Source organism: Pseudovibrio sp. Ad46 (genome assembly GCF_001623065.1).
Lineage (GTDB): Bacteria > Pseudomonadota > Alphaproteobacteria > Rhizobiales > Stappiaceae > Pseudovibrio.
Map to the genome: position 1 here is coordinate 1 of NZ_LMCG01000040.1, position 57671 is coordinate 57671.

Sequence of the window (57671 nt, forward strand, 5' to 3'; positions counted from 1 at the left end):
TTCTCAGCTGCAGCGCTGGCGGTCCGTGTGTTGTGCCCCATTGTTCACTCCTAATCTCATGATCATGAGCCAAAACACTCCCTTATTCAAATTAACCGATCTGTCCATAAGGCTTCGATGGGGAACACTTTTCAAGGCTAAAACCCTGTACATCTGGCCCAGTACCTTCACCGAAAACGCCCTTAAATGAGGCTGGAAGATCATAAACGCAGCTGCAGAGAAGAAAGGCTGCGACAGGCTTGTGCCTTTGGCTGAATGAAATGCTGAAAATCTGCACAGATGGTGAGTAGGGTCTGCAAATCAGGTTGGCACAACGGTTTGCATGACAAAGACTCTTGCAAATCATCGCGTGACAGCTTTTGGGTTTGGGCTCGCCTCCGCCATTCTGGCTTTTGAGCCTGCGCTATGGCTGGTGCGAACATGGTTTGATCCCTCTTATTCATCCTCCGGCGCTGTCTATCTGGTCGCGGTCGCGGGCTTATTGCTCTGGTCGCTGTCGAGCCCCATGGACCATTCCGCTAATCATCACCGCCAAACTGCAGCTTTGCTTCTTGTTGCTTCCGCTTTCATTCGGCTGATCAGTCAGGTGTTTGCAATCAATGTTATTGGCGGGTTGGCTCTGGCTTTTGATATCTTCGCGATTGCCACGCTTTTGAGGGTAGGGGAGCGCAAGCGTGCACTCTCTCCATTATGGCTCTCAGCGCTTTTCCTGTTCTCCCTGCCTGTTGAGCGGATTGTTCAAAGGCTATTGGGTTACCCATTGCAGGAACTGTCTGCGAAAGCGTCTTGTTTTCTTCTCAGCGGTGTCTCTGAGAACCTTTCCTGCAATGGCGTGCGGCTGACACTTGAAGGCAAAGAGGTACTGGTTGATTTGCCTTGTTCTGGCACGTCCAGCCTTATGCTCAGCTTGGCATTTATTGTGGTGTTGAATGCCATCTATCGCCCACGCTTAAGTGTCGCTCTGCTTTGGGTCGGTATTACGCTTGTTCTCAGCATCTTAGGCAACTCTCTTCGCATCAGCACGTTAGCACTTGGCATCGCCTATCCGCATTGGCTTCTTGATGTAAACGTGATGATGGAACCATGGCATAGCGTGATTGGGTACATCACTCTTGCTCTCACCCTTCTGCCAATCCTGAGGCTGTATCGGCCTAAGGCACGCATGTTCGTTGCTTCTTCTCATGCGGATGAAGGTCCCGAGCTGCCTAAGTCACTTCAAAAATATCTGGCTCTCGCCTTTGTTGGTCTTGCTGTTGTTGTTGTCAGCCTGCCCCGACAGGCTGTTGATGTGGTGAGAGCAACTACACTCCCTGTTTTGCCTTTGTTTTTGAATGGGCAGTCCGGTCAGGACATTCCATTACTTCCTGTCGAACAACAGTATCTCGAAGCGTATGGAGGGTATGCAGTCAAAAAGCGCTATGGAGAGCATGCGCTTACTCTTGTGCATACCAGCTCCCCGCTTCGCCATCTTCATGCGCCGGATGACTGCTTGCGCGGCCTGGGTTACCGGGTTGAGTTTCTTGGGTCTCGTTTTGAGGCAATGCCTTCAGCGCTGTATCGGGCGACTGCAGAAAACGGCCAGCAATGGCAGGTCTCCGTCTCTTTTTTCTCTGATGGCGGGCATGTCACCAACAACGTGGCCGAAGCGATTTGGATTTGGTTGCAAAAACCGTCGCTCTCTTGGACCAGCATTCAGCGCGTTTCGCCATGGCAGGCTGCACTTTCCAACCAAAACCAGTTTGAGGCCGCGGTTTTTGCTGCCCTTGATTTCCCCAGGACCTAAAATTTAGAGGATATTCTTGATGTTTGAGACAACGCGCTTTCTCTCTTTGCTTTTGATTTTTGTAGTCAGCACGAGCTCCGATGCTGGTGCCGAGCAGCCAGACCCACTGGGAAAGAAGGCGGGCACAATTGTCGCCATGTTAGATGGACAACAGGTTGAGTTGCCCTTGCTCTCTGCGCACTACGATGTGGATGTAGTTGGAGATATCGCCCAGGTTACGCTTTCACAGACATTCCTCAATCCCAATGATGTGCCGCTCCATGCAACCTATCTGTTTCCCCTAAATCAAAAGGCTGCCGTGCATGCCATGGAGATGGAGTTGGAAGGGCAGCGGATCGTCGCGCAAATCAAAGAAAAACAAGAAGCTAATGCCGTATTCAAGCAAGCGAAGGCAGAGGGGAAAGCAGCATCTCTGCTGACACAGCACCGACCAAACATGTTCACCCAGGATATCGCCAACTTGATGCCGGGTAAGTCAGTGACCGTGCACCTGCAATATGTGCAGTCAGTGCCGAAGTTGGATGGGGCTTATGAACTGGTTGTTCCCATGGTGGTTGGGCCGCGATACGAAGGAGCAACCGAGCCCGCCCAGCAGGGCAAGCCAGATGCGATGTCTGGCAGTGATGAAGTTGCCGTCGTTTCCGGCTGGGAAATTGATCGGTTACCGACATATCCTCAGGTGTTAGGCGTTTCAACATCCGAGGCTATCGATAGTCGGCGGATCTCCCTGGATATGTCCATGACCGCAACTCTGCCTATATCCGGCCTTTGGAGCTCAACACATAAGTTGAGCATTTCCGGAGATGAAAACAAAAAACAGGCGACTTTTGAGAAAGCTAGGGAGGTTGACAATAAAGACTTTGTCTTGCGTTACGAACTGGCCGCTGAGACGAGTGTGACTGCCGGTTTAGACAGTTACTACGAGGAAGAAAAAGGGGGCTTCTTTTCGTTGCTCATCGAGCCGCCTAAAGTTCCGGCAGAAGCGACTATTGGTAAAAGAGAGCTGGTGTTTGTGTTGGACACCTCTGGCTCCATGGGGGGAGCTCCGATAGCTGCAAGCAAAGCCTTTATGCGTGCCGCGATTAATAATCTACGCCCTGATGATTACTTTCGGATCCTTCGGTTTGCAAATGAGACAACTGCATTTGAAGAGCAGTCCTTAATTGCAAGCGAGCATAACAAACAGGCAGGGCTTGAGTATGTTTCCAGTCTTTATGCTGGTGGCGGTACAGAACTGAATGCAGCGCTCAATGCTGCGTTTGGTACGCAACAACCTAAAGACACAACGCGCATCGTTGTTTTCCTGACAGACGGCTACATAGGCAATGAGCGCAATGTAATCCAAACGGTTGCCAATCGCATTGGAAACGCACGTCTTTATGCGTTTGGAGTGGGGTCGTCCGTCAATCGCTTCCTGCTTGAGGCGCTGGCAACAGAGGGACGGGGATATGCACGCTACGTTGAGGCTGACGAGAGCTTCCATGAGACTGCAGAGGCCTTTGCAAAAGACTTGAAAACGCCTGTGCTGACCGATGTCTCAATTGATTGGAACGGATTAGAAGTTGAAGAGCAAAGCCCGACAAAGCTGCCTGATTTGTTCGAAGGGCGCGCACTTCGAATTCTGGGGCGCTATCAAAAAAGTGGAAAGCACACCATTTTCATAAGTGGCTTAGTGAATGGAAAGGCAGCTCGCATGCCGCTGGAGATTGATCTGTCAGGGAGAACTCAGCAACAGAGCCCAGAAAAAAAAGCGCTTCCAATCATCTGGGCGCGTGAGCAGATTTTTGCAAAAAATCGAGCATATACGATTGGAGGCGGTTCAAATCAGGCCTTAAAAAACGAGATTATTAAGCTTGGTCTGGATCATTCTCTGCAAACCCGCTTCACTTCGTTCATTGCGGTTTCTGAGGGCCCCGTAAATCATGCCCCAGAAAATGCAGTTTCAGCGTCGGTCCCAATGCCGCAAGTTTCTGGAGTAACGACAAAAGCCTATCCAAACCTTAGTGGAAGTTCAGCGCCAGAACCGGAAGGGATTATGGGGCTCTTGATCGTGATTATGGGTCTTGTCGCGCGCTTCCGCCAAAACCTTGTCAGCATGGTTCGGACAATACGTTGCTCCATTACTCGAACAGGTCAACGCTCCATTCCTCTGGAGGGCCTGGATCGCTCACTGCCTTATAAACTCCGCCGGGATGGTTGGTGGCTGGATTGAACTAAAATCCGGGGCTCATAGCGGAATATGGTGCCTTCTGCCTCCAGCAAGCTAAGAGCGTCTCAACTGGTCCAGTTTTGGCGCTCTTTCTGGTAGCAAGCCAGAGCGATATCGTTGCAGAACGAACTGCAGGAATAGGCCAATAAGCAGCATGCGCATGTAGGAGGATCGGGTTGCCCATTCTGAGGGGAGGAAGCCTGTTAGGATTTCTGTCATTGACCAGATCGCCCAAACGATCAGCGCTCCCGCGATAGCCCCTTTATTGTTTCCACTTCCGCCTGCGATCAACATCACCCAGGCAAGAAACGTTATCAGGATTGGCTCAGTTGCGTCTGGGCTGAAGTACTTGAAATAGTGCGCACTCAACGCTCCAGCCAACGCCATAAATATGGCACCAATCACAAACGTTTGCGTGCGGAAAGAGTGAGTGTCCTTGCCGATGGATTCAGCTGCGTCTTCATTGTCGCGGATCGCTCGCAAAACCCGGCCCCACGGACTTTTGTGGAGGCGCTGAGAAATGAAATAAGTCAGCAATACAATTATCCAAACGAAAAGAACGAAGACAATTTCGGCTGTTTGCCCTTTGAACACCCCTTCAAAGGGACGGGGTATGTTGGAAACTCCCAAACTCCCGTTGGTCAACCACTCCTCATTTACGATGACAAGTCGGATGATCTCTGCAATTCCAATTGTTGCCATGGCGAGGTAATCGCTTTTGAGAGAAACGCAAAGCCGTGCAATGCCCCAGCCAACAAGACCTGCAATGACAGCTGCAACGGCCATACCTACAAAAATGGGTTGCTGAAATCCCCCAACATTGTTTGATGCTGCCGTGGAAGTGATAATAGCTGCTGAGTATGCGCCGATAGCGTAAAAGCCAGCAATCCCGGCATTAAACAGGCCGCCAAACCCCCATTGGATGTTAAGCGCCAGGCAAATCACAGCATAAATGCCAGCCATGGTGAGGAAGGAAACGAAATAGAAGAACAGACCTGTGAGTTCCATCAAAGTACCCTTCCTTTTAGTAGGCCTTGCGGACGGAACAACAACAGCGCCAACATGATGATAAAGGCGATTGCGCTCTTATAACTGGGCGAGATGATCTCTATTTCCATGATCGGGAACGTACAAATCTCTTCTGCAACGCCGATTATCAAGCCTCCCAGCATAGCTCCTAAGGGGCGGCCAATTCCGCCCAACAAAGCTGCTGCAAACATAGGTAACAGCAAGTTCCAACCCAGGTTTGTATGGATGTCCGTATCCAACCCCACAAACACACCACCAATGGCAGCAAGGCCACCTCCAATTAGCCAAGTCCATCGAATAATTTTTTCCGTATCCAGTCCGGCAATCCTTGCCAGTTCTGGGTCATCTGCAACCGCTCGCATGGATTTTCCTGTTTTAGAATACGAGAGGAAGAAATGCAGCGTGATGGCAATAACGACTGTAAACGCGATGATTTGCATATGCCGAAGAGCGATGCGGAAACTATCAAAAAAGACCAGCGGTTTTTGAAAGCCGACCACATAGACTTGAGAGTCCGTGCCCCACAATAACTGGATGGCTGAACGCAAAATAAGAGCAACCCCAAAGGATGCGATGACAGTGTAGATGCTGGGTAGATCTCTCAGTGGTTTATAGAAGGCCTTATCCAAAAACACTGCCACCAGAGCCGTCCCGACAACGGCAATCGGAATAGCTGCAAGTGCTGGAACACCAAGTGTCCAAACAGCAGTTAGTGCGATGTAAGCGCCAGTTGTCATCAAGTCGCCATGAGCAAAGTGTGCAAAGCGCAGAATGCCAAAAATCATCGAAATCCCGACAGCGCCCAATGCATAAATGCTGCCAAGAGTTATGCCTGGTATGAGGTAATAGTTGATGAAATCAATCATGCTGGCAGCCCTCCGCCGAGAAATGCATGCCGGACCTCATCATTAGCCAGAAGGTTTTTGCCCGTATCCGTATATCCGTTCTTGCCGTTCACCAGCACATATCCAATGTCCGCAATGCGCAACGCCTGTTTGGCGTTTTGCTCTACCAACAACACGGAGATACCGGTCTCCCTGATCTTCAGGATCATATCAAAGATCCGTTCCAGATATGCAGGCGACAAACCGGCTGTCGGCTCGTCCAACAGCAGCAGCTTTGGATCACTCATCATTGCTCTTCCGATGGCAACCATTTGCCGTTGACCTCCGGAAAGCTGCCCCGCTGGCTGGTTTAGCTTTTCACGAAGGTCAGGAAACAGCGTCAGGATCATATCTAATGTTGAAGCTGGATTTTTCGGTGGTGCTGCATAAGTTCCAACCTGCAAGTTTTCACGCACTGTCAGGTTTGCGAAGACATTGCTGGTCTGTGGAACAGCCGAAATGCCCATAGGGACGAGGTCTGCCGTTTTGACGCCGACAATCGAACGCCCCATGAACTCCACGGAGCCAGAAAAATATTTATTGAGCGCAAAGATTGATTTCAGCAAAGTGGACTTGCCAGCCCCATTTGGTCCCACAATTACCACTATTCCTTTCAAATCAACGCACAGATCAACGCAATGAATAATAGGCGTTGCGCCATAGCCTGTAGTCAGGTTTTGGATGTTCAAAATTGGGTCAGGCATGGACATCCTCATACTTGCCACCACCGAAGTAAGCTTCCACCACGCGTTCGTCACGTTTGATTTCTTCGATGGTTCCTGTTGTTAAAACAGTGGCTTGCGCTAGTACGACAACCTCGTCGCAAAGCCGCGAGACGTAGTCCAGGTCATGTTCGATCAGGCAGAAAGTGTAACCGAAGTCGTCATTCAGCTGTTGGATCTTCACAGCGATCTTACTGAGCAGGCTGCGGTTTACGCCGGCGCCGATCTCATCCAGCAAGATGATTTTTGGTGTCTGCATCAAGGTTCTGCCAAGTTCCAGCAGCTTTTTTTGCCCGCCAGAAAGGTTTCCTGCCAGCTCATCCTGCAGCTTCTCAATCTCCAGAAAACGCAGTGTTTCCATAGCCTTATCGTAGGCCGCATGCTCTTGCTTGTAAAAGACGGAGGGGCGGAAGATTGCATTGAGTACATTTTCTCCGATAGAGCCATCCGCTGCGACCATCAGATTCTCAACCACAGTCATGCGTGAGAATTCGTGCGCCAATTGGAAAGTCCGATAAAGCCCTTTGCTCTGACGCTTATGCGCTGGCAAGGCAGTAATGTCTTCTCCATCAAGAAAAATTTGCCCACTGCTTGGTTGCAGTAGACCGGCTATCATATTGAAAACAGTAGTCTTACCCGCTCCATTTGGCCCGATGACTCCCGTAATTTGGCCAGTTGGAATTGAAAATGAGCAGTTGTGAACGGCGGTTAATCCACCAAATCGTTTTGATACATTCTCAAGCTGGATCATTTGTATTCCCAAAATCTCATTGACCGCGCCGCCATGACACGGTCCAACATGACCAGGCTCAGAAGAGCCCGGTCATTATTCGGTAAAATTCAACCTTTTGTGGTAGAGGTTTGAACTAATTGAAGATTTTGGTTTGCTTGTAGCTGTCGCCTTCAACTATATACTTGCCGATATAACCTGCGACATCTCCATTCTCATCAAACTCGTGGGCCCCAGAAACGCCCTCGTAATTGATGTCTTTGCCCGCAGAGATCAACTCACGGGCTTTCGCCCATTCTCCCGGGCCAACAATCTCCCCTGGTGCATTCGCAACTGAACGAAGCGCATTTTTTACAGCGGCACGATCGGTTGAACCCGCTTGTTGAATTGCCAACGCAATCAACATGGTAGCGTCATAGGCCTGATCTACAAATGGCTTGTCAGATCCGCCGCCAAATGTCTCGTCAAACCGGGCATGGAACGCTTCTGTAGCTGAATTTGAGCTCGGGGAACTGGGTGAGGTAAAGAAGGAGCTGGCAAGAGCTTCTGCACCAATTTGCTGAATTAAGATGTCATCCCGCAGACCGTCTGTACCAATGAACTTCTCGAAGAAGCCATTTTCCAATGATTGCTTGACGATCTTCGCGCCACTGCCCGCTGCATAAGCGATGACGACAAGTGCATCAGCACCGCTGGAAGCCAGGGTCGCCAACTCACCTCGGTATGAGTTTTTCTTGTCTTCATGCTTGGAGGATTTGGTCACGACCCCACCCAGCTTCTCGTATTCAACCTTAAAGGTGTTGCCTATGCCCACACCGTAATCATTGTTAACATATGTAATTGCAACCTTTTTAAAGCCTTCCTCCAAAACAGCACGTGCGAGCACTTTACCCTGATAGTTGTCGCTTGGAACAATGCGATAGACATAGTCGTTGTCTTCCAAATTGGTCATACTTGGTGCTGTCGCTGTTGGGGAAACCTGAAGCACGCCATTTGGAATAGCAACCGCATTTGCCGCAGCAATGGTTGCGCCAGAAGACAGTGCTCCCATGATTGCAACAACGTTCTCAATGTTTACCAGTTTACCTGCAGCATCAACCGATGGCTGTGCAGATGCTTGACTGTCCGCAACAACAAGCTTCATGGTTTGCCCGTCCAACAAACCGCCGCCTTTGTTCACGTCTGCCTCTGCCAGTTTTGCCCCGTTGAGGATTGGTGGAATAAAGTTGGCAAGAGGCCCCGTCACGCCCATCAATGCCCCAACTTTAATATCTTCGGCCCAAGCCGAACCTGCAAATGTTATGCATGCTGCTGTCGTCAGCATCAAAAGAGTCTTATTCATAAATCCCTCCCATTGCATTGCACCGTCGGAAGGCTTTGGCCTCATTGATTTCAGCTATCTCCTCCAATATCGGAGATTCTTACTGCTACAAACGGCGTAATACGTAAAAACACTTGCATATGCGCAAGATGCTGTCAATCACCTCTCCAGAAGTGCAAGTGTCCTCACAGTCAGCTGTTTTCCTGTTTTGATGGTAGGGAGATATCATCAGAAGTCACTCACTTGTTCTGACATCTGAGCCAGATACTATTTCATATTTCAATTATGAAATTCTCTTGCGCTAATGAAATTAGTCATTCTATTGTGTGGCACAACACTTATATGCACGAACAAACAAGTAATCTAAATGAGCGAGGCGTTATCTATTTTGCGACGTGAAACAAATAATACGGCAGCGATCTCTCGGAAGCCTACGAACGCGAAGAGGCAAGAGAAACTGCACATTGGCGAGCGCGTGAAAACCTTCCGCAAAGCATTGCAGTTATCACTCAGTGAGCTCTCTATACAGACTGGGATTTCAGAGGCGACATTGTCCCGTGTGGAGAATGATCAAACGCTGATGAGTGCTGCCAATCTTTATGTTTTGTCGCAAGCTCTCAATGTAGATATGTCTGCATTTTTTGAAAACCCGGCAAGTCCGGCTCGCAGTGGCATTCGCAGCATTACGCGCAAAGGGCAGGGCGTTTTTCTGGAAACAGAACGCTATAGTGCGCAGGTGTTGAGTAACGACATCACCAACAAAATGATGAACCCAGCCATTGATATTGTAGCAGGGCGAACTCTGGAAGAGGTTGGCGGATTGCATGCTCATCCAGGTGAAGAGTTTTTGATTGTGCTGGAGGGAAACTTGCATTTGCATTCAGAACACTATGCCCCTCTGCTTCTAGAGGCAGAAGACTCCATCTATTTCGATAGCTCAATGAAGCATGCTTACGTTTGTGCTGGTGATACTCCGGCGCGTATTTTGGTAATCGCGACGATTGATGCCACGCACATCAAAAGTGAGGGTGAATAAGCACCACGCGTTCAATTTTATTTATCACATTTGAAATTCTGGGAGGGACGTCAAGTGGCACAGTTAGAAACCAAGACAGATCATATTGCATCTGCTGAAATACGGTTGCCAACCAACGATTTAAAGGAGGACTTGCCGTTTTTCAGCAAGATGCTCGGTATGAAGCTGGATATGATTTTCCCAGCTGATAATCCTGCTATTGCGGTGATGTCTGGTCACGGTCTTCGGGTGCGCCTAGAAAAGGGTGCATCAGAACAACCAGGAACACTGCGTTTGCTATGCAAAGAGCCTGCTGATTTTGCTGAAGGGCAAACCGAACTGATCGCGCCAAATGGCACTAAGATTGAGATTGTTGACGCCTCTCCTGCGCTGGAAATGCCCAAAACCCAGCACTCTTTCATTGTCAGGCATATGATTGACAATGATCCGTGGGTGATTGGCCGTGCTGGTATGCAGTATCGTGACCTGATCCCGGATCGTCTGGGTGGCAGTATTATTGCCTCTCACATCCGCATTCCAGATGCAGGTCCTGTTCCAGATATGGTGCATTATCATACCGTTGGGTTTCAGTTGATTTTTTGCTATCGCGGCTGGGTCCGGCTTGTTTATGAAGATCAAGGTGAACCTTTTATCCTCAAAGCTGGCGATTGTGTTATCCAACCTCCAGAGATCCGGCATCGTGTATTGGAATCCTCCGGTGAGCTTGAGGTGATCGAAATTGGCGTTCCAGCAGAACATATCACCAGCATTGATCACGAGATGGACTTGCCGAATGGAACTGTGAACCCAGAGCGTGAGTTTCAGGGGCAAAAATTTGTTCATCATCAATTAGATAGCGCCATATGGCAGCCCCATCGCCTTGATGGCTTTGAATGCAGAGATACAGGCATTGGTTTAGCAACAAAACAGGTTGCCAATGTGCAAGTTGCCCGTGCAACGACGGGGCCAACTGGGGCTGTTACCAGCCACACCTCGGATATCTTGTTCTCTTTTGTCATGGAAGGCAGCGTTACCCTGGTCAATGAAGAGGGCAAAGCCCATCAACTGAAAGCTGGAGATGCGTTTGTCATACCGCCAACGATGAAAACATCTCTGCTGAATGGTTCTGATGATCTCGAGATTCTGGAAGTCTCGTTGCCGGGAGGCTTTGAGACCAAGCTTCACGACGTTACCTTTTAAACGGCTTCGCTGCCTCCATGCATCCTATTGTGAAGATTGGAAATTCAGTGAATTATCAAGATATTATAGCGCTTGACGATAGTGACCCGCTCAAACACTGCAAGGAGTTGTTTGAAGAACGGCCTGGCGTCATACATTTAGACGCGAACTCTCTAGGATCTATGCCAAAGTCAGTTCCCGTGCACCTTGCGCAGGTGTTTCAAAGTGAATGGGCAGATGAACGCAGTGCAAGTTGGGCAGCGGCCAATTGGATGGCCCGGCCTATGCAAATTGGTGCTGCGATAAGTCGTTTAATTGGCGCTGCTCCAGAAGATACGCTTGCCTACGACAATACCACGCTAAACCTGTTCAAGTTGCTGACGGATGCGCTGAAGCTTAACCCGGATCGCCAGGTGATTTTGAGCGAGAAGACCACATTCCCTACCAACCTTCACGTAGCGCAAGGCCTGGAGAACGCACACAGCGACCAGCTGAAAGTGGCCTATGCGGACCCTGAGTTGGACATTCTCGACGCCATCACTGAGGATGTTGCAGTCGTTTATCTGTCACAAGTGGATTACCGCTCTGGTCGCCGTTTCAATATAGAGCAAATCAACGCCAAAGCCCGTTCTGTGGGCGCATTAACACTTTGGGATCTTTCTCATTCTGCGGGTGCTATTCCGCTGGATGTTGAGGGTACACAAACAGATTTTGCGGTTGGATGTGGTTATAAGTATTTGTGTGGCGGTCCCGGTGGTCCTGCATGGTTATACATCAACAAAAAGCAACAGAATAAGATTTGGCCGGAGATCTCTGGTTGGATCGGTCATGCAGATACATTTTCATTTTCTGAGCAGTTTGAACCAGCTGAAGGTGTTCTGCGCCACATGACCGGATCTCCGCAGGTGATCGCAAATGAGATTTTTTGGTGTGCTGCAGAGATCTGGAACTCGGTTGACCCGCGTCAGGTTTGGGCCAAGCATCGTTCTTTGAGTGAAACACTGGTTACGCTAATCAAAGAACAATGCGGTGATTTTGGTGTCCAACTTGCGTCCCCTGAAAATTACGATGAACGCGGCGGACATGTATGCGTTTGCATTCCGGGAGATGGGAGCAAAATCGTTGAAGCGCTTAAGAAGAAGAACATAACCTCTTCTTTCCGTTCTCCGAATGCAGTGAGATTTGGTCTGTCACCGCTCTATCATTCGCACGCAGATATGTGGGAGGCAACACAACAACTTCGTGCTGTTCTGGAAGAGCAGGCAATGGCTACGCAAGCCTGATTCGTAAGAGGGGCGCTTCTGCGAGACGACAAACTCGTTGAATGCAGCTCTCCTTTGATCGCTTCTTGTTGGGTTCTAGCCAACTTCTTCATTGTCAGAAATTAGGCAGAGAGGCAGCTCTATCACATTGCAGAGCTGCCTTTTCATCTTAGCAGAGTAGGGGATTACTCAAATCCATACCAAGCGCAGGCAAGGGGCGTTCAGTGCTGTCACCATATCCAATTTCAAAACGCACCTTGTTGATGCACACTTTGGGAATGGTTGGTGCAAAGAGCTCAAATGTCTTAAAGCGCGCGTCATATTCCGGGTTGGCGGCAATATAGTTCTTCAGCGTACCTGTAAGAATTTGGTAGAAACATGCCTCAGTCATCTGCCCGGCTTGTGCCAGTGAAGATGACAGAAATCTGAGCACCGTGACGAAGTGAGCAGTTTGAATGTCATGTACAATGTAAGCTGGTGGCTTTGCTGGCAGTAGTGCGCGCAGTTCATCACTTAGATCGCACTGCTCAGGGTAAACCTCATTTACGAGATCGACATCTCCTTGCAAATCTTTGATTGCTATACCGACAGGTACGTTGTCTTCCAGGACAACTGTTATGTTTTGTCCGTGAGCAATAAAACCAAGCCCATATACGCAGAGCATGTGATAGAGCGGCACAACGGTGACTTCAAACAACTTTTGCAGCCAATCCGCTAAATCAAGATCTGCCTTTTGCGCGAGATGAGCAGTCAGGGGAATGCCAGAACCATCTTTGTGCAACAAGGCAGCGTAAAGATAAGCTTTGCGATTTGGTCCCACTTTGTAGTCTGCAGGTTCCCGCCAGATTACACCCAGAGTTTCATCATGCTGATAGGGAATATCGCGAAGCTGCTGGTAAAACGGATGGCGATACCATACACCGCGCAGTTCTTTTAGAATGATAACCTTATTCTTCAAGTGATCATCTGCTTGAACGATGCCATCCAACCACTCAGACAAGTCAGATCCATGAGCGATGTATTTTCCAGGAATTCCTCGCCAAGCGGAAGTATTCAGGATCGTCAGAGCAACCTTTACATCCGGGCTTTCAGGACGATCCAGACTGGTGAGTGTCCGCAAAGATGGGCCAGAAACATAACGTCCACCAAAACTACCGAGCATGATCAGGTCTGCTGTTTGTAGATCATTGATGTACGTTTGTTGGAGCACGTGATCCCATTGCCAGGGGTGTACAGGAACGAGACAGTAGCTTTCTAGAGTACCTCCTTTGCTTTTCAGAGTGTCCATTAGGTGCTCCATTTCAGTTGCGCCTAAAGTGTCTTTCAGAAAGCTTTTTTCTGCATGGATATCGCTATCGCTGATCTCGCAGTTCTCACGGCGAGCAGCAAGCCATAACAACTCGATCGGTTGCCGACTCTCCGGCGCAAAGCGGGCGACATCCTCTGCTCCCCAACCAAGGCGTCCTTTGTTTGCTACGGCTTTTGGGTGCCCTTCCAGCAGCGCGTGTAACTCATATGGTTGCATCTGGAGGAGCGCGTCAGCATCATAACCTTCGCAGGATTGAGCCAGAAATAAATCTTGGCGCAGAGTGTTGGACATTTCACGCAAAAAGGTGGCCAGTGTTTCCGGTCTCATTCCAAGTTCGGCCTGTGCATCCACTGAGAATTGAAGAGGAGACAATGGCAGTGTCAATGCGGGAGCCCGGGTGATACTGCCTGCATCCACCCAGAGGTTCCCCCAGACCATGGTTTGCGCCTGAAACGTGTAGAGTACACCTGAGGAAAGGCGTAACTCAAAAGTTTCGCCGCCAGTACAAGCAGGGTCTAACACTTCTTCATAAGTTAGTTCACTAAGTAATTTTGCGAGCGCTGTCTGGCAGACTTTTGGCCACAAGGGCGAGGGACACGTCGTGTCCGCCGCCATTGTGCTGCAATGCGATTTGTCGAGGGTCATAAACGAACCTCCCCAAAAAAACGCTCCCGCCGACAGCACATGAGTGCCGAGCGTTTATGCGGGAAATCGAATTCCATGAGTTTTTCATAGGCAAGAGAATCTGCGTAGGAGAGCAGTTTGGCGTTATCCACCCGGGGCTCACCCATTATGTTATCAGTCAGCGGGCAGTCCAAGAAAAGATAGTGTGTCAGCCCGCGCAACCAAGCGCCGGTTTTCACTTTTCCAAGGTGCCTGCGTTCGCCAATCAGGCCATGCCAGCCTCTGTCGTAACTTTGAGAGGCGTAATAGGGGCCAAGCCGATCCTCTCGCACCCAATAAGTTTCGAAGTAACCTGCTTCCTCACCATTAAAACAACCAATTAGTGGATAGGTGTGGGGTTTGGCCTGTGATGTTTCCAGGTATGCCTTCAGCTCATCTTTAGATTTTGCCAACTCCCAGAAATATGCGACACGACCATCGTTCATCCAGCGATGAAACCTGTCCAGATCACGGTCTATATCAACAGCACGAAATGATACGACAACGTCAGCAACGGGATCATAACGCTCGTAGCACAGCCCGATTGGATGTGGCGGTCTTAATGGATGATCCCGACCATCTGGCCCTTCGACCAAACCGGTGCGAAGACGGCCTGTGGATCTGTGAAGGAGCCAGAGCTGTGGGTTTTGATAGAAGCCGGAGCGATACACTTGATACTGCCCATTTGCTATTGCAAGAAATGGCAGGTCACGCGGATCAATAACGTCTGCAGGCAGGCTGATTTTTAAAGTTTCTATCTCTGGATGTGCTGAAAAGCATGCCTCCAGACACAGCAATACTGCCTCAAGTTTTTCTTCTTCAGAACCTTCTAAATAGAATGAAAAACTCAGGCTTGTCTCTGTCGCATTCTCCAAATGAGCACAAGCAAAAGCTTTGGTGTCTCGCAAGACAGTTAGCTGTCCACCATTCCAATCTCCGGATGTAACAACGCGAGCTAATCTGCAATCAGAGGAGCCATCATGTGTTTCATGGGCAATCGAAAGTGATGAGCCAATAGGCATCCTATGCAATGTCATCGTTATTTCTCTTGTTATTAAATGGGTTGGCTATTTTGAAGAATGTTGCGAGCTGGCCAGCTCCGTCGCCCGATGCTTCGTTTACGTTGCTAAGGCTAGTGCGATAGTTACCCTTACTGACCAATGTTGGAGAGGTCAGCAGATAGTCATAAAAGGCTGGATCGCCGGTTGTACTTTGAGCTGCAGCTTTAAATCTTCTGCGGAGCGTGTCATAGGCGCGGGCCTCGTCCATCAAGCCATCAATAACCAGAGTGCTCACGGTGTGGAGTAGGTTATTGACAATCACGTAATAGCAAAGAAGCTCATCACCAATCTCCGGGGGGACCACATTTTCAGCATTTTTGCCAATGTCAGGTACGTATGCAGATAGGACATCATGATGGGTCGTTAAGTGACCTGTCCCCTGACAATCCCTGACATAAAGATGAGCGGGCATACCATCTTTCAGTGCAATCATCATATTTTGCTGATGAGAGCCGAACAGGAGGCCATGTCTGGCGCGAATATCAAGCAGAGGCAGGATAGCCACTTCCATGAATGCATCCAGCCATCGTTCTGCCAATTCCTGAGGGGAGAGTGTTTTTTGCGCCGCCTGCCTATAAATTAAGTCACTAAGTGGGGATGGAGCACCAAGATGAGGTTCACATAAACTGGCGAGCATCGCAGGGCCGGTTTGTGTCGGTTCATGGAACGGGTTGTCCCGCAAGACTACAAAACTATCCTCCAATGCGCCGCCGTCTTCATCTTGCAGAGCAACATATCCGGGCTCAGTAAGGATGGTCAGATTTGGGAAATTATTTGCCAGCTTGTCCCCCAAGGGACCAGAGAGCAGCTCTGCCATCTGCACACCGCGTTCAACCTCCTTGCGAGCAAGTACTCTTTTTGAGTTTGTCAGCCGCATGGAAAGTGAAAACTTAAGCATGTACGGCGCCTTGAAAGCGTGTACTCCGCGCATTGATGCGGTTGCTGTAAATGGTTGGCCAGCTGACCCATAGGGTCTGAGAAAACCCTGCTGTATCCATCGGATAACTTGAGGACGAGCCAATAAACGTTCTGCCTGCCATGGGTGCCAGGCAAAAGGCACGTAACCTTTATCAACTTTGGTCCGCAGTGTTTCCGGCAAGGTTTCATCGCTTTTGGCAAGGTTCTGGCACATGTCAAAAGCAGTTAATTGCACACCAGAACCTGAAACCAGGATCGAACGATCTGCCAAGACCCAGAATAAAGGAAATTGCCCCTTTAATTCAGGCGATAACAACAAGGCATCGGCTTTGGCCAGCTCGTCTCTGCTACGTGGGTTTGGATGGGTCGGATGGCCGGAAATAAGCGCTTGCTCAGCGTCCTGAAAATTCCAGTTCTCTGCAGCATGAGGAGAGTTGTTGGCATCCAGCTCATAAGCTTGCATTTGAGCCTGATGACTATCCAACACCCTCGATAAAAGCATAAACTGCTTTTCGCTGTGCTCACCGCTGATTGTACTATCTGTAATAAGTGCAGTCAGCGCGCTCATGAGGCTAACAGGCTTGCAATGCCCCTCTCTGTTCCAGAGGTAAAAGGGCAGCTGTATTTCAAATCGAGCAGCCGTATGGTGAGGGACTTGCAGCAACAAGCGATCATTGTTTTGCAGAGGAAGACAAACTGTATCCTCACAAAAACATAAAAGCTCTTTTTGCTCGTGTGATAAAAAAGACCAGCCTGACCATTCGCGCAAGAGCGCATTTAAGAACGCACTTGCAGTGGCATGCTCAGCCCTTTGTAAAGGTGTCGGAGGTGCAGACACAGGACGATTGTTTGCCTGAGTGTAAACTAAGGTTTTGTTCATGGCGAACCTGATGAATAGAGCAATTAATGATTTAATCAGCGGTTCAGGCTGGTATGACCTGATTTAAGATTTCCGCTCGTGGCACACTTGGCCAATCGATTAATTCACTGTCGTCTTCCAGATCGAAGAGAGGCTCTCCGACAACAGCATTTAATATGGTTGCACTCCTCCACGTCATGAGGCTCATTTGCGGATCCACAATGCCGTGAGAGGAAAGGCCGAGATTTAACCCAAAAATCTGTAGGTTTCTTGGTCCGTCCCATTGCAATCGGTAGGATGCATCCAGTTCCGGCAGGCCATTTTCATCTAATGAAAGGCGCGGTAAGAGCGGCGTCATAAACTCCGGAAGCGCTGGTTTTGCCCCTGTCGCTAGTATGACCTGATCCACGTGCTGCGTTTCCGTCTGACCGCTGATTGTAGAGTTTGAGGTCAGCCGATAGCCGGTTCCCTGCTGTTCCATGGCTTTTACGTCCCGTCCCGGCAGCAAGGTGATGGTGCAAGGATCCGCGCAAAGATGCTTGCGGCGATAGATTTCTGCGTACAGCTCATCGACTGTGCTTGGGGTTAGGCCATCACTTGCGAGCTTCTGGTTTACCAATTCTTGTCGCTGGCTTTGCTTGGGCAGTGTCTGGTAGCTCTGAACATAAGCAGGTGTGAAAACCTGATCAACAAACCCACCTTCTTCGAGGGGGGAGAACCGGGGCAAATTGCTAATCCACTGGACCTCCAATGGAGCTGCTTGCGTATTTGTCAAAAGGTCCAGAACAATTTCCGCACCGGTTTGTCCGCCGCCAATTACTGCAATACGCTTACTTCTTGTCTGCCGTGCTTTGTTGAGGTAACCGCTTGCGTGAAAACAATTTTCACCCAAGTAAGAGGTCGCCCATTGTGGTACAAAAGGCTTCATGCCTGTACCCACAACAAGATTGGGAGTGTGCTCAACTCGTCCGTTTTCAAACGCCACAGAGAGCCGGTTGTCTTTCACCGAGACTTCCTGGGCAGTGTGGTTCCAATGAAGATGGTTCATCTTGCCAGCAGCCCATGCAAGATATTCATTAAACTCCACACGGGTTACTCCGGTGAAACGGCCAGCTAAAAAGTCATAGAACCTCTTCTTCTCAACCAGAAACGCCATAAACGAGTATGCACTGGTCGGTTGTACTGCTGTGACAAGGTCTTTCAAGAACGACGTTTGCAAAACAGATCGCGAAAACATCAATCCCTGATGCCAGCTGAATTCTGACTTGCTGTCAAAAAATGCTGCACGAATACGTGATGAGCTCTGTGCCAGTGCGGCAACACTCAGATTAAACGGCCCTATGCCTAGTCCGATCAGGTCATAAACTGATTGCGTGTTCTTCGGCATCTTGACGATCTGGGACATCTCAAGGCTCCTTTGTGTTCTGTTAAATATCAGAGGGACGCAAAGGTCGCGCAACTGGCTTGTGGCTGATCACGAACCCGGAGCCACCCACGCAAAAAACAAGTGCGATTAGGGCGGCAAATGAAAAAGTTAGGGTCAGACTCGCCTCTCCACCAAAGCCTCCAAGAAGGGAACCTGTGGCTAATCCGGCAAACTGAGCACAGGAAAGAGTGGTCGAACCTTTTGCTTTGAATGAAGCTGGCAATTGTTTCAGCAAATATACTGAATTAGTCGCTGAGAGCAGCGCTGCTGAGGCGCCAATGATAGTTGCACTCATCGCGATAAAAGGCAGCGTATGCGCTACGCAAAGCAGACTGAGGCCTGCCGTAAAGCTCATTGCGCTGGTGATTTGCACAATGCTTGTATGTTTGCGAAAGATTTGTAAGAGCCCCAATTGAGCAACCAATCCGCTTAGAACAGCAGCGGTAAGACAATAACTTGCAAAAGTGGTTGCCTCAGTTGAGTCCAGCTGCATGCTGTCTTTTATGAGCGGGCCCAGCAACACATATGTTGCACCAAGACACAATTGCAGGGCAAATCCAATCAAAAGTGCAGTTTTGGGAAGTGTGAAACGGTCTTTTTGCTCGCGGCTCTTTGGGCGTTTTATCGTTGCCGGTGATGACTGCTTGAATGCGAAAAATAAGCAAACCGCATAGACTGGAATTGGAGCAACAAGCGGAGCGGCTCCTCCAAGAAGCAAGAGCGGAGCTACAGCTGCATTTCCTGCAAGTCGTCCAAGACCTGTCATAGAACTCAAACGACCTATAGGAGCCAGAAGCTTGGAAGAGTTTTGCGTATTTCTTGCGAGTATGGCTTGAGTAAGCGGAAGGAGAGCTGGAACTGTAATGCTATAAGCAACTCGTGCCGTAATGAGGACAGCTAATCCGAGAAGAGGGGAGATTAAAGCATAACTGACTAGCAAAAAGCTGATTGCAATTGCAGACACGCTTAATACCGCGAAACTCAATATGATCCTCAAGGCACCGAGAGCTCCGATATATGCTTCTACCCGTCCCCAAGCTGGCAGGCTGATCGCTGTTGCCATCAAGCCTGTTCCTACAACAACCCCAATCATACTGAGTGTCAGATCAAAGGCGTCTTGCAGCAACGGCACCATGACCACCAGACACGCTTGATGGAATGTACTCGCCGCAATGGCAGGCATAATTATCGCAGGTTTAAACAATGGAGACCACTATTCTCAATACAATCAGGAGGTGTGTATTAAATATGAGTAATACATTCAAGTATAATTTTGCAACCGTTCTGTCAAGCTGATCCATCAAACATTGCAGGGCTTTAAAGAGAGTGTTTCTCTTGAAATACAGAAACTACCACGGTTGCATAGTTGAGACGCAGTGCAAGGTATTCGGCTAGGAAGCTACTGATTAAAAGCGATGAGCTGCCAGTGAAGAGAGAGGGGGTTTATGGTGTAAGTAACTTTTTTTGTTCTATTAAATGACATTGTATAGAACAGCTTCTTGTTGTTGATCAGCCAGTCAGTGTCTCTCAATAAGGCAGTTGTCCGATGTTAGTCATACTGATGCGTCAGCTTAATCATATTCGCGACCAGGTGTTCTTCGTCCGCACGCTCAGGTGGAAACCGCCGCTGCGTTGACCGATGTTGCACCAAAATACGGCAAATACGCTGCTTAAAAATCTTGAACCGACTACGCGCATGATCAATGCAAGCTACCAATGTGAGGAGGTCAAAGGTTTCCTGATACCGCTTCCTCCAAGATCAGCTTTGTTTGGCGCGCGGCCTGGGGGAAGTGTCCCGAGTTGATCTGAAATCTCTTTGATGGTGAAGCCAAACTCCTGTGCGACTAACGCAAATGACAGACGGCGGATGTCTGCACGCATAAAACGGCGCTGACCACCAGAATTGCGGCTGGCGGTGACGGCATTGCGCTCCTATGTGCGTTCGTTTGCGTTATTAGCGTTGGGACTGCGTTGCTATGTTTATACAGCTCACGAAAGTAGCTCTGGCAACACGTCAACGATAGACCGTGTTCTGTAGGATAACTCCCGCAAGCATCTGCTCTACACTGATGCCACGAAAAGGGGATAGAATTGATCTATCCCCCTATCTCAGATGAGGTCGGTGAAATGCTCTGGAATGCATGCCGGGGGTAAGTGATTTGAGCTCATTGAGTGCCAAGTGCAGTCATTTAACAACAGCACAACTCTACCCTGCCAGCTTGTGAGCTCCTCACATGTACGGTGATAGCGTGGCACCTTCCTGATACGTGTTCGAGATAACTGCTGTGGCTATCCTTCCACACCCAGCAAGAGAACCATGCCGCTCCGTGAATCTTCACCTCTCACAAGCCAATCGACACGTGCCCGCAGCTCTGAGAAATCGGTCACATCAAGCGTCCAACACATAAGCAGGTGTTCAACTCACTTCAGCCCAGTTCGGCCGCCATTAACAAGGTGCTCAGCAGTCCTTTCAGCATCACCTCAAACCCGCTGTGCACTCCGCAACTCAATCCCCATTACCCAAACATGTCCGCAGTCATGCCAGCGTACCAGCCGAGGCTTTCCTCAAAGGTTTGCTTGCGCAGGGCGTCGTCCTCGTTGTTTTGGGAGATGAAGCCATCCACTTTGGCGATCTTCTCATCCGTGGCCACATAGCTTGCGCCAACCTTCACGCCGTTGTCTGGTGAGATCAGCGACCAGCAGGTGTTGGAGAACCGTGGTTTGAAGGCGCGGGAGCCGGTGAGGGCATGACGGATCGCCATGGCCGCAGCTTTGGCCTGGCTGTTGGCAGAATAGCCGGACTTTGGCATGTCGCCGTTCTGGGTCGCATCACCAAGCACATGAATGTTTTCATCCATCTGGCTTTGCAGTGTTGCCGGAACGATCGGGCACCAACCCGCCTCGTTGGTCAGGCCTGCCTGATGTGCGATGCGACCAGCCTGCATCGCCGGGATCACGTTGCAAACATCCGCTTTGATGGTCTCGTCTTCCAACACAATTTCCATGGTGTTCGGGTCAACACGCTGAACACCTCCGGTAAACTCGTCGGTCAGCCAATCCACCATACCTGTGTAGTGGTTCTCCCAGCCTTCCATGAACAAGCCTTGCTTGGAGAACTTCTCCTTTGGATCAAGAATGAGGATCTTGGCAGTCGGGTTTCGCTGTTTCAGCACATGAGCAACCATGGAGACGCGCTCATAGGGGCCGGGAGGACAGCGGTACGGGTTGGGCGGAGCGACCATGGCAAAGGTGCCACCTTCCGGCATAGCCTCAACCTGCGCCTTCAGCAGTTGGGTCTGTGTGCCAGCTTTATAGGCGTGAGGCATCTTGGTTTGGCCAGTTACATCCCAGCCTTCAATCGCTCCTTTTACAAAGTCGATACCCGGAGACAGGACAAGGCGATCATAGGAGATGGCATCGCCGCCTGCGAGCCGAACCACCTTTTTCTCGCGGTCCACAGCAGAGGCCCAGTCATGCACGACGGTTACACCATACTCGCTGGCCAACGTGCCGTAGGAGTGTGCTAGCTTGGACATGGGCTGGAAACCGCCAATGGCCAGGTTGGAGAAGAAGCAGGTGTAGTAAGTACGGGAGGGTTCAATGAGGATCACCTCAATCGCACCATCAGAATCCTTGGCAATGTAGCGGGCAGCCGTCGCCCCGCCAGCACCGCCGCCAATGATGACCACACGGGGCCGCTTTTGCCCAAGGGCGATAGGAGAGGACAAGAGCGCCGCGCTTGCAGCTGCAGTCCCTAAAAAACGACGTCGGTTCAGTCTCATATGTCAATTCCTCCCCTAAAGCGTATGCCCGGAGGTATCTCCGGTTTTGATAGGAATACGCGTGAAAACAATTATTTGAGCAAAGCCAGTCAAAGAGGCCCGGCTCTAATGCAATTCTTTAAAATAAGCTGCCAGCGCAGCAATCTCCTCCTCCGAGAGCCGTTTGGCGATCATCTGCATGACGGGATGAGGTCTATGTCCCTTTTTGTAGGCCCGCAGCGCAATCACAAAGTCTGGTTGCGACCAGCCCGTGATGGAAGGGATCCCTTTGTCCGCTCCACTGGATTGATGGCAACTGGTACATTCGCCAGAAAGGTATTCGCCATACTCAGCATCTCCATCCAGATAAGTTTCTTCGTGAAGACTTGGAGCATCCTGCTGCAAAAGGCTGGCAGAAGCCTCTGGAATGTTGGCAGGGCTCACGGAAAACTGGCGTAGATAAGCGAGCAGATCAGAGCGATCCTTTTCCTTTCTCATTCCCCGGTAGTTCATGCGTGTACCGGAGACGAGGTTCTTAGGGTTTTGAATGTAGATGTTCAGCGTGTCGATTGTCCAGCGCAGGCCATCAGCGCCAGCACGCTTCATGGCCTTTGAATATGTCGCGCCTTCAATCGTTGCAGCCTTCCGGTCAAACACGCCATTCAGGTGAGGGCCTATGCGGTTCTTGGCATCCTTGCCAACATCGTGGCATCGCAAACAAGCATTAAACAGGCGTTCGCCGCGCGCAATATCCTGAGCAGAGGCAACCGAAGTTGCCCCTGACAGAAAGCCAAGTGTGAGGACGAGGGCAGGTATCAGTGCTCTCATTGGGAGTGGCTCTTCAGGAATTCGATGAGCGCAACGCGGTCTTTTTCCTTCTTCAAACCAGCGAATGTCATTTTGGTGCCCTTCACAAACTTTTTCGGCTTGGTCAGGAAAACATCCAGATTTTCGTCAGACCAGACAAGGCCGTCGCCATTGAGCTTTTTCAAGGCCTTGGAGTATTTGAAGCCGGAAACCACAGCGGCCTGCTGACCGATGATATCGTTTAGGATCGGGCCAACCTTGTTCTTGGCTTTTTCGCCAACCTGATGGCAGGCCTTACACTTTTTGAAAACCTTGGCGCCCTTCTTGATGAGTGCATCATCAAGAGCAACGGGTTCCGGAGCCGGCTCTGCAACAACTGCTGGTTCTGCAGAAGCAACTTCTTCAGCCTTTGGGGCTTCAGTCGCAGCTGCTGCTTCCTCAGCTGCTTTCGTCTCTTCCGGTGTCACATCTAGAACCTGAGCCCGTGCAGTGATCTTCACGTCCGCTTTGCAGTCTTTCATGCAGACTTCGCGCTTCTTGAAGACAGGCGACTCTTCGCGATCATCCATGTAAAAACCGTCTTCGTTTGGCAGGCGAACGGAGGTGAAGTTCTCCTGACTCAGCTCAAAGTCATCCTCAACAAGATCGTTGGCGTAAAGCAGGAAGGCCGTGATGGCGTAGACTTCATCTGGCTTCAAAGACTGAGCCTCGCCAAACGGCATGGCACGGTTCACATAGTCAAACACGGTTGAGAGATACGGCCAGTAAGAGCCGATGGTCTTAACGGGGCGATCGGATGTCAGCGTGCCGTCTCCGCCGGAAAGAACCGGCCAGCGATCAACACCCTCTGCGAAGTCTCCGTGGCACACGGCACAGCGTTCGGCAAAAATCTCTTCGCCTTGCTCCACGTTTCCGCGCCCGGCAGGCAATCCCTGGCCATCAGGGCGTACGTCAATATTCCATGCGGCCACTTCAGCAGGGGTGGCTGCACGGCCAATATTGAAAGAACCGGCTGTCGCCGCGCTGGTGAGCAGCAGCGTTCCAGTCGCAAGAACACTAAGAAATTTCAACATTTTCCGCCTCACCATTTTCGCCAACGTACCAGGTGTGGATTCCGTTGTTGTGGTAGATGGAGTTTTCGCCGCGAACAGCGCGAAGCTCGTTTTTCGTTGGCTGGATATAGCCCGTGGAATCATGCGCACGCGATTGCAGCAGCAGCGGCTTTCCATCCCAGTCAAACTCGAAATAGAAGCGGTGCATGGACTTGTCGAAGCTCAGGCCATCCATTCGGGCAGCATGCCAGTTCTTGCCGCCGTCCAACGTGATGTCCACGCGCGGAATGGTGCCGCGACCAGACCATGCCAGACCAGTCAGGACCGTATGACCGCTCTTGTGCAAAATAGGGGCCTGAGGGCTTGGATTGGTGATGATGGACTTACAGTCCATTTCCCATGTAAACCGTCGCGCCTTCCCGTTTTCCATCAGGTCGGTGTATTTGGAGGTCTCTTCCCTGTGGTGCCACGGCTCGTCGCCTACCTCGATGCGGCGCAGCCACTTGATCCACATATTGCCTTCCCAGCCCGGAACCACCAGTCGCAGCGGATAGCCTTGTTCGGGACGCAGCGCTTCACCGTTCATCTTAAAGGCAACAAGGCAGTCATCCAGAGCCTTTTGCAAAGGAATGGAGCGGGTCATGGCAGAGGCGTCAGCACCTTCCGGCATCAACCACTTGGCGTTGGTCTTCAGGCCAGCTTCTTCCAGCAGCAACCGCAGTGGAACGCCGGTGTACATCACGTTATGGATCATGCCATGGGTGAACTGACAGCCGTTGAGCTGCGCCCCGCGCCACTCCATGCCGGAGTTAGCTGCACATTCCAGAAAGTAGATTCGGTTCTCCCGTGGGAAGCGCAGGATGTCTTCCATGGTGAACACAAGCTCTTTGTCCACCAGACCGTTGATCATCAAACGATGCTGGGCAGGGTCAATATGAGCAGCCCCACCATGGTGGCGTTCAAAGCACAGGCCGTTCGGCGTGATGATTCCGTCAAGCTCATGTAGTGGGGTAAAGTTGATCGAACTCACGCGGTCAGCCGTCAGCCATTCCACAGTGCGCCGTTTCACATGCGCTTCATATTGCGAGGGCACGCCATAAGGCATGGCATCAACACCGTCTCCCAGCTCCTGCATCCACGGCTGCAGATTGGTGATGGCCGGGTCATTCGCCTTTGCCGGAAGCACAGCGCCAGTCAAGGCAGCGCCACTCAGCAAGGCCCCGCCTTTCAGGAGGTTTCGGCGGGTAGGTGACTTTAGTCTTTCACTCATGTCAATTACTCGTCATCTCAAAATCCGTAAGGGTTCGCCTCACACGCCTGTGACGCGAACGGTAGAATTGGGGTCCATTGTGATGGTGCCTTTGCGGCTGATGTAATCTTCAACCACCTGCCAGATCTCAGGCCCTTCGGTGTCCTCACCAACAGAGGCCCAGCCCGAAACCACGTAGGTCCTGGCAGGATCAATGGTCTCGCCGCTCTTCAGCAGCGTCATGTTGGAAACGCGCTCACCCACCGGTTTGGAAACGTCGATGGAGTAACCCATGCCGCCCACGCGCACCATGTCACCACCCTGCTGGTAGTAAGGGTCCGGGTTGAACAGGTTGTCGGCCACATCCTCTAGAATCTCATGCAGATACTGACCAGTCATCTCGGAGCGGTAAGCATTTGGGTAAGTCATGCTGGTAGCGTTGTGGATGTCTTCGCGGGTGATGTTGTCACCTGGCAGCAGGGAGGGGCCCCAGCGGAAGCCCGGAGACAGCGCAATGTCCGCTTCCCGCTCCTCAATCAGCGCCTGACAGATAAGGTCATCCCACGTGCCGTTGAAGTTGCCACGGCGATAAAGCAGGCTGTCTGTGGTGCCGATGACTTCTTCCAGCTCCTCCTTGAACGGCGCGCGTTCTTGATCAATCAGAGCCGCCATCTCAGGGTCTGGTGCGATCACATCAGAAAAGACTGGGATCAGCTTGTAGGTGAAGTCTTTGATGCCGTTCTTGTCCACGTCCAGATCCAGACGGGACACAAACTTACCGTTAGAACCAGACGCGATGATCATGGTCTCGCCAACCTTCACCGGCTCCGGCACCGCATCATGGGTATGGCCGCTCAGGATCACGTCAATGCCGGAAACCTGCTGCGCAACCTTGCGGTCCACATCAAAGCCGTTGTGGCTGAGCAGCACAACAACATCAGCGCCTTCCTGCTTCACTTCCGCAACCATCTCCTGAATCCGAGCTTCACGAATGCCGAAGGAAAGGTTCGGGAACATCCAGCCCGGATTGGCGATTGGCATATAGGGGAAGGCCTGACCGATCACAGCAATCTTGGCCCCGCCGCGCTCGAAAATCTTGTAGGGTTCAAACGCCGGTTCGTCCCACTCATTGTCAAAGATGTTGGCTCCCAAAAACGGGAAGGGCAGCTCCTCAACGATCTCGTTGACGCGGTCAATACCGTAGGTGAACTCCCAGTGGGAGGTCATGGCATCCGGCTTGAGCGCGTTCATCAGGTTGACCATATCCTGACCTTCAGTGCGCAGCGCAGTCATGGACCCGTGCCACGTATCACCGCCATCAAGGAACAGCGCATCAGGACGTTCTGCCCTAATCGACTTCACAATGGTCGACACCCGGTCCAGCCCGCCCATCTTACCGTAACTGCGGGCCAGCGAGACAAAATCCTCAGAGGTGAGGGCATAGGCTTCCGGCGTTCCGGTCTGATAGTTGAACGCGCTCAGTAAATCCTGACCGGTGATGTGTGGCAGCAATCCCTTTTGGGCACCCACACCAATATTCACGGAGGGCTCACGGAACCAGACCGGCTTCACCTGAGCATGACAATCCGTAAAGTGGATGATGGTCACGTTGCCGGTGGTTTTGGAGTCTAGAAGTTGGTTCTGTGTCAGGGACTGGCGTGCAGCCAGCACTGGAAAATTCCCAGCCCCAAAAATAGCGGCTGCAGCGACACCAGCTTGCAAGAAATCACGGCGCGAGATCATCTCCGCACCCTCCGTAGGTTATTAGAATTTCGAAAATTGTTTTAGATCAGGAGGTTGCTGCATAAGAGCAACCTCCAAAATCACTATTTAGCATGAGCGAATTCTTATCACTTGATTTCTCAATCAAGTGGAATGCGCCTAGTTACGAACAGATGGGGTCTCGACTGAAAGTCCCATCCCGCGAGATGTTACATAAGCTTCCAGAGCAATGAACTCATCACTTCCGCGCTTGTAAGGCTCAGCTCGCACCTGATCCATGCAGCCTTTAAACCGGCGGTGAATGGACCCAAGCCCACCCCATTTCAGACGATACACCGGGAACCCGTTGATCTGACCCTGACTCAAATGGTCAGCACGGATCATGTTGCCGTAATTGTCTTCATGGCAGTTGGCACAGGCCATATTCAGCAGGCCAACACGGGTGTAGTAAAGCTCTTCACCCTTCTTGACCCAGTCTGCAATTGGTCCGTCGGTCTTTATAGCGACTGGCATGCCACGGGATTGCAAACCGATCAGAGCCGTCATGGCCAGCATCTCGGCGCTCTCCCACTTCCACGGCTCTGCTCCCTGATGTGTCTCGATAGACGCATTGATCAGCATTTCCATGGTGGCTGGCTTGCCCATCTCGTCATTCCAGCGCGGCAACTTGGTTCGCAAACCGGTAAAGTTATCCGCATCTCCATGACAATCCGCGCAGGATTGATTGGATTTTCCGGCGGGCGTTTCCCAAATTTCCTCTGCATACTCAATGGCGACAAACGCTGGATTCTCGAAATCATCCATTTGCAGTGCCTGAGTTTCAGCAGAGCGAAAACGCCAACCTGAAATCAGCTCGTCCAGTGGATGGTCATCCGCCGGAACAGCAGTGGTTGCAATTGTTTCGCCATCGATGACAAGTTCGCGTCCGTCATCAGCAAGCGCAGCAGTGCTAAGTGTGCCGAAAAGAAGCCCCCCAGCGAGTATTGAAACCGTCCTTTTCATACCCTTCTCCTCCCAAAGAATGGCTGCCTAGGCGACCGTGATTTTCTTTTCCATGTCGTAGACCGAGCCGTCATCATCCGTCCATTCAAACCGAACCGCTCCAGACTCTGGAATCCGCATCTGAAACTCGATGTAAGGGTTCGCAGAAACAGAAGGTTCAATATCTGCCATGAACACGGGCTCGCCATTGAAGCTGGCAGCAAACTTATTGATGATCTTGCGTGGAATGGTTTCGCCGGTTTTCTTGTCCTTGCGCTGACCAGATTCCATCGGATGCGAGATCAGTGTCTTGATGGTCACGACCTCGTTTACGCTTGCCTTCTTAGGCACTTTGACGCGTGGTTTTACCTTTGCCATGTGTTTCTCAATGCCTTTTCTGATTAACCGCCACAGCCACCGATGGTGACCTTGACACTACGCTTTGTCATGATGGCGGACCCGTCCGGCATCTTTGCAATGGCGACAATGTCCTGCGTTTTCGCAAGGCGAATACGGGTCTTGGCTTCCTGAGCACCGGAAAGAGCGCTGAAATGGAATGTCGCAACACCCGGGCTCGGGTTGCCTGCTGCAAGCAGCATGATGGAGGCTGCACCCGGCGCAGACACTTCAATCGGAACAGTATTTCCGTTTTCAGCAATCTCTGGCGCACCAATGGTAATGTCACCGCTTCCCGGCTTTGTGCCGCCAGTGAACTCCACAATTGCATCTTCAACAGCATTGCCTGCTGCAAACGCCGGCGCGGTAAAACGCAGTGTCGTCAGAGCGGCTGCGCCTCCCACTGCCAAACCAAGCGCTTCACGTCTGGTAACAGTCATTAAAAATCCTCCTTGGAGCGTATCTCCCCAACAGGCGCTGAGCACTCTTTGGGAAAATACGCTTAAGCAATAATTCTGAGCGTGATGCGTAACCGGTCAGCAACGCAGCACGCTCAAGGCAAACGCGCCTATTCTTTCAAAGTCGCCAGATAAGCGACGATGTCTTCAACTTGTTCTGCTGAAAGAATGGTCTTTCCCGCAAACTTCTTTGCCACGCGGTTCAAACCTTCGCTCTTGTAGAAGGCAGGCATAATGGTCGCTTCCCCGAAGACTTCCTTCGAGTTGACAACAATCGCCCGCAATTCCGCTTCGGTATAGGTGTCTCCGATACCCTCAAGGTACGGACCTATCTCTCCGTGGAATTGCTCTTCAGCAAGATCATCATTCGCGTGACAGGCAAGGCAGTTTCCCAGTTTCCGATTGGCGAACCATTCCCGTCCTTTGGCTGGGTCACCAACTGCACCGGTCAAAGACACCGGCACTGCTGCCTCGACAAATTGAACGTCACCTGGAGCAACAACTCCGGCAACGGCACTTCCTGAAATTAGCAGCGTTGCAGCCGCTATAGTTTTGGCAATCGCCTTCATTGCTCCCTCCCAATTACAGCGATTCAATATTTTTATGCTACTCAGATACGTAGAAACACTCAACTTAAAATTCACATAATTGAATATGTTAATATATCGACCTTAGTCTAAGTAGTTGAGTGAAAACGCTATTCTGAGGCTGCTTTTTGTTTCAAAAATTCACGTGCATGAAATTTTTGAAAATGTTCTTCGCCCTCATAGCCCTTCTGTTTGACCCAGCGGAGCATGTTGAGGGTGGTCCATTTTCCAAATGAACCAGGCATGGTCTGCACAGAGGCAGTCCCTGCTGTTTTGCCAGTCCCAACCTCTTCAGGCAGGAACAGGAAGGTGGGCGTGAACACAACGCCCCAGCGACGTGCGATGTTCTTCTCGGTTTGAACTTCCCCGTCGAAGTCCGTCACCTCTTCATCGCCAAACAGGTTCATCTGAACCACGAAGTAGTTGTCTTCAATGAATTTGCGAACCTCCGGATCGCTGAAGACATTCTTATGCAAGCGCGAACAGTAAATGCAGCCGCGTTGCTCAAAGAGAATGACCATGCGTTTGCCTTCTTCATTGGCAGCGGCAAGGTCCTCTCTAAGGTCTTTGAAGGTAAGGCGAAGCCATGGCTGTTTGTGGAGACCGTCCTCTCCAACCTCAGCAAAGCTCAGTGTCATGCTGGCGAAAATCATCGCTGCAGCAAGCATTAATTTTTTAAGCATCGATCCCTCCCATAACGCACCGCTCCCAAGAACCCCTCTATGGTTTCAGGACGCGGAAACGCCTCAGCTTAAAGATGTTAACCCTGGCGCATACTCAATCATTTGCTCTGCAATCCAGGAAACGGTGTTCGTCCCAATCAACACCGCAAAAATAATCAAAAGCACGCCCATGCCCTTTTCGATGGCACCAAGGTACTTTCGAAAACGGCCCATGAAACTCAGGAATGGCTTTGAGAAAACAGCCGCCAGAATGAACGGCAGCGTCATGCCAACCCCATACGCAAACAGCAGCAACATGCCCTGAGAAACATCATCACTGGCGCCAGCCGTGAACAAAATAGTTGCCAGAACCGGACCAACACAGGGCGTCCAGCCAAAGGCAAAAGCCAGTCCCACAAAGTAAGCGCCAATGATTCCAGCCGGAGCCGAAGAGCTGTCGAGCCGGGCTTCTCTCAGCAGCAGGTTGAGCCGGATGATGCCGACAAAATGCAGGCCGAGAATGAAGATGACAGCAGCAGCCATGTAGCGCAGCACATCAAACCAGTCTCGCAGCAACTGGCCGAAGACCGTTGCCGTTGCACCAAGGCCGACAAAGATTGTCAGAATGCCGGCAGCAAAGAAAAACGACGTAAAAACAACACGTCGCTGGATGGCAGGGGTCACCCCGTCACCGGAAAGCTCGTTCATTCCAATACCTGCAATGTAGCAAAGGTAGAACGGCACAATTGGTAAAATACAAGGCGATAGGAACGAGAGTAACCCCGCGCTCCCCGCCGCAATGATAGTTAGATCTGGATACATATGGGCACTTGCTAAAAACACATTCTATTATTAGAATATTTAGATATCATAGATTTTAAAATGTCAATCGTGGATATCATGAGCAATTTTGGTTGGATCTCATTTGTCATTTTCGCCCTTCTTTTCAGCAGCGCTCAAGCGGCTGGTTCGACCATGAAATTGCTCATGGTCGAGGACGAAATCTGTCCTTGGTGTGAACGCTGGGAAGAGGATATTGGTGGCGCCTACGGCAAAACAGAGGAGGGGCAAAAAGCCCCTTTGATGCGGATGGATATTGATGATCCGATTCCCAAAGACGTGACCCTGAAAGGAAAGGCGCGGTTTACGCCAACCTTCATCCTTTTAATTGACGGCGCCGAAGTCCAGCGGATTGAAGGTTACCCGGGAGAAGACTTCTTCTACCCCGCCCTGAACCAGATGCTTCAGTCTGCTCAATAACAATATTGAAAAGAAATTCATCTTTCCCGGCCAGTCCGGGGCATAATTCAGTTGGGAGAACTCCATGAAATCATTCATCACAGGGGCGGCATTGCTCGCAATGTCCGCAGGCTTCAGCATTGCGCAGGCCGAAGATGAATCCGCCTTTGTCAGCTTCAAGTCATTGAAGCCGGAAATCGCCATGAAGCTTGCCGTCGCCACCATGGAAGCCTGCCGTGAAGGCGGCTATCAGATCTCTGCTGTTGTCGTTGACCGCTTCGGCCAGACACAAGCGGCAATTCGGGATCGTTATGCTGGCGTTCATACAGTCGACACAGCACGCGGAAAAGCATGGACGGCTGTCAGTTTCCGCGGATCTACACTGGAAATTCAGCAGGAGATCAAGGCAGGCAATCTGTCGGCAGGTCTGCGTGACATCCCGGGTGCTGTGGCACTGGGTGGTGGCCTCCCAGTCGAATCTGCAGGTGCTATTGTTGGCGGAATTGGTGTCTCCGGTGCGCCCTCTCCAAAAGTTGATGAGGAATGTGCCCAAAGTGGCCTAGAGGAAATCTCGGATTTGCTGGACTTCTAAAAGGTAATCGCCGTGCAATGGTTGAAAAATGATTGCATTCAGCGTATGCCACCACTTCAAAGGTGTGCTGCAAGGTCAGCTTTAATTTATTCAACTTTAGCTGACCTTGCCATTCCGTTCCGACTGGTCTGCAGGATTTGGTTTAATGGCTATACCCATGATTGAACGTGGGATGAAAGAAGAAGACATCGAGCGCATGGTCGGCCATGCCAAAGATGCAACTGATTTCCTGAAAGCATTGACACACGAAGGCCGATTGATGATCCTGTGTCATCTCGTTACGGGCGAAAAGTCTGTAACAGAGCTGGAGCAGCTTCTGTCGTCTCGTCAGTCTGCGGTCAGTCAGCAACTTGCACGTTTGCGCCTGGATGGTCTGGTAAATTGCCGAAGGGACGGCAAGGCAGTCTATTACAGCCTGAAGGATGAACGCGCAGCTCGGGTCCTGGACCTGATTTTCGAGTTGTTCTGCACCGAAGAAAACAGCGATAAGTAATATTTAAGCTCCGGCGTTTTGGTCTTGGGAGGGATCAAATGTCCGAGGATATTCTGGCGGCACTCGCAGGCCTTGCGGGTGGTGTTTTGCTTGGCCTTGCTGCACGTCTTGGCCGCTTCTGCACACTTGGCGCAATTGAAGACGCCCTTTATGGCAAAGAATGGCTGCGCATGCGCATGTGGGCCTTCGCCATTGCCATCTCCATTGCATCAACGTTTTTGCTGGCGGATCTTGGTCTGATTGCGCTGGACCAAACCATCTATCTCACCCAAAGCTGGAACCCGCTCGCCTGCATCGTCGGCGGCCTGATGTTTGGCTATGGCATGGCCATGGCTGGCTCCTGCGGTTTTGGCGCTTTGGCACGCTTGGGCGGCGGAGATATGCGGTACTTCGTGCTCTCTCTGGTGATCGCCATTTCAGCGGCTATGGCCGTGGGTGGCCCAACAGCTTACTTGCGTGTGTTCCTGTTCCCGACCGAACTCTCAGAGGCAAGCTCAACAGGCATCGCGCACGCTCTTGCCCAACGGCTGGAGCTTTCCGAACTGACAATTGCCCTGGTCATTGCCGGAGCCATTGGCCTTTTCGCTGTCAGCAACAAAGAGTTCCGCCAAAGTCCAAAGGCCATTATCGCTTCATTGACTGTTGCTCTTGCGATCCTCCTCGGCTGGGTTGCAACCAGCTATCTCTTTGAAGAAAGCTTTGAAGAAGTTGCAGTGGCCAGTCACTCCTTCACAGTCCCGGTGGGCGATACCCTCATGTATCTCATGACCGCATCTGGGGGTGGTCTGTCTTTCGCCGTGGGCTCAGTCTTCGGGGTCCTCAGCGGAGCATTCCTTGGCTCACTCATCAAAGGCCATTTCAGATGGGAAGCCTGTGACGACCCACGCGAACTCAGACGCCAGATCCTTGGTGGTTTTCTGATGGGCACTGGCGGCGTGATTGCTCTGGGCTGTACCATCGGGCAGGGCATATCAGCCTTCTCAACACTCGCAGTCAGCGCACCTGTTGTCATGCTCTCTATCATCGCCGGAGCAGCAATCGGGTTGCGTCAGCTCGTTGTTGGCTTTCAGTTTGCCTTCTGGAAGCAGTAACCGGACGCTGTGTTCGCAGTGACTTGTGCACAAAGATGGCCTTGGAGTAAGGCGCCCAAGACACACATTGCCTAAATTATAGATTTTACCTCTGGTTGCGGATTAATCCCGCATATTTTGCTTGAGTTTGGCGGAGATTATCGCAATATTTCGCGCTGGCCACTTCGGTGTATCTAAACGTCCTCGCATTTTGCTCTGCGAAACTCATACAGGACTACTCATCCAGGACTACTCATCGCGAACAGGAAGCAACCATGACACGACCGACAAACGAAGCTCTGATTCTGATTGATATTCAGAACGATTTCTGTTCGGGCGGAGCTCTGGCTGTAAAGCACGGTGAGCAGATCGTCCCCTTGGTCAATGAGCTGCAAAACGAGTTTGCCGTCAAAGTGTTGACGCAAGACTGGCACCCGCAGCATCATAAATCCTTTGCGGACAATCACGACGCCAAGCAGCATTATGATATGACCGATATGCCTTATGGTCCTCAGGTCCTCTGGCCAAACCATTGCGTGCAGGGCACAAACGGCGCAGCGTTTCACAAAGACCTGAAGACCGACAGCGCCGACCTTGTTTTGCGCAAAGGCTTCCGTCCGCACATCGACAGCTACTCCGCGTTCTTCGAGAACGACCACACCACCCCAACCGGCCTGTCAGCTTACCTGCGCGAGCGCGGTGTCGATACACTGCACATGGTTGGTCTGGCCACGGATTTCTGCGTCCGGTTCTCAGCCGTGGATGCAGCAAAGCTGGGGTTCAACGTGATTGTACATCTGGATGCCTGCAGAGCGATTGACCTGAACGGATCCCTGAAAGAGGCTTTGAATGAGATGCAAAGCCACGGCGTCAAATTCTCTGGCGAGATGGTTGCACAATGATTGATATTGCCTCCCGCGTTTATAACCACAATTGGAAAATCGACCCGATTGTTCGTTCCCTGATCGACACCGACTTCTACAAGTTGCTCATGGCGCAGTCGGTCTTTCTGAAAAAGCCGAACACGCAGGTCACTTTCAGCCTCATCAACAGAGCGCAGCACATTCCGCTGGCAAAGCTCATTGATGAAAAGGAACTCCGCGACCAGCTGGACCACATCCGCACGCTCTCCCTGTCTCGCGGGGAAAGCACATGGCTGCGCGGTAACATGTTCTACGGCAAGCGGTCCATGTTCCGCGCCGAGTTTCTGGAGTGGTTTGAAAACCTGCGCCTGCCGCCCTATCATCTGGAAGTCAAAGACGACCAGTACGAGCTCACCTTTGAAGGCGACTGGCCTGCCGTGATGCTCTGGGAAGTCCCGGCTCTCGCTGTGCTGATGGAACTGCGCTCCCGCGCGGTGCTCAAAAACATGGGCCGGTTTGAGCTGCAGGTCCTGTATGCCCGCGCCATGACCAAACTCTGGGAAAAAGTCGAATGCCTGCGCAAGGTTGAAGACCTCTCACTGGCAGATTTCGGCACCCGCCGCCGCCACTCCTATTTGTGGCAGGACTGGTGCGTGCAGGCCATGATGGAAGGCCTCGGCAAGAAGTTTGTCGGCACATCCAACTGCCTGATCGCCATGCGCCGCGAAGTAGAAGCAATCGGCACCAACGCGCACGAATTGCCAATGGTCTATTCCGCTCTGGCAGAAAGTGATGATGAACTTGCCGACGCCCCGTATCAGGTGCTGAATGAGTGGCAGGAAGAGCACGACGGCAACCTGCGCATTATCTTGCCCGACACGTTTGGGACCGAAGGCTTCCTGAAACGTGCTCCGGGATGGCTGTCCTCCTGGACAGGCATCCGCATCGACAGCGGTGACCCAGTCAAAGGCGCAGAAGCAGCAATCAAATGGTGGAAAGCCTGCGGTGAAGATCCAACACAAAAGCGCGTCATCTTCTCTGATGGGTTGGACGAAGACATGATTGCCCACCTCCAGCGCAAGTTCCATGGCCGTGTCCGGTGTAGTTTTGGTTGGGGAACCATGCTCACCAACGACTTCCGCGGGTTGGTGCCAGATGATGCCTTGGCGCCGTTCTCACTGGTCTGCAAAGCCATTTCTGCAAACGGCAAACCAACGGTCAAGCTCTCCGACAATCCCAATAAAGCTATGGGATCACGAGAAGAAATTGAACGCTACAAGCGCGTTTTTGGGGTCGGCAAACAGATGAGCCAGAAAATTATCGTGTAACGCGGTGTATTTTGGCCATCACTCAAAATAATCCACTTGCATAGTTTCCCTATGCGTAAACTCTGTGTAGCATGCGTCACGCAGCACAGTTTATACGTGTGGGGGAGCGACGAAGATGAGAAGATGGAACGGTTGGGGCGATGATACGCACCAGGCGGAGCTGGCCGATTTTGCTAAGGCCTTGATCGCAGAGCTTTTAGGCAAGACTCATCCGCTATCTGACGCCACCTTGCAAAGCGCCATTGAGCGTGTTCCGGCGTCTCGCGCACCAGACCATCCCTTACTGGATAAAACGCCCTCAACGCGCATCAGGCATGCATCTGGGCAGAGCTTTTCGGATTGGCTGCAAATGCGCAGTGGCATGTTTGAAAACATCCCCGATGCAGTCGCTTTCCCGGAAACCTCCCAGCAAATCCGTGAGCTTATGGACTGGGCAGCGCAGCAAGATGTCATCCTCGTCCCGTATGGCGGAGGCACGTCCGTTGTCGGCCATCTGGCATGTCCTGCTGGCGAGAAACCACAGATCACCATCGCACTCACGCGTATGAATCGCCTGCTGGACTTCGACAAGGAAAGTCAGATCGCGACTTTCGGAGCTGGCGTGCGCGGGCCGGATCTTGAAGCTCAACTGGCAGCCATCGGTTACACGCTCGGCCACTTCCCGCAAAGCTTTGAGCTTTCCACCGCAGGCGGTTGGGTCGTCACACGTTCCTCTGGCCAGCAATCTCTGCGGTATGGCCGCATTGAGCAGCTCTTTGCCGGTGGTACGCTGGAAACGCCAAAGGGCACATTGGAAATTCCAAGTCTCCCCGCATCATCTGCTGGCCCTGATCTGCGGGAAATGGTGCTCGGCTCAGAAGGCACACTTGGCATTCTGACTGAAGTGAAACTGCGCGTCACGCCATTGGCTGAGGCGGAGCAGTTCTACACGGTCTTCATGCCGGATTGGGAAAGCGGTGTTGCAGCAGTGCAGGCCATCACGCAGGGCCGCATTCCGCTCTCCATGATGCGCCTGAGCAATGCAACAGAAACCGATGTCAGCCTGAAACTGGCCGTGCCGGAGAAGAAGCTCTCCAAGCTCAACATGCTCTTCAAGCTCAAGGGCCTGACAGATCAAAAATGCATGCTCACCTTCGGGCTGACAGGATCAAAGAAGCAAGTCTCGGTAAACCAGAAACTTGCGAACACCTATCTGAAGCAACACGGCGCCAAGCGCGTTCTCTCCAAGATGCTGGGCGACAAATGGAAGGAAGGCCGCTTCAAAGGACCATACCTGCGCCACCCATTATGGGAACATGGTGTGGGCGTCGATACTTTTGAGACGGCGATGGATTGGTCGGCCCTGCGCCCCTACATCAACGTGGTTGAACAGAACGTCACCAAAGCATTGAAGGAGCAAGGTATTCCAGTGTTTGCGTTCACGCATCTGTCTCACGTCTACCCGCAGGGCTCCAGCGCATACACCACCTATCTGTTCCCCGTTGCCAGCACCTACCAAGAGACGCTGGAACGCTGGAAAATCATCAAGAAAGTCGCGTCTGAAACCGTGGTTGCCCATGGCGGTACCATCAGCCACCAGCATGGTGTAGGGCGTGACCACGCACCGTACTTGCCTGCAGAAAAAGGCGCGCTGGGCATGAGTGCCTTAAAAGCACTGAGCCACAATTTCGATCCTGACCAGCGCATGAACCCCGGCGTTTTGATCTCCGAGGAAACCGTAGGCAACACAGAACCCGCATAACTCTCAATATTGGAGGAGGGTGCAATGGCAAATACAGGGCAACTCAGCAGGCACGAAAAACTGTCGCTCATAAAACAGCGCAGTAAGCCTTGGGACATGGTTGTTGTTGGTGGTGGCATCACCGGAGCTGGTGTTGCGTTGATGGCAGCGCGAGCTGGCCTCGATGTTTTGCTGCTGGAAAAGCAGGATTATGCATGGGGCACGTCCAGCCGTTCCTCCAAGATGGTGCATGGTGGCTTACGTTACCTGTCTCAGGGCGAGTTCCGGCTGGCACGGGAATCTGTGCGTGAGCGCGAAAGACTGATGAAGGAAGCTCCCGGCCTCATTGAACCCATGAGCTACCTTTTTCCGTTCCGTGAAAAGCAATTCCCAACCCGTCGCGCCTTCTCTGTCCTCCTCAACATCTATGGATACTTCGCCAGAAAACGCGACCACAAATATTTGGACCGCGACCAGACCATCGCTGCTTTGCCGGGGCTCAATGAACATGGTTTGCTGGGCTCAGCGCAATATACTGATGCCCTCACAGATGACAGTCGCCTTGTCCTGCGCGTCCTTGCTGACGCCAGTCGAAGCGACGCAACCACGCTCAACTATGCTGCTGTGAAGATGATCCATAGTGACGGGGCAGGATCAAAACTCCTTGAGGTGCAAGATCAGGAAACCAGCGAAGTCTTTGCAATCTCAACCAAAACAGTCATCAACGCGACCGGGGTCTGGGCGGATGACCTGCGTGAGCAGCTAGGCCAGACCAAACGCATTCGCCCTTTACGGGGCAGCCACATAGTCGTCCCGTCCTGGCGCATGCCAGTCCATCAATGTCTGACCTACCTGCACCCGCAGGACAAACGCGGCGTCTTCATTTACCCATGGCAGGGCCGCACGGTGATTGGAACGACCGATCTGGATCACTCGGAGGATCTGGATCAGGAAGCTGCGATCAAGCCGGAGGAGGTGGCGTATCTTCTAGCTGGTGCCAACCATAACTTCCCCGGCACAAAGCTTACTGAGAAAGACGTCATTTCAACATGGTCTGGCGTCCGGCCAATCGTAGGCAATGAGGGCGTCGATCCCAAAGAATTACATCCGTCAAAAGCCAAACGCGACCATGTGGTGTGGGATGATGATGGCACCATCACTGTCACAGGCGGAAAGCTCACCACCTTCCGCGTGATGGCAGAGCAAGTGCTGGAAACCTGTGCGACCTATCTGGAAGGGAAGAACACGGCGCGTGCTGGAGACTATGTGTTCGAACCCCAGCAAAGCACCCTTGACGACAAAGCCAGTAGGGACCTGCCAGAAGCAGAACTCAAACGGCTTCAGGGTTACTATGGCGCTGATCTTCCAACACTTATTGCAGCAATGTCTCCCAATGGCCTTTCCTTCATCAGCGGTACAAATCGTATTTGGGCAGAGCTTGAGTGGGCAGTCATGCATGAAGAAGTCGTGCATTTGGACGATCTCCTTTTGCGCCGCACGCGAATTGGCTTAGTGTTGGAAGAAGGCGGGGCAGCATTAGCTGGTGAGCTGGAAACACGGCTGAGAGATAAATTGGGGTGGTCCATGGACAAATGGCAGGATGAGTGGTCGCGATATCGGAAGATTTGGCGAGATCACTACAGCTTGCCGTCAACATGTACATCGCAAGAGCAGGAAATGATGCATGAGGTGACTGCTGGATGACGGAAACACTTCTCGCCATCGACTGCGGCAGTCAAAGCATCCGGGCCTTGCTGTTCTCTCCAGACGGGACGCTCCTGTCCAAGGTGCAAAAGCCGATCACGGATTATCGAAGCGACAACCCCGGTTGGTCAGAGATTGACCCGCTTATCCTCTGGGAGCTGCTGGGTCGCTGTTGCCGTGAGTTATGGGACCGAGGAGCTGACCCAGCTGCCGTCAAAGCCATGAGTGTCACCACACAACGCGGCACCCAAATCTCAGTTGATGAAAGAGGCATCCCTTTGCGCCCTGCCATCACATGGATGGATGAACGCATTGAGGACCAGCAGAAACCATTGCCACTGCTTTGGAAAACAATCTTCGGCGTGGCAGGCTTGTCCCGGTCCATCAAGAGTGTACGCAGCGAATGCGAAGTCAACTGGATCGCGGTGAACCAACCCGGAATTTGGAAGAAGACCTATAAGTTCCTACAAGTTTCCGGCTACCTCAACTTCAAGCTAACGGACCTCTTTCGCGATTCAACAGGCGCTCAGGTTGGCTACATTCCCTATGACTACAAAAAGCAGCAGTGGGCGAGTGATAACCACTTTCTCTGGAAGCTTTTCGCATTCAAACGCAGCCACCTACCAGAGCTCATAGAGCCCGGAAATCCCATAGGATATGTGAGTGAAGAAGCCGCGCAGCACACTGGACTGCCAGAAGGTTTGCCGGTCATCTCCGCAGCTGCTGACAAAGCATGCGAAGCCGTCGGCTGCGGCGCAGTAGATGCCAGCGTTGGCTGCCTGAGCTACGGAACACGGGCAACGGCGACCATTCATTCCAGAAAATACTTCGAGGTGGAACGCCCTCTGCCTGCCTATGCTGGCGGAATGCCGCGTATGTTCACGCCAGAAACCTCTGTCATTCTGGGGTACTGGATGGTCAATTGGTTCAAGGAAGAGTTCGGCCACCCAGAGCAGGAAAAAGCCAAAGAGATTGGCAGCCCGGTCGAAGTGTTCTTTGATGACCTGCTCAACAGCACGCCTCCTGGTTCCCATGGCCTGACCCTATTGCCCAAATGGGGCCGCGATAACGGACGCTCTACGCCAGTGAAAGGCGCGATTATTGGCTTTGGAGATGTCCATACCAGAGGCCATATCTACCGGGCTATCATTGAAGGTATCACGCTGGAACTGCATCGTGGTCTGAAGCGGATCGAACGCAAAAGCGGCGAGAAGATCAAAGTCTTACGTGTCTCCGGCGGCGGCTCTCAATCTGACGCCATCATGCAGATCACCGCAGACATCTTCGGCCTGCCCACTGAGCGCCCGCATACCTTTGAGACCGCAGGTCTGGGCGCTGCCATTGCCGCAAGTGTGGGTGCTGGAGTTCATCCCGACTTCACGCAGGCCATGAAAGCCATGACACGGCAGCATGAAGTGTTTAAGCCGGACCCGAAAACGGTCCAGCTCTACAAGAAGCTATTTGAGGATGTCTACCTGCCCATGCCGCGCAGGCTTGCCCCGCTGAACAAAGCACTCAGAAAGATTGTCGGCTAGGCAACATCGCTCTTGGGCTGAGACGCTGTTTGCACAACACCAGCCTTTGCGAGCGCCTGTACGCGTTTGGACGCCACAATTTCCTTTTTATTCGCAAATACTTCGTGGTTCTGCGAGATTTTTTGCAGGTCATACAGGTAGTTCACCATCACCCCTGCCGATTGCTTTTTGCCATTCTCGGAAGTGTCCGCCCCCACATGCACATCATGCACCAGTGCGCCGTTATAAAGATGGAACCGTGCTACCGGATCAAACGGCATATCGTTCTTCCGCTTGCCTTCAAGAAGGTAATAGGCGGCCAGTTCCTTCAAAGCTGCATCAGTCTCCGGCATTTCAATCTCTTGCTCTTTAACCCACTTACAGAAGGTCGGGAGCGGAGACAGCGTCACAAACGTCTTTAACTGGCTGAGTTCACGCGAAAGATCCTGCACCACCTGTTTGATCAGAGAGTTACCAAAGGAAACACCGGCAAGTCCGCTCTGACAGTTGGAGATCGAATAGAAAACCGCCGTATCCACGTCATCAACTGGCACAATATCCCGCTCTTCTGCAAGCACGCCTTGAATGGAGGAGGGAACCCCTTTGGTCAGCGCCACTTCCACAAAGATCAGCGGCTCATCTGGCAAAGACGGATGGAAGAACGCAAAACAGCGCCGGTCTTCAGGCTGCAAGCGCCGCCGCAAATCATCCCAACTATCAATGGCATGCACGGCCTCATAGGCGATGATCTTTTCCAGTATCTGCGCCGGACTATCCCAACTGATAGGCCGCAGTACCAGAAAACCACGGTTGAACCACGAGTTGAACAGGTGCTGAAAATCCAGATCTGTGCGTGCCAGATTCGGCTGCTCCTTCATGAAACCCAGCAAGTCCTTGCGCATATGCACCAGTTGATGAGTGGCACCGGGAACCTGATTGAGCCGCCGCGCCAACTCCTGCCGCTTAGGCTCCGCAGCCTCTACTAGCTTTCGGTAATTGGCTTCCGTCCGCTCTGTTTTATAACTGGAAACAACGGTCTCCAGCTTATCTGGATCAATGTCCATTTCGCGGTTCAAATGCTCAAAAAACGACCGCTTTCCCTCAGTGTCTGTGGTGGCATAACCATCCAGAATCTCGTGAGCAATGGCAGCACCGGAAACGTCTCCCTGACTGCTCATCAAGGCATTGCAAAGCTCGGTAAGGGGGCGCTCATCCCGCTTGCCCATAAAAACATAACGACGATCGAAAAGGGTAGAAAGTAAATCTGCCAGCAGGCTCATGGTCAGGCGTCCCGTAGTTGCACAGCGCAGTGCATCAGAAAATCGCCGGAAGCCTAACAAGGGACTGCTGGGAACTGAATGCAACAAACAGCTTAACAATGAAGTGATCCCTAACAGCACGCTAACATCTGTAAATGAGCGACAAGAGTGCTTAACTTGAGAGCATCATGTGATGGAGGCTTCAGTGAAGATCAACGGTGATTTTTCAAAGCGAGTGGTTGAGTTCAGCGACGATATTCCTTGGGTCGCGTCCCCAATGAAAGGCGTTGAGCGTAGACCGCTTGATCGTTTGGGAGATGAAGTTGCACGAGCAACCACCGTTGTTCGCTTCGCACCCGGCAGCCACTTCTCTGAGCATGTCCATACAGGCGGAGAAGAGTTTGTTGTGCTAGCGGGAGTATTTCAGGATGAGCACGGGGATTTCCCGGCTGGCTCCTACATCCGCAACCCACCTGAATCCAAACACACACCAGCCTCTGAACCCGGCTGTACCATCCTCGTCAAACTCTGGCAGTTCGACCTTGCAGACCGCACCCATGTGCGCGTGGACACCAACAAACTTGGCCGCGTAAACGATGCTACGCGCGAAGGCGTTGCCGTCTCACCTCTGTTTCAGGATGAACGCGAGAACGTGCGCATGGAGCACTGGCAGGCAGGTGCAAACCATGCGGTTGAGGCTGACGGCGGAGCAGAGATCTTCGTGCTGGAAGGCTCAATCATCGAAGACGGAGAGGACCTTCCCGAACACGCTTGGCTCCGTGTACCCATCGGCTATGACCTCAACATCACAGCAGGAGAAGAGGGCGCCAAGCTCTGGATCAAGTCCGGTCACCTTCCCTTTGTCACTGCCCCGCATGGGGGATAAGAGGGCTACCTAAAGCTGCTCCTGCAACCAGACCCGACTGCTTTCTTCCAGCGCGTTGCGAGCTGAAATGATGTTCGCAACATGCTCCGGAAAAGAGGAGAGCTCATAGCGCAGCGTATATTCCAGCTGTCCCTGCTCCCCGTCAGGATGCCACGTCACCTGCTGCACCGCAGGTGTGCTGCCATCCAAAACCACTGGCTTCTCCAGCCACGGCAGTGCAGAAAGCGTTGTTTCTTCAGAGAGTTTAATCTCAGGTGAAACCCCTTTTGCAACATCCATCCGCTGCGAGACCTGCGTCGAAATCGGCAAAGTCCAAAGCACGGTGAGAAACCAGAGCAGAGCTGGCACTCGCGCGACCTCAACAAAGCGCAGTTGATATTTGCCCTCCAGAAACTGCGAGATCATCACGAGACCAGCCAGAATAAGCACCACACCAAACGCCAGCTCCCGTGCGCTCAGTTGTGGGGACAGGAAGATAAACATGGTCACCAGCAGCACCAGCAGCGCGAATGAGATGCCACAGTACAGCTTGGTCAGCGGTGAGATCACCGGATCAAATTTAGGGCGGTTGGTGACACCTGTTTTCTGTAGTTTACTGGCGTTCCGCCGCCTGTCTTCCGGTCGCCATCCCGTTGGTTTGAACCACAGCCGGACCTTGTCCCACCAGCTGCGCGTATGAAGGCTGTCGCGAAACAGCATGGACCAGTGCTGCAAGTTGGCTTTCACCGGATTCCACGTTTTCAGCGGCGTTGTGGTGCCATAATGGCAAGGGTGCTCTGCGACCTCCGGCTGCCAACTGCCAAACATCCGATCCCAGATCACCAGCGTGCCGCCGAAGTTCTTGTCGATGTAAATCGGGTTCTTGGCATGGTGGACACGATGGCTTGAGGGCGTGGAAAACACACCTTCCATAAGGGGGATACGATCAATCGCCTGGGTGTGCAGCCAGAACTGATAGGCCTTCAACAGCATAAATTGCACAAGGAACACTTCTGGCGGGCAGCCAAGGAAGGCGAGAGGCAGATAGAAGACCCACGAGAACGCATACTGAAACGCACTCTGCCGCAGCGCCGTGGTCAGGTTATACTCCTCACTTTGGTGATGCCCCACATGGGCGCCCCAAAGAAAATTGTAGGTGTGTGCAATGCGGTGGAACCAGTAATAGCAGAAGTCCACGCCAAAGAAGAACAGGACCCATGTGGCCCAACTGGTTGAGCCAAAGTCAAACATCCGATAGGACGACCACGCCCAGATAAACACCGAGAATGTAAAGGTTTTTAGCAATGCATCTGAAACCAGCAGGCAAATGCCCATGGAAAGGCTGGCAATGTTATCACTAAACCGGTGCAGGTCCCGCCCGCTCATGCGCAGGTAGGCGTACTCCATCAGCATAAAAAACAGAAACAGCGGAATAGCCAGCGCCGTCACATTATACTCTGCCATTTTATTCCCCCTCGCACTGCATTCCAAAAGAATGGTCGTGCAACAAAAAAGCGTCGAGCTGTAGGCCTGAGCGAATACCAGTAAAAGACCGCAAAGGCGCTTATGTTGACTTTAACGTAAAGGCAGAGAGATGGGCTGACAACACAATTCTGAGCTCATGAAAATGGCGATAAGTAGAAGTTCTGCAAGAAGATGCAGGAGTTTTGCGCAGAACTAACATAAATGATTGCTACCCAACATATTGATTTAAATGAACTAATGGAAATGACAGTGCGGCAACTGATCGCATTTTGAATATTTTTTCTGCAAATGATTTTTTTTGCGTTAAAAGTGCAATTACAGGGTAGGGTCCGCCTTGTCGGGCGACCTGAATATTCAAGGACCTTAGCTGGCTGTCCTTCACGGTTTTCGGTCATACACTCAGGGGACTGCAGGGGTATGGGCGCGCAGTAAAAGCAAGGGCTGTAGTTCAAAGAAAACAGAGTTTTCTGAACAATAAGAAAGAATTAACGGGAGACACCATGGCTGAACTGCTTATGTCAACACTTGCTGGCTTCATTATTGGAGCGATCTTCACCGCAATCAAACTGCCTATTCCCGCTCCACCAGTTCTGTCTGGTTGTGTAGCGATCCTTGGCGTTTGGGGTGGTCATCAGATCATGCTGCAGATCACTGAGCGCTTCTTCTCCTAAAGTGCGTTCGGTTTGATTGAGACCAATCAAACCCTACAGCGTATCTCTGAAAAGTGGAAACCGGTTTTCGGATAAAGATACGCAAAAACAAAGACTAAAGCAGTGCAAGTGTTTCAGCTTAAATGCGAACTGCTTTAAGTGCTCGCTAGAATAAAGAAGTGTTTACGGTCAAATTTCAAAAAGTGGTGCTGAAGTTCAGTGCCGCTTTTTTTGTACTTGCATAATAAAGAAACAAAAATGTATATAAAAACAAAAATATTGTCATATGGAGTTTCCCATGAATATCCTCCTCATCTCAGGAAGCACCAGAGAAGGCTCGTTGAACAAGAGCCTGCTGGATGCTGCTGAAGAAGAAGCGCATAACCTGAACCATCAGACGACCAGCCTGCCGCACCAGCTTGCCTCTTTTCCCCTCTACCATTCCGATCTTGAAGCAGATGCCGCCGTACAGAACCAGCTCTCGATGCTACGGCAACAGATTGAAGCTGCTGATGTAATCCTGATCTCCTCTCCTGAATACAACGGCTTCCACACTCCGCATCTCCATAACATATTCACCTGGGCGTCCAGACGGGCAGCTGGCAAGTCCCACTCCGTGCTTGAGGGAAAAGTGGTCAGTCTGCTAGCCGCTGCACCGGGTCCGTTCGGGGGTGTAAGAATGCTTCCGCGTCTGGCGTCGTTTGCAGCTGACCACGGTTGTTGGGTGCATCCGCGATATGTCGCTGTCGGTAATATGGCATCAAAGACCAATGACGACGGTCAGCTAACCTGTTCGGAGACAAGACAAAAACTGCGCAATCTAATCAGCCAGACCTGCGAAATGGCCGAACCAGTAAAGATCACAGAACCTGCCTGAACAGACCTGCTGCATCTCAGAAAAGCCAAACCCGGTGTCTCAAACACCGGGTTTTTTATGTCTGATTGCTTAGCAGACGGGCAATCTGATCAAACAATGGGCAGTATTATCGATTTCTTGGATCCTCCTTCAATGAGTTCCATCCGGAAATATACACATATTCATCAATGAGTTATCAGAAGATCGGTGCGTCATCGTTAGTTTGGCATGCCCCTTGCGAATGTGCCGACCAACAGAGTTTGCACAAACAGCGCGCGGAGAGGGGGCAGCTACAGAAACTCACAGTGCCACGTTTGGAGAGGCGGGCCTTAAGGCTTACGGCAAGTGAATTTCTAATCCGCGCGCGAGGGGAGATGAACCATCAGTCATCTCCCCTTAGCCTTCCGGGTTTTGGGTTGCGTTCGTATGTGCGTTGCTTTGCGTTATTTATGTGTTTCTAGCGTTGAATTGGAAAAACCATGGAGCTTCTTCGCTCTTTTGATGCCACACTCATTTTTGGTTTTATCGTCACCTTCATGGCGCTCAATTTCACACCCGGTCCCGCGGTCCTGAAAGTGGTTGGCGACAGCATCACAAACGGTATTGGTAAAACCCACGCCAGCATGGCCGGTGTGTTCGGAGCCAACCTCATGTATGCGCTCCTCGCCGCGGGAGGCATGAGCGCGCTGCTACTGTCTTTCCCAGTCCTGTTTGAGACGGTCAAATGGATTGGCGTAGCTTATCTATTGTATCTTGCATATGGCTCTTTCAAAGCCGCTTTCTCAGCCTCGCTGGGCGAAGCGAAAGAGCAGAAGCCGGCATCCACTTTGAAGCTTTTCCTCACCTCATTCGCAATGCAGGGCGCAAATCCGAAGTCCGTCCTGTCATTTGGCGCGATGCTGCCTGTGTTTGCCGGGGAAGGCGATGGCATGGCCCTGCGCATGATGGCACTGGCCATCTTCAACATCGCGCTCGAATATCCGGCACTGCTGTTTTACGCCTATCTCGGAACTCGGGCCTCCAAATTCGCAGTCTCCGCCCGTTCTCGCGCAGCTATGGATGCCTTCGCCGGCACAGCATTGGCCGGTGCAGCCTACATGATCTCCAAAAGCACGCTGAAAACACAGTAGGCAGCTTCTCACGCGTTCAGGAAACCCAGTGCCTTCTCATTAAAGAGCGCTGGGTTTTCGAACATCAGGAAGTGGCTTCCACCATCGGCTTCGCGGATCACCTCAAGCGAACCATTTGGCATTGAGGAAGCGATGAACTGCTGTGAAGCCAGCGGATGCCAACTGGCCTCGCCTGTAAATACCAGAGTGCGCTGGTGAATGTTAGGCAAAAAGGCCCGCCAGTCTTGCATCATGAGGTTTTCGATAAGAGCAGCAGCATGCACGCGGGGCAATTTCAGGTTCTCGGCTGCCAATGCGCGCAAGGCAGCATCACCAACCTTGCTGGTGAACATCCCGCTAATAATCTCAAGATGATCCTCAACACTGCGGGTCCTGCGAATAGCCACCACCATCTCATCAAGTGACTCCAAAGTAGGGTGGATAGAACCTGCCTCGGCGATCACTTGTTGTGTCCAGGATGGCCGTGCCATGAGGGCCGCTGGCTCGTCGATAAAAATTAGACGGCGCGCAGGGCGTTCAGCCCCGAACATATCCAGATATGCCCAGAGCATGGCGACGGAAAGCGAATGGCCAACCGCGTCGAAATCTCGAAGGTCCAACGCCTCAACCACGTCAAACAGATCCTTGGCAAACCGATGGATCCGATAACCATCCGTGGGCTTTTGTGATGCGCCGTGCCCCCGGTTCTCAAGAGCATAAACCGTATGGCTCTGGCAAAAGTCGGCGAACTGTCCTTCATATACAGATGCCGTCTGGCTCCAGCCACCCAGCAAAAAGACAGGCCGTCCTTGCCCGCCTGTCAGATAGGAGAGTTCCACCCCATCTCGGGTCCGTACAATCTTGCGTTCCATCCTCTTTGGCCTTTCGCAGACAACTCAACATTCTCCTGCAAGTATAGAACCCAACACGTTACCCAGCCGCAAATGAGGTCTTAATCGCGAAGTGAGGAGGGCCACCTTGAATAACTGGTCCTAAATTTTACAGGCTGATCGCCTATCAGCCGGAAAGCTCTAACAACCACCATGCCTTGCTCCGGTATTGATGCAATAAGGCAGGCGACCGTGTTGGAAAACAGAATTGCAGTCAAAGACTTACACAACCTGAAAAGTTTGTGTTTGATTTGTCACCATGAGTGTTTGTTTAAGTTTCAGTTGTTCAAAATAAAGTAACTGCCCGCGCATTTTGAAAGTAATACCAATTCAAATTTATGGATTTATTTGTCTGCCAAGGTGTTGACAGCTCCAGCCAAGTAGAAGCTATGCTGGTGCTTGTTCTTCCGGAAATGAAACCTGATTTTCTGATAAGAGCATTCGCAAATTCAGCAGTTAGAGCATGCGCTCAGGCAATCCGTTGCCTTTGGTGTGCTCACTGCAACATCCTGAAATTGGTGAGGAGTCGTGGGCATGGAAGCTGCTGCCTGTGCTGATACTACAATCAGAATGGAAACATGGAGAACGGAGGATCGGCAGATCAACTGCATCCTCTCTGCCAAGTGCGATGCACCCATCTCCAACTACACCTTATGCTTCAGCATGCTTGCGCCTTGTGAGGTGATTGAAGGTGCCACTGTCAAGAAAATGACGGCGGGCTGCATAGAGCTTGGCTTTGACAGAGATGTACTGGGAACAGGGCAGGCCCTGGCGTTCACGCTCAAATACAAGCGAAGCATGAACCCCTCCAACCGCAGCTGGCTGCCAAAAGGCGCTTATCTGCGTCTGGAGGATGGCAGCATTGCGCCAGTCCAGATTGCATCATGCGGCATCGATCAGGCTTTCAGCACCAAGTTGCCAGAACAGCAAGCCGATCCCGCATCCAGTGAACTGATGCTTGTCCCAGCCCCGCAAAGCTGGCAGCCCTCCGGTGACACGCTGGACGTAAGCGCAGGTTACAAGCTGGACCGTTCTTGGGATGCCGAAGGCGAGGCCGACAGCACGGACGCTGTGGAGGCCCTTGCAGAGCGCAACAACATTGGTCCGTTCCTATCTGAGGATGGTATTGCGCTTCGCTTTGCCAAAACCGAAGAACTCGCCGAAGACGCCTACGAACTGGCAATCACCTCAGAGGGCATCACGCTCTCTGCGTCAGCGGCAGCCGGTGCTTTTTACGGTTCCATCACACTGCTCAACCTCAAGCTGATCTACGGTGGAACCATCCCTTGCGGCCAGATTTCCGATGCACCACGGTTTGAATGGCGCGGCCAGCATCTGGACTGCGCACGCCACTATTACGAGCCGGAAACCCTGCTGCGGCTGGTGGATATGATGGCGCTGTTCAAGCTTAACCGCTTCCACTGGCACTTCTGCGATGATGAGGCTTTCCGTCTTGAGGTGGAGAGCTATCCAGAGCTCTGGAAGAAGTCTGGCATGCGCGGCGAAGGACGTGTCGTTCCCGGCATCTATGGGGCTGCGGATGGCCCGCAAGGTGGTACTTACTCCATTGCCTTCGCCAAGCGACTGGTGGACCACGCCAAAGCATTGAACATCGAAGTCCTGCCAGAAATCGAAGTTCCCGCTCACTCCTGGGCTGTGCTTCAAATCCACCCGGAACTACGCGATGCAGCGGATGAAAGCGGTGAAATCTCCGTCCACGGCTACCTGAACAACACCATCAATCCCGCCTTGCCAGAAGCGTGGACCTATATGGAAGCGCTGGCCAAGGAAATCTCTGGCATCTTCCCGTTTGCTCACTTGCACCTTGGCTGTGATGAGCGCCCGCCAGCAGCATGGACCAGGTCTCCTGCCATCGAACAGTTGAAGGCAGAGCAGGGCCTCAAAACAGCGGATGACGTGCAGGGCTGGATGATGGACAAGCTGGCGTCCTACGTCCGTTCGCTGGGCGTACGCCCCGCAGCGTGGGAAGAAGCTGCCAAAGGTGCCAATGGAGGCATCAACAACGACGCCATCTTGTTCTCGTGGACACAGCAAGGACCGGGTCTGGAAGCAGCGCGCAAAGGCTATTCGGTGGTGATGACCCCAGCTGCGCACGCCTATTGGGATATTGCACCTTCCAGCAACTTCAACGAGATCGGCCTCAACTGGGCAGGCATCACCAGCCTTGCAGACAGTGTGAACTGGGATCCGGTGCCGGAAAATGAACCAGAGCTGGAAGGCAAGATCATCGGCGCCCAGGGTTGCCTGTGGTCAGAGGTCGTCCTGCGAGACGCCAACATGGAAACCATGATGGCTCCGCGCATTCTGGGTATTTCTGAAATCGGCTGGGCGACCCGCGCCAACAAACCGGATGCAGATGAGATCACACAAAAGGCTGCGTGCTACAGCAAGCTGTTCTCTGCCATCGGGTGGCGTCAGGATGTAAGGGACTAAACAATAAAAGCCCCGCTCCAAATTTTGGCAGCGGGGCTTTCGATATCTCAGACGTTGCGCAATTCTGCAACAAAATCATAGATATCACCGCGATAAACGCCTGTGGTCAACTCGATCGCCCGGCCACTCGCCAGATAAGCCGTTCGGTCAATGTAAAGCGCCGCATCCCCTTCACAAACTTCCAGCAAGTCAGCTTGCTCTTCTGTCAGTTTGCAGGCGGAGATACGCTGGATAGCACGGGAAGGGCGCATACCGTTCAAAGACAATTTCTCATAGAGAGACGTTTCAATCCGCGACGGATCAGGCACGAATTCGGTTGAGAGCGAACTGGTCTCAATCGCCAGAGGAATACCATCCGCACGGCGCAGACGGGTAATCCGCGAAACCTGACCGTCAGACGCAAGCCCAAGCGCAACAATTTCCTCAGGTGAGGGCAGGTAAATCCCACAGGACAGCGTCTCGGAGGAGGATGTCTTCCCGCGCCGCTGCATGTCCTCGGTAAAGCTGGTAAGCGCCGACAAGGACTGTTCCATGCGCTTCATCTGCGGAGCCACATAAGAACCTGAGCCCCGGCGCTGAATCACCAGACCATCCACCACCAACTGCGAAATGGCTTTGCGAATCGTCACGCGGGACAGCCCGGTCAGTGTCGCCAGCTCACGCTCGGCTGGCAGAGTGGTCGCTGCTGCTAACCGTCCATCTTTAATGGCAGATTCAAGGTGTCGGTAAAGCTGTAAGTAGCGTGGACCGCCACTCCTCTGCTGCCAGGATGTCGTTGAGAACAGATCGGTATGGGTATCTTCTTGTGCGCTCATTCTGCTCTTCTTTATGTGAATCCGTATTATCTATAATACCTTTTTGATACCAATGCAAAACAATACCGATGGGATACCAATGAAAGAAATGAAGCTTATCCCCTTGCGATTTTCTTGAAAAATCGGAGTTTTTTCGTCTGAAACAGAAATATTTCACAGGAGGTACTGAAATGGTAGACAAATGGATTTGTTTTGGTATTATTTTGGTGCTCGCAAAAAACACGCGGTTCGTCTCCCTGGCGATAACAAGACGCAAGCGGCGAGTGACAAGCGATCACCTTTGGGAATTGGGGAGAGCGCATGACACATGCGTCAGGGGACCTGCTGCCTTATCAGGGCGAGCGCGGCGGTTCGGCACAAAAGAAACAAGGGATGCTGCAAGGGCTCATGCGCTCACAGGCAACCTTTGCATGGCTACTGATTGCTCCGGCAGCATTGTATCTCGTATTAGTCGTGGCCTGGCCGCTGGTAGAGACAGTCCGTTTGTCTTTCACCAACGCCAACATTGGCGGCGAAGCCTACATCGGCACTGCTAACTATGAGAAGCTGCTCAGCTCTCGCAAATTCGGTCAGACAGTGTCCAGAACGTTCTATTGGATGTTCCTGTCTGTCTCATTCAAAATCATTTTCGGCCTGATCGGTGCAACGCTGCTCAACGCGGCAATTCCGGGGCGGGCGCTGTTTCGCATGCTGGTCATGCCGCCGTGGATCGTGCCTGTTGCGATTGGCTGTTTCGGCTGGTTATGGCTCTACAACGGTCATTTCGGCATCATCTCAGGAGCCCTGCAATACGTAGGCATTCTGGATGGCCCGTTTGAATTCCTCGCCTACAAGCAAAGCGCGTTTTACTCCGCCGTTGTCACCGATGTCTGGGTCGGCCTGCCCATGGTGACCATCTTCATGTTGGCAGCCATGCAGGGCGTGCCGCGCGATCTTTATGAAGCAGCCTATGTGGACGGGGCATCCCGTTGGTACCGCTTCCGCCGCATCACCATTCCGCAAATTCTACCGGTGATCATCACCATGTCGATCCTGTCGATCATCTGGACCTTCAACTCCTTTGAGATCATCTGGATCTTGACAGAAGGCGGCCCGCGCAGCGCAACCACAACGCTGATCATCGACACCTACAAGATGGCCATTGCAAACTTCAAGTTCGGGCAGGGGGCAGCACGTGCTGTGATCGTGGTGACACTGCTTAGCGTGTTCTCACTGGTCTATCTGTTCGCACTTCACCAGATCAAAAAACGTTTCGAGGCAGCCTAAAATGATGGATCGTTACTCGCTGCCACATAAAGTATTTCTCTACTTCTGCGTGGTGCTATTCCTCGGCTTCATTCTGCTGCCGTTTTTTGAGATGTTCATGACCTCGCTGCGGCCACTGGAACACCTGTTCCGCTCGCCCTACCAGTTCTGGTCAGACGACTTCTCGTTCAAAGCCTACTCCCAGATGTGGGAGACAGTGCCAATGCTGCCGCGTTACATCGCAAACAGCATGCTGATCTCTATTTCGGTGACAGCTCTGGCTTTGGCTTTCGTCATTCCCGCCGCTTATGCCTATGCCCGGTTTGACTTCAAAGGCAAATCACTCAGCCTCGGCATCTTTCTGGCGGTTAACATGTTCTCCGGTGCTGTCCTGCTTATTCCGCTGTACAAGCTCCTGAGAAACTACGGCCTGCTGAACACCTACTTCGCCATGATTGTTCCCGGTGCAGCGTTTCTGGTGCCAATGGGAATCTGGCTCCTGAAATCCTATCTGGAGAAAATCCCGCGCGAACTGGAAGAAGCAGCTTTCATGGATGGCGCCAGCCGTCTGTACACTCTGCGCCGCGTTGTTCTGCCTTTGGCGGTTCCCGGTCTCATCGTGGTGGGTGTGGCTGTGTTCCTGTCAGCCTACGCACAGCAGTTCCTGTTCGCGATCACGTTCAACAGCGTCAAGGAGTTCATGCCTCTGCCAGCGGGCATCCTCGAGTTCATTGGCTATCAGTCAGTCAAATGGAACCAGATGATGGCAGCAAGCATTGTTGGAATACTGCCCGTACTCGTAATTTTCCTATTTTTACAGCGCTACTTGGTGGCCGGTCTCACAGCCGGTGCGATCAAGGAGTGATTTTTAAAAGTGTCAATGGTTACTACTGGGAGGAGAAACCATGAGAACCAAACTACTATTTGCAGCGGCTGCAGGGGCAGGCGCAATGATGGCAGCAACATCTGCACAGTCAGCTGAACTACATTTCATCCGTTGTGGGGACAACGGGTTGGATGAAGATCGCAAGGTTATTGCCGCATTTGAAGCCGCCCATCCCGGCAACACCGTCAACATGGAAAGCCTTCCATGGGGCACCTGTCAGGATAAGTCTTTGAAACTTGCATCCGCAGGCAGCCCGCCATCTGTGTCCTACATGGGCTCACGTACGCTCAAACAGCTGGCAGACAACGACCTCGTTGTTGATGTGACGATCTCTGAAGATCAGCAGAAAGCCTATCAGCCAGGCGTTCTGAACACCGTGAGCTACCGCGACAAGTTCTGGGGCTTCCCGCGTGCATTTTCCACCAAGGGTCTGTTCCTCAACTGTGACATCTTCGAGGAAGCCGGTCTTGCGTGTGAAGCACCAAAGACCTGGGACGAGATGTATGCGGCTGCGAAGACCATCAAGGACAAAACCGGTAAAGCAGGTGTCGGTCTGACGGGCAAAGACTTCGACAACACCATGCACCAGTTCCTCAACTACCTGTATTCCAACGGCGGTCAGGTCATCGATCCATCCACCAACGAAATCACTCTGGATTCCAAGAACACTCTGGAAACTCTGAAGTTCTACGGCAAGCTGGTGGAAGTTGCTCAGGAAGGTCCAACTGCATTTGAACGCACGCAGGTCCGTGATCTGTTCAACGACAACAAAGTCGGCATGTACATCGACGGCCCATGGGCACGCGGTCAGCATAAAGAAGGCATCACCACCAAGGCTGCTCCAATTCCAGCAGGTCCAAGTGGTGTCAGTGGTACGCTTCTCATCACTGACTCCCTCGCTGTCTTCAAAGGCTCTGGCCATGAAGAACTGGCGATGGAATTTGCGCGCATGATGACCACAGGCGACTCTCAGTACACGCTGGACAAACCAGACGGTTGGGGCCTCACACCAATCCTGAAATACGAAGAGCTTGGCTATGAGAAGCCTTACTACATGGATGACCCATACTGGGCAGTCTTTGTAGACTCCATCCCAACTGGTGGTCCGGAGCCTCTCTTTGTTGATTACAAAGCGATGCAGACAACCATCAACTCCATGATTCAGGGCATCATCCTGAAAGACGATACCGCTGAAAACCTGGTGGCAATCGCCGCTGAAGAACTCGAAGAGTTCAAGTAAGCAAAACCCGGAGAGGCTGGCGACAGCCTCTCCCCGTTCCTTAGTGCGAGAAGACGAATATTATGGCCACGCTCCAGCTACAAAACATCGAAAAATCATTTGGACCAACAACCGTGTTGAAAGACGTCAACCTGTCCATTGAGGATAAGGAATTCGTCGTCTTCGTTGGCCCTTCTGGCTGCGGAAAAACAACGCTCCTGCGGATCGTGGCAGGTTTGGAAATAGCCTCCGAAGGCTCCATCATCATTGATGGCAAAGACGTTTCCGACGACCACCCTATTGACCGTGGTATCTCCATGGTGTTCCAGAGCTACGCGCTCTATCCTCACCTCTCAGTTTTTGAAAACATCGCCTTTCCGCTGCGCGTCGCAAAGCGCCCGGAAGAGGAGATCAAGGACCGCGTCAACAAGGCGGCCGCTATTTTGCAACTGGAAGAGCGCCTGAACCATAAGCCGGGGCAGCTCTCCGGTGGTCAGCGCCAGCGTGTTGCCATTGGCCGCTCCATTGTTCGCAATCCAAAAGTGTTCCTGTTCGACGAGCCGCTCTCAAACCTTGATGCAGCGCTGCGCGGGGACATGCGTGTGGAACTCTCCAAGCTCCATAAAAGCCTCGATACCACAATGATTTACGTCACCCACGATCAGGTGGAAGCCATGACCATGGCCGACCGTATCGTGGTGCTCAACGGTGGTGTGGTGGAGCAGTGCGGCACCCCGATGGATCTGTACCTGCGCCCGCGCAACAAATTCGTGGCTGGCTTCATCGGCCATCCAAAAATGAACTTCCTGCCCGCCATCGTCAGCCGCGTCGAAGACCGCATGCTGCACGTGAAGCTCGCCAATGGCGGTGTCATGAGTATGCCAGTATCGTCAGAGGGCGTGAAGGCCGGTGACAACGTGGATATCGGCATCCGCCCTGAGCATATGCAGCTTGATGAGAATGGACCAGTTTCCATGCATGTAGAAGTGCTGGAGCGTCTGGGAGCCCATTCCATCGCCTACGGTAAAGTTGAAGGGGACGGCGCGTTTTGTGCATCCTTGCCTGGCATGGCTGAGATTCTGGAAGGCACAACCATAAAACTCAGTATCAAGCCAGAGGATGCCTACGTCTTTGACGAAAGAGGAGTTGCGCTGCAACGCCTTGGTGCTCTGGAACTGGCATAGGAGAAACACATGCGTATCATCGTTGTTGGTTTGGGTTTGCGAGCTGTCAGTGTTCTGGAAAGACTGCAGGCTCACATGAGTGAAGCGGAAGTGGTGGCCTATGTAGACCCCAAACCGCACCAGATTGAACGCCTCAAAAACCACGAGGCCATCAAACCTTACGGCACGCTGGAAGAGATGCTGGCTGGTGAAAAGGCGGACCTGTTGTTCGTCAGCTCTCCAAACCACATGCATCTGGAGCACATCCGCCTCGGGCTGGAAGCTGGCATCCGCATGTTTGCAGAAAAACCTGTCGTGATCTCCATGAGCGAGACCATGGAACTGGCAGAGCTGCTTTCCAAACACGGTGCAGATCAGGTGCTCATCGGTCTGGTTCTCCGCTACGCCCAGCATGCAAGAGATCTGCGCGCAGCGCAGGCGGCTGGCCAGATCGGTGATGTGGTTTCCATTGAGGCCAACGAGCATATTGCGCCGTATCATGGGGCTTTCTTCATGCGTGACTGGCGCCGTCATGAAAAATACTCCGGCGGCTTTATGCTGGAAAAATGCTGCCACGATCTTGATATCTACAACATGGTGACCGGCTCACGCCCAAGCCGTGTAGCCAGCTTTGGCGGCAGAAAGTCCTTTGTCCCAAGCAATGCACCAGCAAAAGAAACAGATACGAAAGTGTATCATGTTAAAGAGTCCATCTGGGAAGCTGCGGAAGACCCGTTCCTCTCCGATGGCGATATCGTCGATCACCAGACCGCGATCCTCGAATACGAGAGCGGCGCCACCATGGCCTTCCACACCAACATCAACGTACCGGACGAACACCGCCGGTTCTGCGTGATTGGTACCAAGGGCATGGCAGAAGGTGACTTCGTGCGCGGTTACCTGAAAGTGACTGATGCCCACACCCGCAGCACATTGGTGGATGAAGATTACAACAAGTCCATTGACCGCCCTGGCGCACACTACGGCGCTGATGACATGATGTGTCAGGACCTCTGCGCCTATCTGCGCGGTGAAATGGACAGCCTGCCAGTTTCCGTCGTGGATGCGCTGGAAGCAGGCGTTGCCGCACTGGCTCTCGATCAGGCGCGCACAACCGGTCAGGTCGTGGATCTAACGTCCTATTGGCAGAAATTCGATAGTTTCAACCTGCGAGAAACCGCAGCAACAACAAAAAAGATGGAATCAATACAGTGACCAAACTCCCCGGCGCGTACATGCGCGCTGAGATAGATCAGGCAATTCCGGCATTCGCAGAAGGGGTCCGTCAGGACCTCACCGAGAGTGTCAAAGCAGCAGCGCTGGACAAGCTCGACACGTTCTACACCATTGCGCGTGGAAGCTCAGACGCCGCCGCCAACTTGATCTCCTATGAACTGATGGCCGAACTGCAAAAGCCGGTAACTACACTGCCGCCCTCTGTGTTCAGTCTGGGGAATGGATTGCAGTTGGGCAATGCTGGCGCCCTTATTTTCTCCCAATCCGGAGGAAGCAAGGATCTGGTCAGTGCTGCAATCGGGTTCAAAAACGGCGGCGGTAAAACGCTCGCCATCACCAACACACCGGGTTCTCCGTTAGCAACTGAAACGGACGCCTGTGTCGATATCAAAGCAGGGCTGGAGCAAGCCGTTCCGGCCACCAAAACAGTCATCTGCACCATTGCCGCCGGAATGGCTATGCTGGCCGCCCTCAAACCAGACTACGCCAAAGCCTGTGAAGCAGCGGCAAAAGCCATGCTGGCCAGCGCTGAGGCGAAACTTGAGCAGGCTGACGAGATCATTGAAGCCGTGAAGTCCACGCCGCATGTGTACGTGATCGGACGCGGTTGCGGCTTTGGCGCAGCGCAGGAAGTTGCGTTGAAACTGAAGGAAACAACAGCCATTCATGCAGAAGCGTATTCCGCTGCTGAGGTGCTGCACGGTCCGCTGCAACTGGCCACAAAACCGCTCTGTGTCCTCATCCTGGATACGGGGGAAGAGGTCAGCAACCAGAGCTTGAGCCTGGCGGAGGAGCGGTTCCGCTCTGTCGGCGCAAATGTTTTTCGCCTGACACCAGAAACCGTTGGTGCGCAGGGCCTTACCCCCGCAGCAAGCTCGGCCATGCTGCTGCGTGCATTGTACCCAGTGATTTTGGAAACTGCTCTCCAGTTGGGTCTGGATCCAGACCAACCGGAAACACTTTCTAAGGTA

General features: G+C 52.1%; 50 protein-coding genes and 1 pseudogene (1 of these 51 running past the window's edge). 25 read left to right on the top strand and 26 right to left on the bottom strand.

Annotated features, from left to right (window positions below):
- Nucleotides 1-322: 322 nt before the first annotated feature.
- Both xrtT and PsAD46_RS07020 read left to right on the top strand, forming a co-directional pair.
- Entirely contained in the window at nucleotides 323-1783 is a 1461-nt protein-coding gene (xrtT, locus tag PsAD46_RS07015) for an exosortase T (protein ID WP_063306468.1), read from the top strand.
- A 19-nt stretch (nucleotides 1784-1802) separates the two neighbouring features.
- Entirely contained in the window at nucleotides 1803-3995 is a 2193-nt protein-coding gene (locus PsAD46_RS07020; protein ID WP_063306469.1) for a VIT and VWA domain-containing protein, read from the top strand.
- Between the two features lie 51 nt (nucleotides 3996-4046).
- Here PsAD46_RS07020 and PsAD46_RS07025 read toward each other — a convergent pair whose 3' ends face one another.
- The 5 genes from PsAD46_RS07025 to PsAD46_RS07045 all read right to left on the bottom strand — a co-directional run bounded on the left by PsAD46_RS07025 (nucleotide 4047) and on the right by PsAD46_RS07045 (nucleotide 8699).
- Nucleotides 4047-5000 carry a branched-chain amino acid ABC transporter permease gene (locus PsAD46_RS07025; protein WP_063306470.1) on the bottom strand — a complete coding sequence of 318 codons (954 nt, stop codon included), beginning with the start codon at nucleotides 4998-5000 and terminating at the stop codon, nucleotides 4047-4049.
- On the bottom strand, nucleotides 5000-5887 hold the full coding sequence (locus PsAD46_RS07030) for a branched-chain amino acid ABC transporter permease (RefSeq protein WP_063306471.1): 888 nt from the start codon (nucleotides 5885-5887) through the stop codon (nucleotides 5000-5002). The genes PsAD46_RS07025 and PsAD46_RS07030 overlap by 1 nt, the downstream gene beginning before the upstream one ends.
- Nucleotides 5884-6609 carry an ABC transporter ATP-binding protein gene (locus PsAD46_RS07035; RefSeq protein WP_063293620.1) on the bottom strand — a complete coding sequence of 242 codons (726 nt, stop codon included), beginning with the start codon at nucleotides 6607-6609 and terminating at the stop codon, nucleotides 5884-5886. The genes PsAD46_RS07030 and PsAD46_RS07035 overlap by 4 nt, the downstream gene beginning before the upstream one ends.
- A complete protein-coding gene (locus PsAD46_RS07040) occupies nucleotides 6602-7378 on the bottom strand; it encodes an ABC transporter ATP-binding protein (protein WP_063306472.1) in 777 nt (258 codons plus the stop codon). Before PsAD46_RS07040 ends, PsAD46_RS07035 begins: the two co-directional genes overlap by 8 nt.
- A gap of 115 nt (nucleotides 7379-7493) precedes the next feature.
- Complete coding sequence (locus PsAD46_RS07045) at nucleotides 7494-8699, bottom strand: ABC transporter substrate-binding protein (protein ID WP_063306473.1); 1206 nt, start codon at nucleotides 8697-8699, stop codon at nucleotides 7494-7496.
- A gap of 346 nt (nucleotides 8700-9045) precedes the next feature.
- Between PsAD46_RS07045 and PsAD46_RS07050 the strand changes: the two genes are divergently transcribed.
- The 3 genes from PsAD46_RS07050 to PsAD46_RS07060 all read left to right on the top strand — a co-directional run bounded on the left by PsAD46_RS07050 (nucleotide 9046) and on the right by PsAD46_RS07060 (nucleotide 12155).
- Complete coding sequence (locus PsAD46_RS07050; protein WP_063288913.1) at nucleotides 9046-9714, top strand: XRE family transcriptional regulator; 669 nt, start codon at nucleotides 9046-9048, stop codon at nucleotides 9712-9714.
- A gap of 54 nt (nucleotides 9715-9768) precedes the next feature.
- The gene (locus tag PsAD46_RS07055; protein WP_063306474.1) at nucleotides 9769-10893 is read left to right on the top strand and encodes a cupin domain-containing protein; all 1125 of its coding nucleotides are present in this window, start codon (nucleotides 9769-9771) and stop codon (nucleotides 10891-10893) included.
- A 161-nt stretch (nucleotides 10894-11054) separates the two neighbouring features.
- Nucleotides 11055-12155 (top strand): aminotransferase class V-fold PLP-dependent enzyme, encoded by a 1101-nt coding sequence (locus PsAD46_RS07060; protein ID WP_193776922.1) that lies wholly within the window; start codon nucleotides 11055-11057, stop codon nucleotides 12153-12155.
- Between the two features lie 148 nt (nucleotides 12156-12303).
- Here the strand turns inward: PsAD46_RS07060 and PsAD46_RS07065 are convergent, their stop codons facing one another.
- The 17 genes and pseudogenes from PsAD46_RS07065 to PsAD46_RS07145 all read right to left on the bottom strand — a co-directional run bounded on the left by PsAD46_RS07065 (nucleotide 12304) and on the right by PsAD46_RS07145 (nucleotide 30867).
- Nucleotides 12304-14088: an IucA/IucC family protein gene (locus PsAD46_RS07065; protein WP_084404359.1), complete on the bottom strand. Its 1785-nt coding sequence runs from the start codon at nucleotides 14086-14088 to the stop codon at nucleotides 12304-12306.
- Nucleotides 14085-15143 carry a GNAT family N-acetyltransferase gene (locus tag PsAD46_RS07070; protein ID WP_082831195.1) on the bottom strand — a complete coding sequence of 353 codons (1059 nt, stop codon included), beginning with the start codon at nucleotides 15141-15143 and terminating at the stop codon, nucleotides 14085-14087. Before PsAD46_RS07070 ends, PsAD46_RS07065 begins: the two co-directional genes overlap by 4 nt.
- Nucleotides 15130-16923: an IucA/IucC family protein gene (locus PsAD46_RS07075; protein WP_193776923.1), complete on the bottom strand. Its 1794-nt coding sequence runs from the start codon at nucleotides 16921-16923 to the stop codon at nucleotides 15130-15132. The genes PsAD46_RS07070 and PsAD46_RS07075 overlap by 14 nt, the downstream gene beginning before the upstream one ends.
- A gap of 85 nt (nucleotides 16924-17008) precedes the next feature.
- Entirely contained in the window at nucleotides 17009-18349 is a 1341-nt protein-coding gene (locus PsAD46_RS07080; protein WP_063305131.1) for a SidA/IucD/PvdA family monooxygenase, read from the bottom strand.
- Nucleotides 18350-18371: 22 nt separating this feature from the next.
- Nucleotides 18372-19553 (bottom strand): MFS transporter, encoded by a 1182-nt coding sequence (locus PsAD46_RS07085; RefSeq protein ID WP_063306477.1) that lies wholly within the window; start codon nucleotides 19551-19553, stop codon nucleotides 18372-18374.
- Nucleotides 19554-20080: 527 nt separating this feature from the next.
- Nucleotides 20081-20281: pseudogene (locus PsAD46_RS28720) on the bottom strand (MerR family DNA-binding protein); the annotation flags it as partial.
- Between the two features lie 605 nt (nucleotides 20282-20886).
- Nucleotides 20887-22152: an NAD(P)/FAD-dependent oxidoreductase gene (locus PsAD46_RS07095; protein ID WP_063306478.1), complete on the bottom strand. Its 1266-nt coding sequence runs from the start codon at nucleotides 22150-22152 to the stop codon at nucleotides 20887-20889.
- A 105-nt stretch (nucleotides 22153-22257) separates the two neighbouring features.
- Nucleotides 22258-22959, bottom strand: coding sequence for a c-type cytochrome (locus PsAD46_RS07100; protein WP_063306479.1), 702 nt, complete (start codon nucleotides 22957-22959; stop codon nucleotides 22258-22260).
- Nucleotides 22956-24011, bottom strand: a complete 1056-nt coding sequence (locus PsAD46_RS07105; RefSeq protein WP_063306480.1) for a c-type cytochrome — start codon at nucleotides 24009-24011, stop codon at nucleotides 22956-22958. The genes PsAD46_RS07100 and PsAD46_RS07105 overlap by 4 nt, the downstream gene beginning before the upstream one ends.
- Nucleotides 23995-25260, bottom strand: coding sequence for a sulfite dehydrogenase (soxC, locus tag PsAD46_RS07110; protein WP_084404361.1), 1266 nt, complete (start codon nucleotides 25258-25260; stop codon nucleotides 23995-23997). Before soxC ends, PsAD46_RS07105 begins: the two co-directional genes overlap by 17 nt.
- 39 nt (nucleotides 25261-25299) lie before the next feature.
- Complete coding sequence (gene soxB, locus PsAD46_RS07115; protein WP_063306482.1) at nucleotides 25300-26982, bottom strand: thiosulfohydrolase SoxB; 1683 nt, start codon at nucleotides 26980-26982, stop codon at nucleotides 25300-25302.
- Nucleotides 26983-27120: 138 nt separating this feature from the next.
- Nucleotides 27121-27963: a sulfur oxidation c-type cytochrome SoxA gene (gene soxA / locus PsAD46_RS07120; protein WP_063306483.1), complete on the bottom strand. Its 843-nt coding sequence runs from the start codon at nucleotides 27961-27963 to the stop codon at nucleotides 27121-27123.
- Nucleotides 27964-27990: 27 nt separating this feature from the next.
- Nucleotides 27991-28320, bottom strand: coding sequence for a thiosulfate oxidation carrier complex protein SoxZ (soxZ, locus tag PsAD46_RS07125; protein WP_057463825.1), 330 nt, complete (start codon nucleotides 28318-28320; stop codon nucleotides 27991-27993).
- A 23-nt stretch (nucleotides 28321-28343) separates the two neighbouring features.
- Entirely contained in the window at nucleotides 28344-28778 is a 435-nt protein-coding gene (gene soxY, locus PsAD46_RS07130) for a thiosulfate oxidation carrier protein SoxY (protein ID WP_063306484.1), read from the bottom strand.
- A gap of 128 nt (nucleotides 28779-28906) precedes the next feature.
- Entirely contained in the window at nucleotides 28907-29365 is a 459-nt protein-coding gene (soxX, locus tag PsAD46_RS07135) for a sulfur oxidation c-type cytochrome SoxX (protein ID WP_057463823.1), read from the bottom strand.
- A gap of 128 nt (nucleotides 29366-29493) precedes the next feature.
- Nucleotides 29494-30066 carry a thioredoxin family protein gene (locus PsAD46_RS07140; protein WP_063287073.1) on the bottom strand — a complete coding sequence of 191 codons (573 nt, stop codon included), beginning with the start codon at nucleotides 30064-30066 and terminating at the stop codon, nucleotides 29494-29496.
- 63 nt (nucleotides 30067-30129) lie between these two features.
- Entirely contained in the window at nucleotides 30130-30867 is a 738-nt protein-coding gene (locus tag PsAD46_RS07145; protein WP_063287074.1) for a cytochrome c biogenesis protein CcdA, read from the bottom strand.
- A 60-nt stretch (nucleotides 30868-30927) separates the two neighbouring features.
- Between PsAD46_RS07145 and PsAD46_RS07150 the strand changes: the two genes are divergently transcribed.
- The 9 genes from PsAD46_RS07150 (at nucleotide 30928) to PsAD46_RS07190 (ending at nucleotide 40589) form a co-directional block, all read left to right on the top strand.
- Nucleotides 30928-31305 (top strand): thioredoxin family protein, encoded by a 378-nt coding sequence (locus tag PsAD46_RS07150; protein WP_244272111.1) that lies wholly within the window; start codon nucleotides 30928-30930, stop codon nucleotides 31303-31305.
- A 64-nt stretch (nucleotides 31306-31369) separates the two neighbouring features.
- Complete coding sequence (locus tag PsAD46_RS07155; RefSeq protein WP_057463820.1) at nucleotides 31370-31876, top strand: heme-binding protein; 507 nt, start codon at nucleotides 31370-31372, stop codon at nucleotides 31874-31876.
- 145 nt (nucleotides 31877-32021) lie between these two features.
- Nucleotides 32022-32369 (top strand): metalloregulator ArsR/SmtB family transcription factor, encoded by a 348-nt coding sequence (locus PsAD46_RS07160; protein ID WP_063287076.1) that lies wholly within the window; start codon nucleotides 32022-32024, stop codon nucleotides 32367-32369.
- Between the two features lie 38 nt (nucleotides 32370-32407).
- Nucleotides 32408-33460: a YeeE/YedE family protein gene (locus tag PsAD46_RS07165; RefSeq protein ID WP_063306485.1), complete on the top strand. Its 1053-nt coding sequence runs from the start codon at nucleotides 32408-32410 to the stop codon at nucleotides 33458-33460.
- A 254-nt stretch (nucleotides 33461-33714) separates the two neighbouring features.
- On the top strand, nucleotides 33715-34341 hold the full coding sequence (pncA, locus tag PsAD46_RS07170) for a bifunctional nicotinamidase/pyrazinamidase (protein WP_063306486.1): 627 nt from the start codon (nucleotides 33715-33717) through the stop codon (nucleotides 34339-34341).
- Nucleotides 34338-35630 carry a nicotinate phosphoribosyltransferase gene (gene pncB / locus PsAD46_RS07175; RefSeq protein ID WP_063306487.1) on the top strand — a complete coding sequence of 431 codons (1293 nt, stop codon included), beginning with the start codon at nucleotides 34338-34340 and terminating at the stop codon, nucleotides 35628-35630. The genes pncA and pncB overlap by 4 nt, the downstream gene beginning before the upstream one ends.
- Nucleotides 35631-35745: 115 nt before the next feature.
- Nucleotides 35746-37371 (top strand): FAD-binding oxidoreductase, encoded by a 1626-nt coding sequence (locus tag PsAD46_RS07180; RefSeq protein ID WP_063306488.1) that lies wholly within the window; start codon nucleotides 35746-35748, stop codon nucleotides 37369-37371.
- Between the two features lie 24 nt (nucleotides 37372-37395).
- Nucleotides 37396-39054 carry a glycerol-3-phosphate dehydrogenase/oxidase gene (locus PsAD46_RS07185; RefSeq protein WP_063306489.1) on the top strand — a complete coding sequence of 553 codons (1659 nt, stop codon included), beginning with the start codon at nucleotides 37396-37398 and terminating at the stop codon, nucleotides 39052-39054.
- Complete coding sequence (locus PsAD46_RS07190; RefSeq protein WP_063306490.1) at nucleotides 39051-40589, top strand: FGGY-family carbohydrate kinase; 1539 nt, start codon at nucleotides 39051-39053, stop codon at nucleotides 40587-40589. Before PsAD46_RS07185 ends, PsAD46_RS07190 begins: the two co-directional genes overlap by 4 nt.
- Here PsAD46_RS07190 and PsAD46_RS07195 read toward each other — a convergent pair.
- Nucleotides 40586-41848, bottom strand: coding sequence for a malonyl-CoA decarboxylase (locus PsAD46_RS07195; RefSeq protein ID WP_063306491.1), 1263 nt, complete (start codon nucleotides 41846-41848; stop codon nucleotides 40586-40588). The genes PsAD46_RS07190 and PsAD46_RS07195 overlap by 4 nt on opposite strands.
- 184 nt (nucleotides 41849-42032) lie before the next feature.
- On the opposite strand from PsAD46_RS07195, the gene PsAD46_RS07200 reads away from it, so the two are divergent.
- On the top strand, nucleotides 42033-42713 hold the full coding sequence (locus PsAD46_RS07200) for a cupin domain-containing protein (RefSeq protein WP_063287422.1): 681 nt from the start codon (nucleotides 42033-42035) through the stop codon (nucleotides 42711-42713).
- A gap of 9 nt (nucleotides 42714-42722) precedes the next feature.
- On the opposite strand, the gene PsAD46_RS07205 is transcribed toward PsAD46_RS07200, so the two are convergent.
- Nucleotides 42723-44156 (bottom strand): sterol desaturase family protein, encoded by a 1434-nt coding sequence (locus tag PsAD46_RS07205; protein ID WP_063306492.1) that lies wholly within the window; start codon nucleotides 44154-44156, stop codon nucleotides 42723-42725.
- Nucleotides 44157-44677: 521 nt separating this feature from the next.
- Here PsAD46_RS07205 and PsAD46_RS07210 point away from each other — a divergent pair.
- From PsAD46_RS07210 to PsAD46_RS07220, 3 genes are all read left to right on the top strand, one after another.
- Nucleotides 44678-44848, top strand: a complete 171-nt coding sequence (locus PsAD46_RS07210; protein ID WP_057463812.1) for a DUF1427 family protein — start codon at nucleotides 44678-44680, stop codon at nucleotides 44846-44848.
- A gap of 277 nt (nucleotides 44849-45125) precedes the next feature.
- Nucleotides 45126-45704: an NAD(P)H-dependent oxidoreductase gene (locus tag PsAD46_RS07215; RefSeq protein WP_084404372.1), complete on the top strand. Its 579-nt coding sequence runs from the start codon at nucleotides 45126-45128 to the stop codon at nucleotides 45702-45704.
- Between the two features lie 458 nt (nucleotides 45705-46162).
- Entirely contained in the window at nucleotides 46163-46813 is a 651-nt protein-coding gene (locus PsAD46_RS07220; protein WP_208981716.1) for a LysE family translocator, read from the top strand.
- Nucleotides 46814-46821: 8 nt separating this feature from the next.
- Here the strand turns inward: PsAD46_RS07220 and PsAD46_RS07225 are convergent, their stop codons facing one another.
- A complete protein-coding gene (locus tag PsAD46_RS07225) occupies nucleotides 46822-47664 on the bottom strand; it encodes an alpha/beta hydrolase (RefSeq protein ID WP_063306494.1) in 843 nt (280 codons plus the stop codon).
- Between the two features lie 552 nt (nucleotides 47665-48216).
- On the opposite strand from PsAD46_RS07225, the gene PsAD46_RS07230 reads away from it, so the two are divergent.
- Entirely contained in the window at nucleotides 48217-50136 is a 1920-nt protein-coding gene (locus PsAD46_RS07230; RefSeq protein ID WP_063293645.1) for a family 20 glycosylhydrolase, read from the top strand.
- 47 nt (nucleotides 50137-50183) lie between these two features.
- On the opposite strand, the gene PsAD46_RS07235 is transcribed toward PsAD46_RS07230, so the two are convergent.
- On the bottom strand, nucleotides 50184-50951 hold the full coding sequence (locus PsAD46_RS07235) for a GntR family transcriptional regulator (protein WP_057463808.1): 768 nt from the start codon (nucleotides 50949-50951) through the stop codon (nucleotides 50184-50186).
- 387 nt (nucleotides 50952-51338) lie between these two features.
- Here PsAD46_RS07235 and PsAD46_RS07240 point away from each other — a divergent pair, with 387 nt between their 5' ends.
- From PsAD46_RS07240 to PsAD46_RS07265, 6 genes are all read left to right on the top strand, one after another.
- Nucleotides 51339-52217: a sugar ABC transporter permease gene (locus PsAD46_RS07240; protein ID WP_208980527.1), complete on the top strand. Its 879-nt coding sequence runs from the start codon at nucleotides 51339-51341 to the stop codon at nucleotides 52215-52217.
- Nucleotide 52218: 1 nt separating this feature from the next.
- Nucleotides 52219-53061 (top strand): carbohydrate ABC transporter permease, encoded by an 843-nt coding sequence (locus tag PsAD46_RS07245; RefSeq protein WP_057463806.1) that lies wholly within the window; start codon nucleotides 52219-52221, stop codon nucleotides 53059-53061.
- 40 nt (nucleotides 53062-53101) lie between these two features.
- Nucleotides 53102-54322: a sugar ABC transporter substrate-binding protein gene (locus PsAD46_RS07250; protein ID WP_057463805.1), complete on the top strand. Its 1221-nt coding sequence runs from the start codon at nucleotides 53102-53104 to the stop codon at nucleotides 54320-54322.
- A 62-nt stretch (nucleotides 54323-54384) separates the two neighbouring features.
- A complete protein-coding gene (locus tag PsAD46_RS07255; RefSeq protein WP_063306496.1) occupies nucleotides 54385-55485 on the top strand; it encodes an ABC transporter ATP-binding protein in 1101 nt (366 codons plus the stop codon).
- A gap of 9 nt (nucleotides 55486-55494) precedes the next feature.
- Nucleotides 55495-56679, top strand: a complete 1185-nt coding sequence (locus PsAD46_RS07260) for a Gfo/Idh/MocA family oxidoreductase (RefSeq protein ID WP_063306497.1) — start codon at nucleotides 55495-55497, stop codon at nucleotides 56677-56679.
- Nucleotides 56676-57671 carry the 5' portion of an SIS domain-containing protein gene (locus PsAD46_RS07265; RefSeq protein ID WP_063306498.1) on the top strand. 15 nt of this gene lie beyond the right edge of the window, so only the first 996 of its 1011 coding nucleotides appear in the window; its start codon is at nucleotides 56676-56678; its stop codon lies off the right edge, out of view. The genes PsAD46_RS07260 and PsAD46_RS07265 overlap by 4 nt, the downstream gene beginning before the upstream one ends.

Bases quoted from the DNA above. Each gene is read 5' to 3' on its own strand.
- PsAD46_RS07245 (WP_057463806.1), top strand. From the start codon at position 52,219: ATGATGGATCGTTACTCGCTGCCACATAAAGTATTTCTCTACTTCTGC.
- PsAD46_RS07080 (WP_063305131.1), bottom strand. From the start codon at position 18,349: ATGTCCCAGATCGTCAAGATGCCGAAGAACACGCAATCAGTTTATGAC.
- PsAD46_RS07225 (WP_063306494.1), bottom strand. From the start codon at position 47,664: ATGGAACGCAAGATTGTACGGACCCGAGATGGGGTGGAACTCTCCTAT.
- PsAD46_RS07260 (WP_063306497.1), top strand. From the start codon at position 55,495: ATGCGTATCATCGTTGTTGGTTTGGGTTTGCGAGCTGTCAGTGTTCTG.
- PsAD46_RS07210 (WP_057463812.1), top strand. From the start codon at position 44,678: ATGGCTGAACTGCTTATGTCAACACTTGCTGGCTTCATTATTGGAGCG.
- soxZ (WP_057463825.1), bottom strand. From the start codon at position 28,320: ATGGCAAAGGTAAAACCACGCGTCAAAGTGCCTAAGAAGGCAAGCGTA.
- xrtT (WP_063306468.1), top strand. From the start codon at position 323: ATGACAAAGACTCTTGCAAATCATCGCGTGACAGCTTTTGGGTTTGGG.
- soxX (WP_057463823.1), bottom strand. From the start codon at position 29,365: ATGAAGGCGATTGCCAAAACTATAGCGGCTGCAACGCTGCTAATTTCA.
- pncA (WP_063306486.1), top strand. From the start codon at position 33,715: ATGACACGACCGACAAACGAAGCTCTGATTCTGATTGATATTCAGAAC.
- soxC (WP_084404361.1), bottom strand. From the start codon at position 25,260: ATGAGTGAAAGACTAAAGTCACCTACCCGCCGAAACCTCCTGAAAGGC.
- PsAD46_RS07205 (WP_063306492.1), bottom strand. From the start codon at position 44,156: ATGGCAGAGTATAATGTGACGGCGCTGGCTATTCCGCTGTTTCTGTTT.
- PsAD46_RS07070 (WP_082831195.1), bottom strand. From the start codon at position 15,143: ATGACATTGCATAGGATGCCTATTGGCTCATCACTTTCGATTGCCCAT.
- PsAD46_RS07025 (WP_063306470.1), bottom strand. From the start codon at position 5,000: ATGGAACTCACAGGTCTGTTCTTCTATTTCGTTTCCTTCCTCACCATG.
- PsAD46_RS07150 (WP_244272111.1), top strand. From the start codon at position 30,928: ATGTCAATCGTGGATATCATGAGCAATTTTGGTTGGATCTCATTTGTC.
- PsAD46_RS07190 (WP_063306490.1), top strand. From the start codon at position 39,051: ATGACGGAAACACTTCTCGCCATCGACTGCGGCAGTCAAAGCATCCGG.
- PsAD46_RS07105 (WP_063306480.1), bottom strand. From the start codon at position 24,011: ATGTTGAAATTTCTTAGTGTTCTTGCGACTGGAACGCTGCTGCTCACC.
- PsAD46_RS07235 (WP_057463808.1), bottom strand. From the start codon at position 50,951: ATGAGCGCACAAGAAGATACCCATACCGATCTGTTCTCAACGACATCC.
- PsAD46_RS07065 (WP_084404359.1), bottom strand. From the start codon at position 14,088: ATGACCCTCGACAAATCGCATTGCAGCACAATGGCGGCGGACACGACG.
- PsAD46_RS07155 (WP_057463820.1), top strand. From the start codon at position 31,370: ATGAAATCATTCATCACAGGGGCGGCATTGCTCGCAATGTCCGCAGGC.
- PsAD46_RS07045 (WP_063306473.1), bottom strand. From the start codon at position 8,699: ATGAATAAGACTCTTTTGATGCTGACGACAGCAGCATGCATAACATTT.
- PsAD46_RS07185 (WP_063306489.1), top strand. From the start codon at position 37,396: ATGGCAAATACAGGGCAACTCAGCAGGCACGAAAAACTGTCGCTCATA.
- PsAD46_RS07230 (WP_063293645.1), top strand. From the start codon at position 48,217: ATGGAAGCTGCTGCCTGTGCTGATACTACAATCAGAATGGAAACATGG.
- PsAD46_RS07040 (WP_063306472.1), bottom strand. From the start codon at position 7,378: ATGATCCAGCTTGAGAATGTATCAAAACGATTTGGTGGATTAACCGCC.
- PsAD46_RS07140 (WP_063287073.1), bottom strand. From the start codon at position 30,066: ATGCTTAAAAAATTAATGCTTGCTGCAGCGATGATTTTCGCCAGCATG.
- PsAD46_RS07145 (WP_063287074.1), bottom strand. From the start codon at position 30,867: ATGTATCCAGATCTAACTATCATTGCGGCGGGGAGCGCGGGGTTACTC.
- PsAD46_RS07195 (WP_063306491.1), bottom strand. From the start codon at position 41,848: ATGAGCCTGCTGGCAGATTTACTTTCTACCCTTTTCGATCGTCGTTAT.
- PsAD46_RS07060 (WP_193776922.1), top strand. From the start codon at position 11,055: ATGCCAAAGTCAGTTCCCGTGCACCTTGCGCAGGTGTTTCAAAGTGAA.
- PsAD46_RS07250 (WP_057463805.1), top strand. From the start codon at position 53,102: ATGAGAACCAAACTACTATTTGCAGCGGCTGCAGGGGCAGGCGCAATG.
- PsAD46_RS07085 (WP_063306477.1), bottom strand. From the start codon at position 19,553: ATGCCTGCCATTGCGGCGAGTACATTCCATCAAGCGTGTCTGGTGGTC.
- PsAD46_RS07240 (WP_208980527.1), top strand. From the start codon at position 51,339: ATGCGCTCACAGGCAACCTTTGCATGGCTACTGATTGCTCCGGCAGCA.
- PsAD46_RS07160 (WP_063287076.1), top strand. From the start codon at position 32,022: ATGGCTATACCCATGATTGAACGTGGGATGAAAGAAGAAGACATCGAG.
- PsAD46_RS07050 (WP_063288913.1), top strand. From the start codon at position 9,046: ATGAGCGAGGCGTTATCTATTTTGCGACGTGAAACAAATAATACGGCA.
- PsAD46_RS07100 (WP_063306479.1), bottom strand. From the start codon at position 22,959: ATGAGAGCACTGATACCTGCCCTCGTCCTCACACTTGGCTTTCTGTCA.
- pncB (WP_063306487.1), top strand. From the start codon at position 34,338: ATGATTGATATTGCCTCCCGCGTTTATAACCACAATTGGAAAATCGAC.
- PsAD46_RS07255 (WP_063306496.1), top strand. From the start codon at position 54,385: ATGGCCACGCTCCAGCTACAAAACATCGAAAAATCATTTGGACCAACA.
- soxB (WP_063306482.1), bottom strand. From the start codon at position 26,982: ATGATCTCGCGCCGTGATTTCTTGCAAGCTGGTGTCGCTGCAGCCGCT.
- soxA (WP_063306483.1), bottom strand. From the start codon at position 27,963: ATGAAAAGGACGGTTTCAATACTCGCTGGGGGGCTTCTTTTCGGCACA.
- PsAD46_RS07215 (WP_084404372.1), top strand. From the start codon at position 45,126: ATGAATATCCTCCTCATCTCAGGAAGCACCAGAGAAGGCTCGTTGAAC.
- PsAD46_RS07220 (WP_208981716.1), top strand. From the start codon at position 46,163: ATGGAGCTTCTTCGCTCTTTTGATGCCACACTCATTTTTGGTTTTATC.
- PsAD46_RS07095 (WP_063306478.1), bottom strand. From the start codon at position 22,152: ATGAGACTGAACCGACGTCGTTTTTTAGGGACTGCAGCTGCAAGCGCG.
- PsAD46_RS07035 (WP_063293620.1), bottom strand. From the start codon at position 6,609: ATGCCTGACCCAATTTTGAACATCCAAAACCTGACTACAGGCTATGGC.
- PsAD46_RS07165 (WP_063306485.1), top strand. From the start codon at position 32,408: ATGTCCGAGGATATTCTGGCGGCACTCGCAGGCCTTGCGGGTGGTGTT.
- soxY (WP_063306484.1), bottom strand. From the start codon at position 28,778: ATGACTGTTACCAGACGTGAAGCGCTTGGTTTGGCAGTGGGAGGCGCA.
- PsAD46_RS07180 (WP_063306488.1), top strand. From the start codon at position 35,746: ATGAGAAGATGGAACGGTTGGGGCGATGATACGCACCAGGCGGAGCTG.
- PsAD46_RS07020 (WP_063306469.1), top strand. From the start codon at position 1,803: ATGTTTGAGACAACGCGCTTTCTCTCTTTGCTTTTGATTTTTGTAGTC.
- PsAD46_RS07030 (WP_063306471.1), bottom strand. From the start codon at position 5,887: ATGATTGATTTCATCAACTATTACCTCATACCAGGCATAACTCTTGGC.